At 65.3% G+C, this 55,884-nt stretch carries 57 protein-coding genes and 1 pseudogene (1 of these 58 only partly in view); 41 read left to right on the top strand and 17 right to left on the bottom strand.

Annotated elements, in window-relative coordinates:
- Window positions 1-325: 325 nt before the first annotated feature.
- The 13 genes from HMPREF2791_RS07700 to HMPREF2791_RS07755 all read left to right on the top strand — a co-directional run bounded on the left by HMPREF2791_RS07700 (window position 326) and on the right by HMPREF2791_RS07755 (window position 18,313).
- Window positions 326-1,300, top strand: coding sequence for a choice-of-anchor M domain-containing protein (locus tag HMPREF2791_RS07700; protein WP_141764950.1), 975 nt, complete (start codon window positions 326-328; stop codon window positions 1,298-1,300).
- A complete protein-coding gene (locus HMPREF2791_RS07705; protein WP_083327940.1) occupies window positions 1,297-2,799 on the top strand; it encodes an anchored repeat ABC transporter, substrate-binding protein in 1,503 nt (500 codons plus the stop codon). Before HMPREF2791_RS07700 ends, HMPREF2791_RS07705 begins: the two co-directional genes overlap by 4 nt.
- Window positions 2,796-3,650 carry a choice-of-anchor M domain-containing protein gene (locus HMPREF2791_RS07710; RefSeq protein ID WP_070475026.1) on the top strand — a complete coding sequence of 285 codons (855 nt, stop codon included), beginning with the start codon at window positions 2,796-2,798 and terminating at the stop codon, window positions 3,648-3,650. Before HMPREF2791_RS07705 ends, HMPREF2791_RS07710 begins: the two co-directional genes overlap by 4 nt.
- On the top strand, window positions 3,647-4,399 hold the full coding sequence (locus HMPREF2791_RS07715; RefSeq protein WP_070844946.1) for an anchored repeat-type ABC transporter ATP-binding subunit: 753 nt from the start codon (window positions 3,647-3,649) through the stop codon (window positions 4,397-4,399). Before HMPREF2791_RS07710 ends, HMPREF2791_RS07715 begins: the two co-directional genes overlap by 4 nt.
- Window positions 4,392-5,261, top strand: coding sequence for an anchored repeat-type ABC transporter permease subunit (locus HMPREF2791_RS07720; protein ID WP_256365532.1), 870 nt, complete (start codon window positions 4,392-4,394; stop codon window positions 5,259-5,261). The genes HMPREF2791_RS07715 and HMPREF2791_RS07720 overlap by 8 nt, the downstream gene beginning before the upstream one ends.
- Complete coding sequence (locus HMPREF2791_RS07725; RefSeq protein ID WP_070844947.1) at window positions 5,258-7,495, top strand: choice-of-anchor M domain-containing protein; 2,238 nt, start codon at window positions 5,258-5,260, stop codon at window positions 7,493-7,495. Before HMPREF2791_RS07720 ends, HMPREF2791_RS07725 begins: the two co-directional genes overlap by 4 nt.
- Before the next feature lie 191 nt (window positions 7,496-7,686).
- Entirely contained in the window at window positions 7,687-7,920 is a 234-nt protein-coding gene (locus HMPREF2791_RS12375; protein ID WP_083290255.1) for a colicin E3/pyocin S6 family cytotoxin, read from the top strand.
- Window positions 7,913-8,134, top strand: coding sequence for a hypothetical protein (locus HMPREF2791_RS07730; protein ID WP_070475023.1), 222 nt, complete (start codon window positions 7,913-7,915; stop codon window positions 8,132-8,134). The genes HMPREF2791_RS12375 and HMPREF2791_RS07730 overlap by 8 nt, the downstream gene beginning before the upstream one ends.
- Window positions 8,135-8,436: 302 nt before the next feature.
- Window positions 8,437-8,958: a 50S ribosomal protein L10 gene (gene rplJ, locus HMPREF2791_RS07735; protein ID WP_070475022.1), complete on the top strand. Its 522-nt coding sequence runs from the start codon at window positions 8,437-8,439 to the stop codon at window positions 8,956-8,958.
- 52 nt (window positions 8,959-9,010) lie between these two features.
- On the top strand, window positions 9,011-9,400 hold the full coding sequence (gene rplL / locus HMPREF2791_RS07740; protein WP_070475021.1) for a 50S ribosomal protein L7/L12: 390 nt from the start codon (window positions 9,011-9,013) through the stop codon (window positions 9,398-9,400).
- 91 nt (window positions 9,401-9,491) lie between these two features.
- Entirely contained in the window at window positions 9,492-10,415 is a 924-nt protein-coding gene (locus HMPREF2791_RS07745) for a cell envelope lipid trafficking protein PgfA (RefSeq protein ID WP_070844948.1), read from the top strand.
- A gap of 317 nt (window positions 10,416-10,732) precedes the next feature.
- Window positions 10,733-14,230 carry a DNA-directed RNA polymerase subunit beta gene (locus HMPREF2791_RS07750; RefSeq protein ID WP_070475020.1) on the top strand — a complete coding sequence of 1,166 codons (3,498 nt, stop codon included), beginning with the start codon at window positions 10,733-10,735 and terminating at the stop codon, window positions 14,228-14,230.
- 84 nt (window positions 14,231-14,314) lie between these two features.
- Entirely contained in the window at window positions 14,315-18,313 is a 3,999-nt protein-coding gene (locus HMPREF2791_RS07755) for a DNA-directed RNA polymerase subunit beta' (RefSeq protein WP_070844949.1), read from the top strand.
- Window positions 18,314-18,410: 97 nt separating this feature from the next.
- Here HMPREF2791_RS07755 and HMPREF2791_RS07760 read toward each other — a convergent pair whose 3' ends face one another.
- Window positions 18,411-19,031, bottom strand: a complete 621-nt coding sequence (locus HMPREF2791_RS07760; RefSeq protein ID WP_070844950.1) for a DUF1707 SHOCT-like domain-containing protein — start codon at window positions 19,029-19,031, stop codon at window positions 18,411-18,413.
- Window positions 19,032-19,112: 81 nt separating this feature from the next.
- Between HMPREF2791_RS07760 and HMPREF2791_RS07765 the strand changes: the two genes are divergently transcribed.
- Together HMPREF2791_RS07765 and HMPREF2791_RS07770 are read left to right on the top strand one after the other, a co-directional pair.
- Window positions 19,113-19,709 carry a hypothetical protein gene (locus HMPREF2791_RS07765; RefSeq protein WP_070475017.1) on the top strand — a complete coding sequence of 199 codons (597 nt, stop codon included), beginning with the start codon at window positions 19,113-19,115 and terminating at the stop codon, window positions 19,707-19,709.
- A gap of 196 nt (window positions 19,710-19,905) precedes the next feature.
- Window positions 19,906-20,352, top strand: a complete 447-nt coding sequence (locus tag HMPREF2791_RS07770; protein WP_070475016.1) for a hypothetical protein — start codon at window positions 19,906-19,908, stop codon at window positions 20,350-20,352.
- Here the strand turns inward: HMPREF2791_RS07770 and HMPREF2791_RS07775 are convergent.
- Window positions 20,310-21,608 carry a hypothetical protein gene (locus HMPREF2791_RS07775; protein WP_070475015.1) on the bottom strand — a complete coding sequence of 433 codons (1,299 nt, stop codon included), beginning with the start codon at window positions 21,606-21,608 and terminating at the stop codon, window positions 20,310-20,312. The two genes, HMPREF2791_RS07770 and HMPREF2791_RS07775, sit on opposite strands and share 43 nt — an antisense overlap.
- Before the next feature lie 224 nt (window positions 21,609-21,832).
- On the opposite strand from HMPREF2791_RS07775, the gene rpsL reads away from it, so the two are divergent.
- The 5 genes from rpsL to HMPREF2791_RS07800 all read left to right on the top strand — a co-directional run bounded on the left by rpsL (window position 21,833) and on the right by HMPREF2791_RS07800 (window position 27,281).
- Window positions 21,833-22,204, top strand: coding sequence for a 30S ribosomal protein S12 (gene rpsL, locus HMPREF2791_RS07780; protein WP_034997208.1), 372 nt, complete (start codon window positions 21,833-21,835; stop codon window positions 22,202-22,204).
- Between the two features lie 3 nt (window positions 22,205-22,207).
- The gene (gene rpsG / locus HMPREF2791_RS07785; protein ID WP_070844951.1) at window positions 22,208-22,675 is read left to right on the top strand and encodes a 30S ribosomal protein S7; all 468 of its coding nucleotides are present in this window, start codon (window positions 22,208-22,210) and stop codon (window positions 22,673-22,675) included.
- Window positions 22,676-22,876: 201 nt separating this feature from the next.
- Window positions 22,877-25,000 carry an elongation factor G gene (fusA, locus tag HMPREF2791_RS07790; protein WP_070475013.1) on the top strand — a complete coding sequence of 708 codons (2,124 nt, stop codon included), beginning with the start codon at window positions 22,877-22,879 and terminating at the stop codon, window positions 24,998-25,000.
- Window positions 25,001-25,324: 324 nt separating this feature from the next.
- Window positions 25,325-26,515, top strand: coding sequence for an elongation factor Tu (gene tuf, locus HMPREF2791_RS07795; RefSeq protein ID WP_070475012.1), 1,191 nt, complete (start codon window positions 25,325-25,327; stop codon window positions 26,513-26,515).
- A gap of 85 nt (window positions 26,516-26,600) precedes the next feature.
- A complete protein-coding gene (locus HMPREF2791_RS07800) occupies window positions 26,601-27,281 on the top strand; it encodes a hypothetical protein (protein ID WP_070475011.1) in 681 nt (226 codons plus the stop codon).
- Here HMPREF2791_RS07800 and HMPREF2791_RS07805 read toward each other — a convergent pair.
- From HMPREF2791_RS07805 to HMPREF2791_RS07830, 6 genes are read right to left on the bottom strand one after another with little or no spacing between them, the layout of a single operon-like run.
- Entirely contained in the window at window positions 27,278-27,838 is a 561-nt protein-coding gene (locus HMPREF2791_RS07805; protein WP_070475010.1) for a hypothetical protein, read from the bottom strand. The genes HMPREF2791_RS07800 and HMPREF2791_RS07805 overlap by 4 nt on opposite strands.
- Window positions 27,835-28,515 (bottom strand): hypothetical protein, encoded by a 681-nt coding sequence (locus HMPREF2791_RS07810; protein WP_070844952.1) that lies wholly within the window; start codon window positions 28,513-28,515, stop codon window positions 27,835-27,837. The genes HMPREF2791_RS07805 and HMPREF2791_RS07810 overlap by 4 nt, the downstream gene beginning before the upstream one ends.
- Window positions 28,499-29,479: an Asp23/Gls24 family envelope stress response protein gene (locus tag HMPREF2791_RS07815; RefSeq protein WP_070475008.1), complete on the bottom strand. Its 981-nt coding sequence runs from the start codon at window positions 29,477-29,479 to the stop codon at window positions 28,499-28,501. The genes HMPREF2791_RS07810 and HMPREF2791_RS07815 overlap by 17 nt, the downstream gene beginning before the upstream one ends.
- The gene (locus tag HMPREF2791_RS07820) at window positions 29,479-29,679 is read right to left on the bottom strand and encodes a hypothetical protein (protein ID WP_034997223.1); all 201 of its coding nucleotides are present in this window, start codon (window positions 29,677-29,679) and stop codon (window positions 29,479-29,481) included. Before HMPREF2791_RS07820 ends, HMPREF2791_RS07815 begins: the two co-directional genes overlap by 1 nt.
- A 42-nt stretch (window positions 29,680-29,721) precedes the next feature.
- On the bottom strand, window positions 29,722-30,024 hold the full coding sequence (locus HMPREF2791_RS07825) for a hypothetical protein (RefSeq protein ID WP_070475007.1): 303 nt from the start codon (window positions 30,022-30,024) through the stop codon (window positions 29,722-29,724).
- Window positions 30,025-30,027: 3 nt separating this feature from the next.
- The gene (locus HMPREF2791_RS07830) at window positions 30,028-30,594 is read right to left on the bottom strand and encodes an Asp23/Gls24 family envelope stress response protein (RefSeq protein WP_070475006.1); all 567 of its coding nucleotides are present in this window, start codon (window positions 30,592-30,594) and stop codon (window positions 30,028-30,030) included.
- A gap of 590 nt (window positions 30,595-31,184) precedes the next feature.
- Between HMPREF2791_RS07830 and rpsJ the strand changes: the two genes are divergently transcribed.
- From rpsJ to glmS, 12 genes are all read left to right on the top strand, one after another.
- Entirely contained in the window at window positions 31,185-31,490 is a 306-nt protein-coding gene (gene rpsJ / locus HMPREF2791_RS07835) for a 30S ribosomal protein S10 (RefSeq protein ID WP_034997227.1), read from the top strand.
- Window positions 31,491-31,526: 36 nt separating this feature from the next.
- Window positions 31,527-32,183: a 50S ribosomal protein L3 gene (rplC, locus tag HMPREF2791_RS07840; RefSeq protein ID WP_070844953.1), complete on the top strand. Its 657-nt coding sequence runs from the start codon at window positions 31,527-31,529 to the stop codon at window positions 32,181-32,183.
- Window positions 32,180-32,845, top strand: a complete 666-nt coding sequence (gene rplD / locus HMPREF2791_RS07845) for a 50S ribosomal protein L4 (protein ID WP_070475004.1) — start codon at window positions 32,180-32,182, stop codon at window positions 32,843-32,845. The genes rplC and rplD overlap by 4 nt, the downstream gene beginning before the upstream one ends.
- Entirely contained in the window at window positions 32,846-33,151 is a 306-nt protein-coding gene (rplW, locus tag HMPREF2791_RS07850; RefSeq protein WP_070475003.1) for a 50S ribosomal protein L23, read from the top strand. It begins immediately after the preceding gene.
- 42 nt (window positions 33,152-33,193) lie between these two features.
- A complete protein-coding gene (rplB, locus tag HMPREF2791_RS07855) occupies window positions 33,194-34,027 on the top strand; it encodes a 50S ribosomal protein L2 (protein ID WP_070475002.1) in 834 nt (277 codons plus the stop codon).
- Between the two features lie 16 nt (window positions 34,028-34,043).
- Window positions 34,044-34,319, top strand: coding sequence for a 30S ribosomal protein S19 (rpsS, locus tag HMPREF2791_RS07860; RefSeq protein WP_018017481.1), 276 nt, complete (start codon window positions 34,044-34,046; stop codon window positions 34,317-34,319).
- Between the two features lie 3 nt (window positions 34,320-34,322).
- Complete coding sequence (gene rplV / locus HMPREF2791_RS07865; RefSeq protein ID WP_070475001.1) at window positions 34,323-34,682, top strand: 50S ribosomal protein L22; 360 nt, start codon at window positions 34,323-34,325, stop codon at window positions 34,680-34,682.
- On the top strand, window positions 34,682-35,425 hold the full coding sequence (gene rpsC, locus HMPREF2791_RS07870) for a 30S ribosomal protein S3 (protein WP_034997239.1): 744 nt from the start codon (window positions 34,682-34,684) through the stop codon (window positions 35,423-35,425). Before rplV ends, rpsC begins: the two co-directional genes overlap by 1 nt.
- Window positions 35,426-35,428: 3 nt before the next feature.
- Window positions 35,429-35,845, top strand: coding sequence for a 50S ribosomal protein L16 (gene rplP / locus HMPREF2791_RS07875; protein ID WP_070475000.1), 417 nt, complete (start codon window positions 35,429-35,431; stop codon window positions 35,843-35,845).
- On the top strand, window positions 35,845-36,084 hold the full coding sequence (rpmC, locus tag HMPREF2791_RS07880; RefSeq protein WP_070474999.1) for a 50S ribosomal protein L29: 240 nt from the start codon (window positions 35,845-35,847) through the stop codon (window positions 36,082-36,084). The genes rplP and rpmC overlap by 1 nt, the downstream gene beginning before the upstream one ends.
- Before the next feature lie 2 nt (window positions 36,085-36,086).
- Window positions 36,087-36,371: a 30S ribosomal protein S17 gene (rpsQ, locus tag HMPREF2791_RS07885; protein WP_070844954.1), complete on the top strand. Its 285-nt coding sequence runs from the start codon at window positions 36,087-36,089 to the stop codon at window positions 36,369-36,371.
- A 131-nt stretch (window positions 36,372-36,502) separates the two neighbouring features.
- On the top strand, window positions 36,503-38,368 hold the full coding sequence (glmS, locus tag HMPREF2791_RS07890; RefSeq protein WP_070844955.1) for a glutamine--fructose-6-phosphate transaminase (isomerizing): 1,866 nt from the start codon (window positions 36,503-36,505) through the stop codon (window positions 38,366-38,368).
- Window positions 38,369-38,581: 213 nt separating this feature from the next.
- Here the strand turns inward: glmS and HMPREF2791_RS07895 are convergent, their stop codons facing one another.
- From HMPREF2791_RS07895 to HMPREF2791_RS07905, 3 genes are all read right to left on the bottom strand, one after another.
- Window positions 38,582-39,181 (bottom strand): Fic/DOC family protein, encoded by a 600-nt coding sequence (locus HMPREF2791_RS07895; RefSeq protein ID WP_239306542.1) that lies wholly within the window; start codon window positions 39,179-39,181, stop codon window positions 38,582-38,584.
- Window positions 39,182-39,282: 101 nt separating this feature from the next.
- Window positions 39,283-39,504 carry an antitoxin VbhA family protein gene (locus tag HMPREF2791_RS07900; protein ID WP_070844957.1) on the bottom strand — a complete coding sequence of 74 codons (222 nt, stop codon included), beginning with the start codon at window positions 39,502-39,504 and terminating at the stop codon, window positions 39,283-39,285.
- Window positions 39,505-39,787: 283 nt separating this feature from the next.
- Window positions 39,788-40,654, bottom strand: coding sequence for a carbohydrate kinase family protein (locus tag HMPREF2791_RS07905; protein WP_070844958.1), 867 nt, complete (start codon window positions 40,652-40,654; stop codon window positions 39,788-39,790).
- An 18-nt stretch (window positions 40,655-40,672) separates the two neighbouring features.
- Between HMPREF2791_RS07905 and HMPREF2791_RS07910 the strand changes: the two genes are divergently transcribed.
- Both HMPREF2791_RS07910 and HMPREF2791_RS07915 read left to right on the top strand, forming a co-directional pair.
- The gene (locus HMPREF2791_RS07910) at window positions 40,673-41,941 is read left to right on the top strand and encodes a glycoside hydrolase family 32 protein (protein WP_070844959.1); all 1,269 of its coding nucleotides are present in this window, start codon (window positions 40,673-40,675) and stop codon (window positions 41,939-41,941) included.
- A 12-nt stretch (window positions 41,942-41,953) separates the two neighbouring features.
- On the top strand, window positions 41,954-43,954 hold the full coding sequence (locus HMPREF2791_RS07915) for a sucrose-specific PTS transporter subunit IIBC (protein ID WP_070844960.1): 2,001 nt from the start codon (window positions 41,954-41,956) through the stop codon (window positions 43,952-43,954).
- Here HMPREF2791_RS07915 and thiD read toward each other — a convergent pair.
- The 4 genes and pseudogenes from thiD to HMPREF2791_RS07935 form a co-directional block, all read right to left on the bottom strand.
- Window positions 43,942-44,751, bottom strand: a pseudogene (thiD, locus tag HMPREF2791_RS07920) (bifunctional hydroxymethylpyrimidine kinase/phosphomethylpyrimidine kinase); the annotation flags it as partial. The gene HMPREF2791_RS07915 and the pseudogene thiD sit on opposite strands and share 13 nt — an antisense overlap.
- 22 nt (window positions 44,752-44,773) lie before the next feature.
- Window positions 44,774-46,366 (bottom strand): GTPase family protein, encoded by a 1,593-nt coding sequence (locus tag HMPREF2791_RS07925; protein ID WP_070844962.1) that lies wholly within the window; start codon window positions 46,364-46,366, stop codon window positions 44,774-44,776.
- Window positions 46,359-48,212: a GTPase family protein gene (locus HMPREF2791_RS07930; RefSeq protein WP_070844963.1), complete on the bottom strand. Its 1,854-nt coding sequence runs from the start codon at window positions 48,210-48,212 to the stop codon at window positions 46,359-46,361. Before HMPREF2791_RS07930 ends, HMPREF2791_RS07925 begins: the two co-directional genes overlap by 8 nt.
- Window positions 48,213-48,231: 19 nt before the next feature.
- A complete protein-coding gene (locus HMPREF2791_RS07935; protein WP_070474987.1) occupies window positions 48,232-49,023 on the bottom strand; it encodes a formate/nitrite transporter family protein in 792 nt (263 codons plus the stop codon).
- Window positions 49,024-49,337: 314 nt separating this feature from the next.
- Here HMPREF2791_RS07935 and HMPREF2791_RS07940 point away from each other — a divergent pair, with 314 nt between their 5' ends.
- From HMPREF2791_RS07940 to rplE, 5 genes are all read left to right on the top strand, one after another.
- The gene (locus HMPREF2791_RS07940) at window positions 49,338-49,565 is read left to right on the top strand and encodes a hypothetical protein (RefSeq protein WP_070844964.1); all 228 of its coding nucleotides are present in this window, start codon (window positions 49,338-49,340) and stop codon (window positions 49,563-49,565) included.
- 40 nt (window positions 49,566-49,605) lie between these two features.
- Window positions 49,606-49,860: a hypothetical protein gene (locus tag HMPREF2791_RS07945; protein ID WP_070474985.1), complete on the top strand. Its 255-nt coding sequence runs from the start codon at window positions 49,606-49,608 to the stop codon at window positions 49,858-49,860.
- A gap of 271 nt (window positions 49,861-50,131) precedes the next feature.
- Entirely contained in the window at window positions 50,132-50,500 is a 369-nt protein-coding gene (rplN, locus tag HMPREF2791_RS07950; protein ID WP_070474984.1) for a 50S ribosomal protein L14, read from the top strand.
- A gap of 2 nt (window positions 50,501-50,502) precedes the next feature.
- Window positions 50,503-50,817, top strand: coding sequence for a 50S ribosomal protein L24 (gene rplX / locus HMPREF2791_RS07955; RefSeq protein ID WP_063937568.1), 315 nt, complete (start codon window positions 50,503-50,505; stop codon window positions 50,815-50,817).
- A complete protein-coding gene (gene rplE / locus HMPREF2791_RS07960; RefSeq protein ID WP_070474983.1) occupies window positions 50,817-51,404 on the top strand; it encodes a 50S ribosomal protein L5 in 588 nt (195 codons plus the stop codon). Before rplX ends, rplE begins: the two co-directional genes overlap by 1 nt.
- Window positions 51,405-51,602: 198 nt before the next feature.
- On the opposite strand, the gene HMPREF2791_RS07965 is transcribed toward rplE, so the two are convergent.
- On the bottom strand, window positions 51,603-52,778 hold the full coding sequence (locus HMPREF2791_RS07965; RefSeq protein ID WP_070474982.1) for a hypothetical protein: 1,176 nt from the start codon (window positions 52,776-52,778) through the stop codon (window positions 51,603-51,605).
- Window positions 52,779-52,881: 103 nt separating this feature from the next.
- Between HMPREF2791_RS07965 and HMPREF2791_RS07970 the strand changes: the two genes are divergently transcribed.
- A complete protein-coding gene (locus tag HMPREF2791_RS07970) occupies window positions 52,882-54,399 on the top strand; it encodes an OFA family MFS transporter (RefSeq protein ID WP_070844965.1) in 1,518 nt (505 codons plus the stop codon).
- A 7-nt stretch (window positions 54,400-54,406) separates the two neighbouring features.
- On the opposite strand, the gene HMPREF2791_RS07975 is transcribed toward HMPREF2791_RS07970, so the two are convergent.
- Window positions 54,407-55,162, bottom strand: coding sequence for a formate dehydrogenase accessory sulfurtransferase FdhD (locus HMPREF2791_RS07975; RefSeq protein WP_070474980.1), 756 nt, complete (start codon window positions 55,160-55,162; stop codon window positions 54,407-54,409).
- A 178-nt stretch (window positions 55,163-55,340) separates the two neighbouring features.
- Here HMPREF2791_RS07975 and HMPREF2791_RS07980 point away from each other — a divergent pair, with 178 nt between their 5' ends.
- Window positions 55,341-55,884, top strand: the 5' portion of a protein-coding gene (locus HMPREF2791_RS07980; RefSeq protein WP_070474979.1) for a DUF2786 domain-containing protein. The gene runs 170 nt beyond the window's last position; only the first 544 of its 714 coding nucleotides appear in the window; the start codon lies at window positions 55,341-55,343; its stop codon lies off the right edge, out of view.

Consider the following 55,884-nt stretch of genomic DNA (forward strand, 5'->3'; position numbering starts at 1 on the left):
TTCGTCGGCCCGTAGTACACCTTCTGCATCGCATCCCACGCGCGTGCCCGATCCGGCGCCATCCCGGCACCCAGGGCAACAGGCAGGTCGAAGTGCCGCAGCGTCTCCATGGATGCTGCGGCCATCGCCTGAATAAACGCGTCGAACGGGTTCATGCCACGAACACTAAAACAAGCGCAACCCCACACAACCCCCGAACCGAAATCTGTGGACAACTCGCCACACCAGTAACAAAGTTGTCCACAGCCGGGCAAGACCCTTACGTTTTCCCCGTGATGGGGGTAGCGTTCCCGCGCCATCCGCTATTGAAACTAATCTTCATCAAGTGTTGAAAAGAGTTTTCATTAGTTCGGTGGTGTTCCTGATCGCGGTGCTGGGCATCACGCCGGCGCACGCGCAGGTGCAGCGCCTGGATCAAGGCCACATCGACGCGTTCAACGTCACGGCAGACGGCGGCGAGCTGACTTTGGATCTGAAGGAAGACGCCACCGGCAGCCACGTGCGCCACGCTCCGGAGGACGTGGAATTGGTCGTCGGCCAGGATGCGTACACGGAGCGCACGGCGGAGATCCCGGAGATCGGCAAGGCCGGCTATATGCTGCCGCAGACGCAGCGCTCGGATCTGATCTGGCCGGGCTGGGATACCCAGGGCGCGCGCGATATCGGCGCGATTGATCTGGAGTTTGTGGAGGTTACCGGCCCCGGCGAGGTCTACCTGTTCCAAACCGGCAGCTTCGGCTCCCTGGATCCGGTGCTCGATGGCGGCTCGACGCGCCTTGAGACGGGCTCCGTGATCGCCCAGGAGGAGCCCGCGCACGTCCACGCGAATTGGCTGTTCACCGAGCCCGGCACGTATCAGATGCGCGTCGTGGCCACCGGCGGCGGCGCGAGCTCGAACGAGGCCACCTACACCTGGATCGTCGGCGACGGGGAGGCGGCGCCGGCGGCGAAGGCTGAGGCGCCTTCGGAGGCGCCCGCCGCACAGTCCAAGGCGGCGACGAGTGCTGCGCAATCGAGCACCGCAACGAAGAAGGCGGCTCAGCAGCAACCCGAGAAGCAGGCCCAGAAACCGGCCCAAAAACCGGCCGAGAAACCCGCCGAGAAACCGGCGCAGCAACCGGCCCAGCAGGAGCAACCCGCCGAGGAACGCCCGGACACGCTTGCCGAGACCGGCACGACGGTGATGACCGTCCCGTTCGCGATCCTCGGTCTCGGCGTGGCGGTGTTCGGCGCGGCGATGTGCTGCCTGGATACGGCGCTGCGTCGCAAGCTGTTGGCACTTGCGGGGGTTGGGAAGTGAGGCGTGCCCGGGCGCTGGCGGCGTGCGCGTTCGCCGTTGCTCTTACGGGCTGCTCGCAGGCTCCGGAGGGGGGCGAGGGGTTGAACGTGGTGGCGTCGACAAGCATTCTTGCGGACGTCGTGCGCAACGTCGCCGGCGATAACGCCGAGGTCAAGATGCTGATGCGCCGCGGCGCCGACCCGCACTCGTACGAGCCGACGCTGCACAACACGCGCGATATCGCGTACGCGGACGCGGTATTTACCAACGGGTTGTTGCTGGAGCCGCAGGCGCTGACCCGCACGATTGATGCGACGGCGCGCCCGCAGGCGCGAGTGGTGGCGCTGGCGGAGCAGACGCAGCGCTTCGGCTACGCGCCGATTCCGCTGGTGGAGGACGCGAGCCTGGACACGGTGTGGCTGGGGTTGCGGTTTGCGGCGGATCTGCCCCGCACGGCGGTGGCGGAGCTTGAGCTTGTCGACGCCTCCGGGCCCGGCACCGCTTCCGCTTTCATCCTCGGCACCTTTGGCACCCCGGAGCTGCTGTTCGACTCCACGGGTGGTGCCACCACGCTGCCGGTGGACGCGCACACCCACGTCAGCTGGGCGTTTTCCGCTCCCGGCGTGTACGAGCTGAAGCTTCGCGCTTCGGTGCGCGACGCGGTGGACGCGCCGGTGCGCAGTCAGACGGAGCAGACGGTCACCCTCGTGGTGGGCCAGGACCCGGCGCAGGCCGCTCCGGGCAAGCATGCGGTGGAGCGCGGGCACGTTGACATCGCCACGGTCGCCGGCAACGACAACACGCAGCTGACCCTGCGCACGGACGACGAGGGCGACCTGGATCCCGCGGGCACGGTGGTCGTGGTGCCGTCGAAGACGCTGCAGCCGATCCCGCCGCAGCGCGAGTTCCGCTTCCTCGGCGACCCGGGCGAGGAGACGTACCTGCTGCCGCAGGCGGTGCTGGGCCGCCACGTCCACGGCGAGCTGGATCCGCACATCTGGCACGACCCGGCCGCGATGGACGCGGTGGTGCAGGTGGTGCGCGACGAGCTTTCTGCGGCGGATCCGCGCCACGCCAGCGCGTACGCCGACAACGCGGAGCGCTACCGCGCCCAGCTCAAGCAGGTGGCGCAGGAGGTGCGTGAGCAGCTCGACCAGGTCCCGGAGGCCAACCGCAACCTGGTCACCACCCACCACGGCTACGCGTATCTGGCGCGCGCGTACGGGCTGCGTGTGGCCGGGTTTGTCACCCCGAACCCGAGCGTGGAGCCGAGCCCGCGCGACCTGATGGCGCTGTCGCGCACGCTGGAGAACCTGGGTGTGCCGGCGGTGTTCGTCGAGCACGGCAACGAAGACGAAACGCCCGTTTTGAACGAAACCGCTGCCTCGCACGGGGTTGAGGTGTGCCCGATCTGGGGCGACACCTTGGACCCGCCGGGGGAGGGGCCTGCGCAGACGTATGTGGATCTGGTGCGGGCCAATGGGGCGTCGATAAGCAAATGTTTGAAAGGACAACCATGAAGATTCCCGCCATTATCACCGCCGCAATGATCGCGGCCGCACCCGTCGCTGCCGCCCAGGTGCCGGACAACGACCCGGCGTTGCAGCAGGTCGTCGGCGTCGACGAGCAGGTCGCCCCGCTGGGCGAGCGCGCCGTTATCGACGCCGGTCACGCGGACCTGGGCCCCGTCTTCGCCGACGGGAAAATGCAGTTCCTGGTGCGCGACGACACGCAGGACACGCCCGTGTGGCGCCACCTCGAGGACGTGGTCTTCGCCGTCGGCGACGGCGCGAAGCAGACCCTGCCGGAGACCGACCAGTTCGCGTTCACCGGCGCGAAGCCGGGGGCCGAGGTGTGGGTGATCCCGCAGACCGAGGCCGCCGGCGTGCCGTGGCTGGGGTGGAACTCGCAGGCGCCGTCGCTTCTGGAACGCTCCGCCAACGGGATGAGCCTGGAGTTCGGTGGACACGAAGGCCCGGGCCAGTTCTCCCTGTTTGTCCAGCCCGGCGGGTTCCACGAGCCGCAGCAGTTGTGGAACGAGCAGGAACCCGGCACGCAGTCGATGTGGGTGGAGCCGAACACGCACAGCCACGCCAACTGGGTGTTCACCGAGCCGGGCGCCCACCTGGTGGGTGTGCGCGCGACGGTGGAGGACCAAGACGGCACCGTGCACACCGACGAGCAGGTCGTGCGCATCGCCGTGGGTGTTGACCCGGCGGAGGCGGCGGATGCGACGTTCGGCGAGTTCCGGGCTGAGGGGCAGGCCGGCGCGGAGCAGCAGAACAACGGCCTGAAAATCGGGCTGCTGGCGGGCGCGGGCGTGCTGCTGATCGCTTTGATTGCGCTGTTTGTTGTGCGGGGCCGCCGATGAGAAGGATTGAGGTGCGCGACCTGGCGGTGTCGTATCCGGGCCGCGACGTGTTCCGCGGGGTGGACCTCACGCTGCGCGGCGGCGAGTTCGTCGGCCTGCTCGGGCCCAACGGCGCGGGCAAGACCACCCTCATGCGTGCGGTGCTAGGCCTTATCCCTGCGGACGCCGGGACGGTCTCCGCTGGCAGGCGCCCGGTGCGCAAGGTGGTGGGGTACGTGCCGCAAGCGCACAACGTGGCCTGGGATTTCCCCATCGACGTCTACGACGCCACGCTCAACGCCACCCTGGGCCAGCGCCCGTGGTGGCAACGCGCTGGCGAGCGCGAGCACCGCGCCGCCGAGCGAGCTTTGGAAATGGTCAACCTGACCGACCTGGCCGCGCGCCCAATCCACGACCTGTCCGGCGGCCAGCGCCAGCGTGTGCTCATCGCGCGCGCCCTGGTGCGGCGGCCGGGCATGCTGCTTCTCGACGAACCGTTTACCGGCCTGGACATCCCCACCACCGAGCACCTGCTGCGGCTATTCCGCCGCCTGGTGGACCGGGGGCTCGGCGTTGTCATGTCCACCCACAACATCGCCGAGGCCATCGATTCCTGCGACCGCTTGGTGCTGTTCAATCGCGGTGTTGTCGCCGATGCCGCGACGCATGAGCTTAACGACGACGCCCCGTGGACCCGCACCTTCTCCGTCGACGAGGATTCGCCGTGGCTGCGCGGCGTGCGAGCGCATTTGGAGGCTACCCGTGCCTGAGATTTCGTTTGTGCAATTCCTGGCCGACATGGCCAACCCCCAGCTGGCGTTTCTGCCGCGCGCGCTGGCGGCCGCGGTGATCGCAGCGGTGCTGTGCGCGGTGGTGGGCTGTTTTGTGGTGCTGCGTGGCATGGCCTTTATCGGCGACGCGGTGGCGCACGCTGTCTTTCCGGGCATTGCGGTGGCGTTTGCGTGGCAGGTCTCCGTGTTGTTGGGCGGGGCGGTGGCCGGTGCGATCGTGGCGGTGTTGATCGCGGTGATGTCGCAGCGGCGCACGATTAAAGAGGACTCGGTGATCGGCATCGTGTTCACCGCCGCGTTCGCCTTCGGCTTGGTAGTGATCTCCCGGGCGGAGGGCTACACCGCCTCCGTCAGCTCGTTTTTGTTCGGCTCGCTGACGGGCGTCAGCTCCGCCACGCTGGCCGTCCACGCCGTCGCCGGCGCGCTAATCGTGGCCGTGGTGGTGGCGCTTCGCCCGTGGCTCACAGCGGTGGCACTGGACCGGGAGACCGCCCGCGCGATGAACCTGCCGGTCGCCGCGCTGGATCTGGCGCTGTACCTGTGCGTGACCTTCGCGGTGGTGCTGGCGGTGCAGACGGTGGGCAACATCCTGGTGGTAGCGCTGCTGATCACCCCGGCCGCCGCGGCGCGGCTGTTCACGGACAAGCTGGGCACGATGATGTGTATCGCCGCCGCGTTCGGCGTGGCCGGCAGCGTGGCGGGGGTGTGGCTGGCGTGGTCCTACGACTCGCCCACGGGCGCGACCATCGTTTTGGCCGTGACCGCCATCTTCGCGCTGAGCTGGCTGTTCGCCCCGAAACGCGGTGCGCTGGCCGGCTGGATTCAGGGGGTGCAACGGTGAAGCGATTCGTCGCAGCAGCAGCCGCAGCGGTGCTCACGCTCGCGGCCGCACCGCTTGCGCAGGCCGCGGAGCACAACCCCGGCGACCCGGGCCACAGCGTGGAGGTCCCGGAGATCGACCACCCGTGCGCCGGGCGCAAACTGCTCTACCACTCCCACAACGACGCGCTCTACGGCACCTACAAAAACGACAAGCTCACCGTGATGGCGGTGGACGGCCAGCAGGTCACCGACCAGGAAAAGGTCTGCTTCCGCCTTGCCCCGGACGCGGACGCGGACGGCAACGACGTCTCGACGCTCACCGTGCCCGAGGACGGCTCCCTGGACTTCCTCGGCGAGCCCGGCAGCACCGTGTGGGCCGCGCCGCAATCCGCGGACTGGACCGACAGCTGGCGGCCCATCTGGTCTGGCCTGGGCGCGTTCGACCCCGCCCATGAGGCGGGCGAAATCCCGGACAACTTCGTCGATAACGTCATGCACTTCGACCTGGTGGACATGGACGGCCCCGGCGACGTCAACGTGTTTTTCTCCTCGCGCGTGGGCGACCCGGAGCGGCTGTTTAGCTCCGCAGACGAGGACATGCGCACCATCACCTACGACGTCGGCGGCCACGGCCACTTCACCTGGACGTTTTCTGAACCAGGCATCTACAAGATGACCTGGCAGGGCCGCGCCGAGCTCAAAGGCGGCGGGGTGGAGCGCTCGGAGCCGGTGACCCAGTACTGGCTCGTCGGCGACGACGCCACCGTCGGCCTGCCCGAGGGCACCACCACCGACCTGCGCACCCCCAACACCACGGAGGAAACCACCACCGCCAGCCCCACGACGAGCGCGAAGCCGAAGCCCGCGCCGCGGCCCACGTCGTCGACCACGTCGCAGTCCACGTCCACGACCGCGCCAACGCCGACAAGCACCGGTTCCGCCGCGGCCGAGGACCGGCGCAAGCTCATCGAGGCCGGGCATATGGATATGGCGTTGGTGGCCGAAGGGGCGTCGATAGGCGCAATGCTCATCGACGACTCCGACCCCCACAACCAGGCCAAACGCGAATCCGGCAGCTTCATTTTTGCCGTGTCCGACGCGGCCAGAAAGACGCTGCCGGCAGGCGCGCGCGAGAGCTTTCCGGAGTCGCCTGAGGCGATGTGGATCCTGCCGCAGGCGCAGGAGAAAAACCTGCCCTGGCTGGGCTTTTCCACCACCCGGGTGGGGGCCGACGCGCTGTTGCAAGGTTCGAAGGTCACAGTGTCCATGCGCGACGTGTCCGGGCCCGGACGCATCTACACCTGGCACGAGGACCTGCGGGGCCTGCGCGTGGAGCTGGACTCCGGCGACGCCTCCAAGCAGATCGAATACCCGGTCAACGCCCACGACCACCAAGGCTTCGGGTTCACCGAGCCCGGCGTGTACACCGCCACCTTCGCCTTCGCCGGCACGTCCGCCTCCGGCGAGGACTTCTCCGAGGACCTGGTAGCCACCTTCGCCGTGGGTGACGAGGCCGTCGCCGCCGCACGCGAGGGCCGCCTCGGCGACGCAAGCGCTTCCGGGGCCGGTGCCGGCAAGGGCAAGCTCACGCTGCCGGGTGCACTGGCGGAAGGCATCCGCTCGCTGGAAAAGGAGATCAAGAAGGCAGGCGACACGCTCGCGCCGCTCGCGCGCAAGACCAACGACGGCGGCAAGAGCGGTTCAGGGTCTGTTTCGACGCTGGCAACGCCGGCGCAGACAGCGAAGGATCGCCGCCAGTCGTCTGAGCCCACTCACGCCCAGCAACCAGCACCCGCCCAGGCTGCGCCCGCGCGTGCAGCGGAGACAAACTCCGCGAAACCAGCGGCGCAGGCGCAGCGCGCGCCGGAAGGCAGCCGAGCCAGCAACTCCTCAAGCAAGCCCAGCAACCGGCAAACCAGTAAAAGCAAGACCAGTGCCGACTCCCGGGAAGACTCCAAGTCCGCGAAGCCCGCAACGGTCTCCAGCAGCCCCGCGACGTCTGAGGCCCCAGCCGCGCCCGACGACTACGCCTCGTCGCGCAACCCCGCTGGCGGCAGCGGCACCGGGATCCATTCGTCGCTCGACGCAGCCGGCGCGCAGCCAGACGGCCAGGAGGCGGACACGTCGCCGACCGCGGGCGGATTCTGGGCGGGCCTCGCCATCGGCGTGGGCGTCATGGCGCTGATCGGCGGGTGCGTCCTGTTCGTCGCGGCGGCGAGGTTGCTGCGGCGGGTGGAGCGGAGCGCGTCGTAAGGCAACGGCCCCAGCGCGCAAACCAGGAGTAAGGACCCCGGAGGACGGCTCAAAAAGGGCCGTCCTCCTGGTTTGTTGCTCCTAGTCTGTCTTGCGGGAACGAGGATGTGGGGCGCGGATGGAACGAAGCGCGTCGTAAAGCAAGGGAACCGGAGCCATCTCCACAACGTCAAACGGGTGGGGAGGGTTTTATGGCGAGCTATATTCCGCGGCCGAGGCCGGGATTCTTGGACGATTTGGAAAGAGTGCGGGGAAGGGGAACGCCGAGATGGCGCAATCTAAAAAGCCAGCGTCTCTACGAGTACGACCCTTTACGTGGCCACATTGAGGGTTATAACCTGCGAGGGGAGCACGTCGGCGTCTTTGACGCAGTGAGCGGGACGCAAATTGGAGATCCAATTCGTGGAAGGAAGATCGATGTTTAAGCCTTTTGTGGATCGCTGTTTGGCAGGCGAGGTGGAGCCAAACGACATCGACGACTGGGTGACGGCCTGGCACAACTCTGAACCGGGTAGTGAGCAAATGAGTCTCTACGAATACCTTGGATTCACCGAGGTTGAGGGGCGGATGTGGTCGCGAGACGCCAGGGCTCTAGCGCCGATCCTGGAGAACCGCCGCCAAAACCGTCAGCCCGCGTAACCCGCGATTTGGTCAAACCCGCTTCGACCCGCTAACATTCCCTACCGAAGTTTGAACGGCCGCAAAGGCCGAGCTCAAGTTTCACCGAAGACCGTCGGTCACTCTCGTGAGGGAGTCGAAGGTGCTCCACTTACGGGGCCGACCCACGCAGGAGAAACGCGGCACACTCCAACGTATGCCTCGTGCTTCTGCACGGGGCATTTTTGCTTGATACGCGTCAGCTTCGCGCGAAGCGAACGTCGATAGGCAAGATGCTCCGGGCGGATTGAACAACATGAAGTTATCGGAAGGAGGCGTGTGTCATGGCAAACCCGAAGAACACTGCGGAACTTGCAGCTCTGAAGGAGAAGTTCGCTGAGGCGGATTCCATCGTGCTGACTGAGTACCGTGGCCTGACCGTCGGCCAGCTGCAGCAGCTGCGCGGCGATATGGGCTTCGATGTCGAGTACCACGTCGCCAAGAACACCCTCATCAAGATCGCTGCAAACGAGCAGGGTATTGAGGGTCTCGATGATCTTCTCACCGGCCCGACCGCCGTCGCGTTCATCAAGGGCGACGCTGCTGTCGACGCTGCGAAGGTGATGAAGAAGTTCAACAAGGACCACGACGCGTTCGTGATCAAGGGCGGCTACATGGACGGCAACGTCCTGGACGCTTCCCAGGTCGACGCTCTGGCCGAGATGGACAACCGCGAGACCACCCTTGCCAAGCTTGCTGGCGCATTCGAGGGCTCTCTGGCAAAGGCAGCCGGCCTGTTCCAGGCTCCGGCATCCAAGACGGCCCGCCTTGTCGCTGCACTGCAGGACAAGCAGGAAGCCGCATAAATACTCTTTTACACCCGGGCTGTAAACGCCCAACAACAGAAAGGAAGCCACAATGGCTAAGCTCACCAAGGACGAGCTCATCGAGCAGTTCAAGGAAATGACCCTCATCGAGCTCTCCGAGTTCCTGAAGGAGTTCGAGGAGGTCTTCGACGTGACCGCAGCCGCTCCGGTTGCTGTTGCAGCTGCAGGCGCTCCGGCCGCTGGCGGCGAGGCTGCCGCTGAGGAGAAGGACGAGTTCGACGTCGTTCTCGAGGACGCTGGCGACAAGAAGATCGGCGTGATCAAGGTTGTCCGCGAGCTGGTTCCGGGCCTGGGCCTGAAGGACGCCAAGGAAATGGTCGAGGGTGCCCCGAAGGCTATCCTCGAGGGCGCTTCCAAGGACGACGCCGAGGCTGCCAAGACCAAGCTCGAGGAGGCTGGCGCAAAGGTCACCCTCAAGTAAGAGCTTTTTGCTTGACGACGACACCCCCGTCGCCGGTATCAACCGGCGGGCGGGGGTTTCGCGTGTCTGGGGTGCGCTACACTTTCCCACCATGCTGCCCACTTCCCGCATTCTTTCCGTGTTGCTCGCCGGCGTCGGTGCTGCGCTGGTGGTGGCGGGGCTGTTGGCGCCGAACGTGCTGCTTTCGGGCAACCGCCTGCCGTTGGCGCTGGGGGAGGCCACGTGGACTATCACGGACCCGAACGGCACCCGCGACGGCGAGGCGGTGCCGGTGACGCGCCAGCTGCACATGGAGATCCAGGAGCCGTCCGATTCCGACACGGCGAGCGTGCGCGTGGGCGACACGCTGCGGGCGGGGGAGTCCGGCTCGGACTTCAACGACCTGCTTACGGCGTCGACGTGGTCGTACGCGGTGGACCGCGTCACGGGTGCGGCGACCGGGCCGGCGGAGGCGCTTTTGGTCATGGGCATGCCCGCTACGCAATTGCCTATCGACGGCGCGTGGTTGACCTTCCCCGCCCCCGCGACACAGGACACCGTCCAGATCTTCGACCCGGTGCTGCGCGGCGCCGCGCCGGCGGAGTTTGACGGCGAAGAAGAAATCGCCGGTCGCACCGTGTACCGCTACGCGCAGCACATCGCACCGACGAACGTTGCCATGCGCTACGCGGACCCGCGCAACACGCTCACGATTGATGGGGAGCGCACCTTCCTGCACCACGCCGCCGACCGCGACATCCTGGTGGACCAAGAAACTGGTGTGGTCGTGGGCATCGACGAGAAGGTGGACGACTACTACGCAGACGCCGAGGGCACCGGGGTTCAGAATGTGGTCACCTATGACGGGGTGATGGACCGGCAGGACGTCGAGAAGCTTGTGCAGAAGGTGGGCGACGCGCAGACCGCCGCGGCGGACCGCGGGCTGTGGCGCGTGCTGGCCTGGGTTGGTGCGGCGCTGACCCTTGCGGGCCTGGCGGGCGCGCTGCGTCCGGGGCGTGCGGCGCGTCGCGATTGACCGCGCGCGGATGGCGGGTGGTAGGCTTCCGGCAGCAACCGCACGAGGCGCCCAGACGGCATCGGGCAGACCGGCGGAAGTGATGGCGGGGGCCTTTACAAACGGGGGAGATTACTCTATGGTTGTTCTTTGCGCTGGAAGCCGTCTCCAGTACGCATAGAGAGCCTTGTGCAACGGGATTGGAAAAACCCGATTTGACAAGGTGATTTTGTTGTCTCTGGGGGCGGGTCTTCCGAAGCAGACCGAATGCTAACTTATCCTGCGGAAACGCCACTGGGCCGCGAAGCCAGACGCGGTGCGGTGAGCCTCCGCCAGAGGTGCTGGAAGGACCCAACTTGGCAGTCTCAGACCAGACCATGAACATGGCTGATATCCCCGGGGCTCCCGAACGTTACTCGTTCGCGAAGATTAATGAGCCGATCACCGTCCCCGGGCTTCTTGATGTGCAGCTCGAATCGTTTGCGTGGCTCGTCGGCACGCAAGAGTGGCGCGAGCGCGAGCAGGCCAACCGCGGCGACGATGCACGCATCACGTCCGGCCTGGAGGACATCCTCGACGAGATCTCCCCGATCGAGGACTACTCCGGCAACATGAGCCTGACGCTGTCCGAGCCGCGCTTCGAAGACGTGAAGTACACGATCGACGAGTGCAAGGACAAGGACATCAACTACTCCGCGCCGCTGTACGTGACCGCGGAGTTCATTAACAACGACACGCAGGAGATCAAGTCCCAGACCGTGTTCATCGGCGACTTCCCGCTGATGACGGACAAGGGCACCTTCATCGTCAACGGCACCGAGCGTGTCGTCGTCTCGCAGCTGGTGCGCTCCCCGGGCGTGTACTTCGACGAGACCATCGACAAGTCCACGGAGCGCCCGCTGCACTCCGTGAAGGTCATCCCGTCGCGCGGCGCGTGGCTGGAGTTCGACGTGGACAAGCGCGACACCGTCGGCGTGCGCATCGACCGTAAGCGCCGCCAGCCGGTCACCGTGCTGCTGAAGGCCCTGGGCTGGACCACCGAGCAGATCACGGAGCGCTTCGGCTTCTCCGAGATCATGATGTCCACCCTGGAAAACGACGGCGTGTCCAACACCGACGAGGCGTTGCTGGAGATCTACCGCAAGCAGCGCCCGGGCGAGCAGCCGACGCGCGACCTTGCGCAGTCCCTGCTGGAGAACTCCTTCTTCAAGGCCAAGCGCTACGACCTCGCACGCGTGGGCCGCTACAAGGTCAACCGCAAGCTCGGCCTGGGCGGTGACCACGACGGTCTGATGACGCTGACCGAAGAGGACATCGCCACCACGCTCGAGTACCTTGTGCGCCTGCACGCCGGCGAGACCGAGATGACCTCCCCGGCCGGCGAGATCATCCCGATCAACACCGACGACATCGACCACTTTGGTAACCGCCGCCTGCGCACCGTGGGCGAGCTGATCCAGAACCAGGTCCGCGTCGGCCTGTCCCGCATGGAGCGCGTCGTGCGCGAGCGCATGACCACTCAGGACGCGGAGTCCATCACCCCGACGTCCCTGATTAACGTGCGCCCGGTCTCCGCTGCGATCCGCGAGTTCTTCGGCACCTCCCAGCTGTCGCAGTTCATGGACCAGAACAACTCCCTGTCCGGCCTGACCCACAAGCGCCGCCTGTCCGCGCTTGGCCCGGGCGGTCTGTCGCGTGAGCGCGCCGGCATCGAGGTGCGAGACGTGCACCCGTCCCACTACGGCCGCATGTGCCCGATTGAGACCCCGGAAGGCCCGAACATTGGCCTGATCGGTGCGCTGTCCACCTACGCGCGCGTGAACCCGTTCGGCTTCATTGAGACGCCGTACCAGAAGGTCAACGACGGCAAGCTCACCGGCCAGATCGACTACCTCACCGCAGACGAGGAAGACCGTTACGCCATCGCCGAGGCCGCGACCCCGATGGACAAGGACAACAACCTCACCGGCGAGCGCATCGAGGTCCGACTGAAGGACGGCGACATCGGCGTCGTCGGCCCGCAGGGCGTCGACTACCTTGACATCTCCCCGCGCCAGATGGTGTCCGTCGCAACCGCGATGATTCCGTTCCTGGAGCACGACGATGCGAACCGTGCGCTGATGGGCGCCAACATGCAGAAGCAGGCTGTGCCGCTGCTGCGCGCCGAGTCGGCCTACGTGGCCACCGGCATGGAGCAGCGCGCCGCCTACGACGCTGGCGACACCGTCATCTCCAAGAAGGCCGGCGTGATCGAGAACGTCACCGGCGACTTCATCACCGTCATGGACGATGAGGGCGGCCGCGACACCTACATGCTGCGCACCTTCGAGCGCACCAACCAGGGCACCTGCTACAACCAGACCCCGATCGTCTCCGCGGGCGACCGCGTCGAGGCCGGCCAGGTCATCGCAGACGGCCCGGGCACCAAGGACGGCGAGATGGCGCTCGGCCGCAACCTGCTGGTTGCGTTCATGCCGTGGGAAGGCCACAACTACGAGGACGCCATCATCCTCAACCAGCGCGTGGTGGAGGAGGACATCCTCACCTCCGTGCACATTGAGGAGCACGAGATCGACGCCCGCGACACCAAGCTGGGCGCCGAGGAAATCACCCGCGAGATCCCGAACGTCTCCGAGGACGTGCTCAAGGACCTCGACGAGCGCGGCATCATCCGCATCGGCGCGGACGTGCGCGACGGCGACATCCTCGTGGGCAAGGTCACCCCGAAGGGCGAGACTGAGCTGACCCCGGAGGAGCGCCTGCTGCGCGCCATCTTCGGCGAGAAGGCCCGCGAGGTCCGCGACACCTCCCTGAAGGTGCCGCACGGCGAGCAGGGCAAGGTCATTGCCGTGCGCCGCTTCTCCCGCGAGGACGACGACGATCTGTCCCCGGGCGTCAACGAGATGATCCGTGTGTACGTGGCTCAGAAGCGCAAGATCCAGGACGGCGACAAGATGGCCGGCCGCCACGGCAACAAGGGCGTCGTGGGCAAGATCCTGCCGCAGGAGGACATGCCGTTCATGGCTGACGGCACCCCGGTGGACATCATCCTGAACACCCACGGTGTGCCGCGCCGTATGAACATCGGCCAGGTGCTGGAGATCCACTTGGGCTGGCTGGCCAAGGCCGGCTGGACCGTCAACCCGGACGACCCGGCAAACGCCAAGCTTTTGGAGACGCTGCCGGAGCACCTCTACGACGTGCCGGCCGATTCGCTCACCGCAACCCCGGTGTTCGACGGCGCCTCCAACGACGAGATCGCAGGCCTGCTTGCCAACTCCAAGCCGAACCGCGACGGCGACGTCATGGTCGACGGCGAGGGCAAGACCACCCTGTTCGACGGCCGTTCCGGCGAGCCGTACAAGTACCCGATTTCCGTCGGCTACATGTACATGCTCAAGCTGCACCACCTGGTGGACGAGAAGATCCACGCCCGTTCCACCGGCCCGTACTCCATGATTACGCAGCAGCCGCTGGGCGGTAAGGCCCAGTTCGGCGGCCAGCGCTTCGGCGAGATGGAGGTGTGGGCGATGCAGGCGTACGGCGCCGCCTACACCCTGCAGGAGCTGCTGACCATCAAGTCGGATGACGTGGTGGGCCGCGTGAAGGTCTACGAGGCGATTGTCAAGGGCGACAACATCCCGGATCCGGGCATCCCGGAGTCCTTCAAGGTGCTGCTCAAGGAGCTGCAGTCCTTGTGCCTGAACGTGGAGGTCCTCTCCACCGACGGCACCCCGATGGAGCTCGACGGCGACGACGACGAGTTCGATCAGGCCGGCTCCTCGCTTGGCATCAACCTTTCCCGTGACGAGGGTGCAGCGGCGGACACCGCCTAAGCGCCAGGTAGCCGTCGTAAAGCTTTTGCTTTTCGACGGCACGACGAACGAACAGCACACATCTAGAAGAAAAGGAACTTTTACGTGTTTGACGTAAACCTCTTCGACGAGCTTCGCATCGGCCTGGCCACCGCCGACGACATCCGCCGTTGGTCCCACGGCGAGGTGAAGAAGCCCGAGACCATTAACTACCGCACGCTCAAGCCAGAGAAGGACGGCCTGTTCTGCGAGCGCATCTTCGGCCCGACCCGCGACTGGGAGTGCGCCTGCGGCAAGTACAAGCGCGTCCGCTACAAGGGCATCATCTGTGAGCGCTGCGGCGTTGAGGTGACCAAGTCCAAGGTGCGCCGCGAGCGCATGGGCCACATCGAGCTGGCCGCTCCGGTGACCCACATCTGGTACTTCAAGGGCGTTCCGTCCCGCCTGGGCTACCTGCTGGACCTGGCGCCGAAGGACCTCGAGCGCATCATCTATTTCGCTGCGAACATTGTCACCTCCGTTGACGATGAGGCCCGCCACAACGACATGTCCACCCTTGAGGCGGAGATGTTGATGGAGAAGAAGGATGTCGAGGACGACACCAACTCCGAGATCGCGGACCGCGCGCAGAAACTGGAGGAGGACCTCGCTGAGCTCGAGGCTTCCGGCGCGACCGCCGCTGCCCGCAAGAAGGTGCAGAACGCTGCGGACAAGGAAATGCAGCACATGCGCGAGGCTGGCGAGCGCGAGGTTGAGCGCCTGGACGAGATCTGGACCACCTTCCAGAAGCTCGCTCCGAAGCAGATGATCATCGACGAGAACCTCTACGAGGAGCTCGTTGACCGCTACGAGGACTACTTCACCGGCGGCATGGGCGCGGAGGCGATCCAGACCCTGATCCGCAACTTCGACCTCGACGCCGAGGCCGAGGAACTGCGCGGCATCATCGCCGAGGGCAAGGGCCAGAAGAAGGTCCGCGCGCTCAAGCGCCTGCGTGTCGTCGCCGCGTTCCAGCGCTCCGGCAACGACCCGGCCGGCATGATCCTGGACGCGATCCCGGTGATCCCGCCGGAGCTGCGCCCGATGGTCCAGCTCGACGGCGGCCGCTTCGCCACCTCCGACCTGAACGACCTGTACCGCCGCGTGATCAACCGCAACAACCGTTTGAAGCGCATGATCGACCTGGGCGCGCCCGAGATCATCGTGAACAACGAGAAGCGCATGCTGCAGGAGTCTGTTGACGCTCTGTTCGACAACGGCCGCCGCGGCCGCCCAGTCACCGGCCCGGGCACCCGTCCGCTGAAGTCCCTGTCCGACCTGCTCAAGGGCAAGCAGGGCCGCTTCCGTCAGAACCTGCTGGGTAAGCGTGTGGACTACTCCGGCCGTTCCGTGATTATCGTCGGCCCGCAGCTGAAGCTGCACGAGTGCGGTCTGCCGAAGCGCATGGCGCTGGAGCTGTTCAAGCCGTTCGTGATGAAGCGCCTGGTGGACAACGACTACGCGCAGAACATCAAGTCCGCCAAGCGCATGGTGGAGCGCCAGCGCCCCGAGGTGTGGGACGTCCTCGAAGAGGCGATTTCGGAGCACCCGGTGCTGCTCAACCGCGCACCGACGCTGCACCGCCTGGGCATCCAGGCCTTTGAGCCGAAGCTGGTCGAGGGTAAGGCCATCCAGCTGCACCCGCTGGCCTGTGAGGCGTTCAACGCCGACTTCGACGGCGACCAGATGGCAGTCCACCTGCCGCTGTCCGCAGAGGCGCAGGCTGAGGCCCGTGTGCTCATGCTGTCGTCGAACAACATCCTGTCCCCGGCGTCCGGCAAGCCGCTGGCTATGCCGCGCCTGGACATGGTCACCGGCCTGTACTTCCTGACCATGGAGAAGGGCCCGCAGGAGATCGGCGGCGAGGGCGCGTACGCACCTGCCGACGAAAACGGCCCCGCCCGCGGCGTCTACTCGTCCTACCGCGAGGCCATCATGGCCTACGACCTGGGTGTGCTGGGCCTGCAGGCCCCGATCAAGGTGCGCATCGACCACCTGCGTCCGACCCCGGAGATCGAGGCCGAGCAGTTCCCGGACGGCTGGGAAAAGGGCCAGGCGTGGATGACGGACACCACCTTGGGCCGCATCATGTTCAACGAGCTGCTGCCGTTCAACTTCCCGTACCAGGAAGGCGCCATGGTCCGTAAGGGCGGTGGCGGCGGCAAGCTGCTGCTGGGCGACATCATCCAGTCCATGGTTGAGAAGTACCCGATGATCACCGTCGCGCAGGTGCTGGACAAGATGAAGGACGCAGGCTTCTACTGGGCGACCCGTTCCGGCGTGACCATCTCCATGGCCGACGTGCTCATCCTCCCGAACAAGACCGAGGTCCTCGAGCAGTACGAGAAGGAAGCCGAGGCCATCGAGCGCAAGTTCTGGGAGAAGGGTGCGCTTACCGAGGAGAATCGCTACGACCGCCTGGTCGAGCTGTGGCAGGACGCCACCAACAAGGTGGGTCAGGCCGTGGAGGACCTGTACCCGGACGACAACCCGATTCCGATGATCGTGAAGTCCGGTGCTGCCGGTAACATGCGCCAGATCTGGACCCTGGCCGGCATGAAGGGCATGGTCGTGAACTCCCGCGGCGAGTACATCACCCGCCCGATCAAGACTTCCTTCCGTGAAGGTCTGTCCGTGATGGAGTACTTCAACAACTCCCACGGTTCCCGCAAGGGCCTGGCCGATACCGCGCTTCGTACCGCGGACTCCGGCTACCTCACCCGCCGTCTGGTGGACGTGGCGCAGGACGTCATCGTCCGCGAGGAGGACTGCGGCACCCGCCAGGGCGTCAAGGTCCCGGTGGCTGAGGCGGCAGGCGACTCCTTCGTGCGCCACGACCTGGTCGAGACCTCCGTGTCCGGCCGCGTCCTGGCAGCCGATGTGAAGGACGCCGACGACAAGGTCATCGCAGAGGCTGGCACCGAGCTGACCGAGGAGCGTATCGACGAGCTCGTGGCAGCCGGTATCGCCGAGATCAAGGTCCGCTCCGTGCTGACCTGCCAGACCCCGACCGGTGTCTGCGCGAAGTGCTACGGCAAGTCCATGGCGTCCGGCCAGCTCGTCGACATCGGCGAGGCAGTCGGCATCGTGGCCGCGCAGTCCATTGGTGAGCCGGGTACGCAGCTGACCATGCGTACCTTCCACCAGGGCGGCGTCGGCGGCGATATTACGGGCGGTCTGCCGCGTGTGCAGGAGCTGTTCGAGGCCCGCGTGCCGAAGAACCGCGCCCCGATCGCGTCCGTGGCCGGCACTATCTCGCTCGAGGACGAGGGCAACTTCTGGACCCTGACCATCCACCCGGACGACGGCTCCGACCTGGTGGTCTACGAGAAGCTGTCCAAGCGCCAGGGTCTGGCCCAGGTGCGTCGCCCGATGGAGTCCAACCCGGACGCCATGATCGAGCGCGGCCTGCGCGAGGGCGACCACGTCGAGGTGGGCGAGCGTCTGCTCCGCGGCGCCGCCGACCCGCACGACGTGCTTGAGGTCCTCGGCCGCCGTGGAGTGGAGAAGCACCTGATCGACGAGGTCCAGGCTGTGTACCGCACCCAGGGCGTGTCCATCCACGACAAGCACATCGAGATCATCATCCGCCAGATGCTGCGCCGCGGAACCGTCATCGACTCGGGTTCCACCGAGTTCCTGCCGGGCACCCTGGTGGATCTGTCCGAGGCACGCCAGGTCAACGCCGCAGCTGTGGCGGACGGCGGCGAGCCGGCGGAGATGCGCTCCGAGATCATGGGCATCACCAAGGCGTCGCTGGCCACGGAGTCCTGGCTGTCGGCGGCCTCCTTCCAGGAGACCACCCGCGTGCTCACCGACGCCGCGATCAACAAGCGCTCCGACAAGCTGATCGGCCTGAAGGAGAACGTGATCATCGGCAAGCTGATCCCGGCCGGTACGGGTATTTCCCGCTACCGCAACATCCAGGTCAAGCCGACCGAGGCGGCTCGCTCCGCGGCGTACTCGATCCCTACGTTCGGCGACTCCATCTACGGCGACGAGGGCTACGGCGAGTTCACCGGCGCCTCCGTCCCGATGGACGAGTTCGGCTTCGAGGAGCTGTAACACCAGGCCCAGCATTCTGGCTTAGCTAGGTCTGCGTTCGAAACGCCCGGCTTCCCCGCGAGGGGAGGCCGGGCGTTTTGCTTTTCGACGGGCCGCACTACCGCACCCGGACGCCGCGGGCCGCGCGGGTGATCCCCACGCCGCCCATGAGTGCGAGGCCGCGAACGCGGATCACGGGTGCGTCGGCAGGCAGCTGCGCGACGGAGAGGGTGCAGGAGGGGTGGTCCTCCATCCCGAAGCCGCCCATGATGCCCACGCCGTCGTCGATCACGCGGACGTCCTCGGGCACGATGATGTCGATGCCGCCCATGATCGAGAGTGCGTAGATCGTGGTTTCGCGCGAGGCGAGCCGGGCTTCGCGCAGGTCGAGTGCGTTGCCGCCCATCAGGGTTATGGAGGTGTGCGTCGGTGCCACGAGCCACTGCCCGGTGCGTTCGGTCCCGCCCATGACACACAGGGAAAACGCGGAACCACCGCTTTCGCCAGAAACCCTCGTTTGGGAGGGAGCGGCCTCCCGCTCGGCATGCGCAACGGGGGAGAGATCCTCCACCAATGCGGGGAGTTCATCGGCGTACGTGGCGGCGTAGAGAGCGCGGGAGCGCTCGTCGAACTCGGACATGGAGAGCTGCCCGTCGGCGAACGCTTCCTGGAGATGCTTGGCGGCGGTGTGACGCTCTGCGTCGGAGGCGCGTTTACGGGGTGGGGTGGGGTTGTCCATGACTTGGACAGTAGTGGACAAAGTTGGCAAGAGTAGGAGAACAGCACGCGAAATTGGGCGCGCTCTGCTTAGATTCGACGTGTGAACGAGAAGGCGGCGGGGAGCCAGCCCGTGCGGGGTCTGGCCAAGTCGGTCGCGGCGGACCTCAGGACGAGGACGAACGCGACCATCGCGGGCTTGCTCGCGCTCGCCGGTGTGACGGGGCTTGCCGGCGGCTTCGGGGAGGCGGCGCCGGAGGAGGTCGTCTCCGCCGCTGATCTGGACCAGCCGGAAGAACTGGAGGTAGCGCCCCTGGCTGTCCAGGTGCAGCGCACCTACCTCCTCGACGGAGCGCGGGTGGTGCACATGCGGTTGACAAACACCGCGGAGCGTCCCATCTACGCTCTGCAGTGGCAACAGGCGTTTCACCTCGAGGATTCGTCGCTGGCGGCAGACGCGCAGCCGAAGTTCCACAAGATCGACGCGCGACTCACCGGCGACGAGGACCTCGAGAGCGTCCCGCTGCCGCACAACCAGGTGCTGAATCCGGACGTGCCCCAGGACATCGCGCTGGTGTTCAGTGGCGACGGCAGCGGCGACACGCTGGTGGTGTGGTCGATGGAGTACCGCAAGTCGTTCCTGGACGGCGACAAAACCTGGTTTGCCAAGGAGCGCGTCGCGGAGGTGGAGCTGCAATGAATTTCCGCAAGGTGTGGACCACAGCCGCGGCGCTTGCGTTGCTTGTGTTGGGCATGCAGCTTCGCGACGTGCTGCCCAACGCCGCAGACCGTGCCGCCGAAAGCTTCGACTACGCCAGCTCAGCCCCGATTATCGGCGACGTGGACGACGTGCAGGTCACATTGGCCGCCAATTTCAACGGCACGGCTTCCAAGCGGTGGAGGACGAAAGCCAGATCGGCCTTTACGCCCCGGAGGGCTTCACCATCTGGGCGGTGCTGACCCAGTGGAATGCCTCGGAAGAGTCCGTGCTGGAAAACTGCCGCATGTGGGTGACCGGCTCAGACGGCAAGGAGTACCTGCGTAAAGACGGCCTTTTCGGCACACCCATCGACGACTTCAGCGCCCTGCACGCATGCACGCCCCCGGGGGAGGCCGGCCCGGTGGTCCGGGTGGGCGAGATTGGGTCCACCGAGCTGCACCTCGAGCCGGGGGATCCACGCCCGGGCGAGTGGCGCAAGGTCACCCCGCTCGCGCTGCCGGACGGCGTGCAACCGGAAAAGCTGCATTTTGGGTGGGACTTTCCCCACTTTGTCACGGTGGAGCTGCCGGAACCGAAGGTTTACGTGGATGCGCCTGCGGATTCCTCTTCTTCCGGCGAGTAGCTGTGGCGCAGGAAGAAATCCAGGCCTGAGGCGATCAGGCACACCACAACCAGCAGGTAGACCGCCCGCGCGACCACGAGCAGGTAACTGAGGGCTTGTTCCGCGACCACCTTGCTGTCCACAGGACCGATCAGGGCGCGCCCCAGCTCCACCACGCCGAGCTCGACGCTGGTGGCGAGCATGAACATGATGCAGAAGATGGTCATCGGAATCAGCCCCGCCCGCGCGAGCGTTCCCAGCCCCTTGAGCGTCGCCTTAATCGGCCCTGCCACGGGTTTGAGCGCCTCGTCGACTGCGTGCTTTGCTTCGTTGTGGGCGGCGGTCTGCATCCGTTTGCGGATGCTTATCGACGTCCCCTTCGGCACCTCCTCCACCTTCGCCTCTTCCACCTTCTTGGCGGTGAGTGTGGTGCCGAAGACAACGGCACCGAGCGTCAGCCAGGCGACCGGGACGGTCACCAGCTGGTTCAGCGCCGGTAGCTGGTCGGAAAGCCACTCCCACGCTGCGCCGAGGGCACCGGTGTGCTCGGCGGCGTCGGTCTTTAATTCCTCGTAGCGCCGGTGGACGGGGGCGAGACTGCGCCAGGACAGGGCCCAATCCTGTACCGCGCTTAAACGGTTGGTCAGAAACACCGACACCGTGGTCATCCACAGCACTTCCAGGTAGGCGGCGAGGTAGGTCAGACCGAGGCCCTTTTCCGCCAGGGCGAAGTAGCCGATGATCTTGCGCAGCACGATCGTGCCGGCGATCAGGCCGATGAGGGCGGCGGTGTCGTCGATAAATGCGCGCGAGAAATCCGCTTCGAAACCTTGGTTGAAGTACTCGTCGTAGGTAGTCGCCCGCCGGAACGCGGCGAGGTCTTCTTTGAGCAGGCCGTGTGTGGAGTACACGGTGAGAAACGAGATGAGCATGCCGCCTGCAGAAAGCAACCGCACCTTGGAAGAGCCGTCGTTGCGGCTCGGGAATGTCGCCGCGAGGAAGGGAAGAGAGGGGCGCAGAAGCCACAGCGAGAAGATGATGGACAGCATCACCATCAGCGGGGCCAGCGGCATGACCAGGCTGGCGGCGAGGCTGCTGAACGTGGAGAGCCACACTGCGAGCCAGATCACCGTCTGGCGCGCGGCCAACCCGAGGCAAATGACGGTGACCAGTTGGGGCAGGTGCCGAAATAGCAGATACGCTGCGCGTGCCGGAATCGCGGCGGACTCGACAGCCACGTCGCGCAGCGAGCGGGAGACACCCGTCCAAGGAGTCATAGCAGCAGTGTAACCGGAGGGGTGCGAAGGCGCAGTTTGCTTTGCGACGTTCTTTCGGTGTAGTTTTGACGAGGTTTCGCCCGTGTCACGCGGTGCGAAGTACTCGAACTCCATGCGACTCGTTCACACGGTAGTTCATGCAATCGGCAGGGCCCCGAAGAAGAGCCCCCATTTTTGCATGTATGGCCGGGTGTGGGCGGGAAGCGCTAACAGAAAGAGCGTGAATGCCTACTATTCAGCAGCTGGTCCGTAAGGGCCGCCACGATAAGTCCACCAAGGTGGCGACCGCTGCGCTGAAGGGTTCCCCGCAGCGTCGCGGCGTGTGCACCCGTGTGTACACCACCACTCCGAAGAAGCCGAACTCTGCTCTGCGTAAGGTCGCGCGTGTGCGCCTGACCTCCGGCATCGAGGTTTCCGCATACATCCCGGGCGAGGGCCACAACCTGCAGGAGCACTCCATGGTGCTCGTGCGCGGCGGTCGTGTGAAGGACCTGCCGGGTGTGCGCTACAAGATCGTCCGTGGCGCTCTGGATACCCAGGGTGTGAAGGACCGCAAGCAGGCTCGCTCCCGTTACGGCGCGAAGAAGGGACAGTAAACAATGCGTAAGCAGCAAGCACCGAAGCGTCCCGTAGTCAAGGATCCGGTTTACAACTCCGAGCTGGTCACCATGCTCGTGAACAAGATCCTGCGGGACGGCAAGAAGTCCACCGCAGAGCGCATCGTCTACGGCGCTCTCGAGCAGTGCCGTGAGAAGACCGGCACCGACCCGGTGGGCACCCTGGAGAAGGCAATCGGCAACATCCGCCCGGACCTCGAGGTTCGCTCCCGCCGTGTCGGTGGCGCGACCTACCAGGTGCCGGTTGACGTCAAGCCGGCCCGTTCCACCACCCTCGCCCTGCGTTGGCTGGTCACCTTCCCCCGCCAGCGTCGCGAGAACTCCATGATGGAGCGCCTCGCCAACGAGATCTTGGATGCTTCCAACGGTCTCGGCGCATCCGTGAAGCGCCGCGAGGACACCCACAAGATGGCCGAGGCCAACCGTGCCTTCGCCCACTACCGCTGGTAATCGCTGGAGCAAGGCGAAGCATGGAAACCCGGAAACTGCATACCCGCTTCCCAGGGAAGCGAGCTGGTGCGTTTCCGGGTTTTTCCAGCTGAGGCGAACCTCACGCTGCCACTTCAGTGAAAAGGTGGCAGAATTGACAAAGGACAACTGACCGACAACGGCGCCGCAAGGCGTCGACGACTTCAAAGTTGGGGTATCAACGTGGCACAAGAAGTGCTTAAGGATCTGAACAAGGTCCGCAACATCGGCATCATGGCCCACATCGATGCTGGTAAGACCACTACCACCGAGCGCATCCTCTTCTACACGGGTATCAACCGCAAGGTTGGCGAGACCCACGATGGTGGCGCGACCACTGACTGGATGGAGCAGGAGAAGGAACGCGGCATCACCATTACGTCCGCTGCCGTGACCTGCTTCTGGGAAAACAACCAGATCAACATCATCGACACCCCGGGTCACGTGGATTTCACCGTTGAGGTGGAGCGCTCCCTGCGCGTGCTCGACGGCGCTGTTGCCGTGTTCGACGGCAAGGAGGGTGTGGAGCCGCAGTCCGAGCAGGTGTGGCGTCAGGCCGCGAAGTACGACGTTCCGCGTATCTGCTTCGTCAACAAGATGGACAAGCTGGGCGCTGACTTCTACTACACCGTCGGCACCATCGTTGACCGCCTCGGTGCGAAGCCGTTGGTTATGCAGCTGCCGATCGGCGCTGAGGATGACTTCGACGGCGTCGTGGACCTCATCGACATGAAGGCCCTGATGTGGCCGGGCAAGGTCGAGACCGGCACCCCGCCGCAGATCCAGGAGATCCCGGAGGATCTCAAGGAGAAGGCTGAGGAGTACCGCGAGAAGCTGCTCGAGACCGTCGCAGAGTCCGACGAGGAGCTCATGGAGAAGTACTTCGGCGGCGAGGAGCTGACGAAGGAAGAGATCCAGGCAGCCATCCGCAAGATGACCATCGCCTCCGAGATCTACCCGGTGTTCTGCGGTACCGCATACCGCAACAAGGGCATCGAGCCGATCCTCGACGCTGTCGTCGCATACCTGCCGAGCCCGATCGACATCGGCGACGTCCACGGCACCTCCGTCGACGGTGAAGAGGAACTGACCCGTAAGCCGTCCGTCGAGGAGCCGTTCTCCGCTCTGGCGTTCAAGATCGCCGTGCACCCGTTCTTCGGCAAGCTCACCTACGTGCGCGTCTACTCCGGCCAGGCTATCCCGGGCGAGCAGATGCTCAACTCCACGAAGTCCAAGAAGGAGCGCGTGGGCAAGCTCTTCCAGATGCACGCGAACAAGGAGAACCCGGTCGAGCACGCCGACGCCGGCAACATCTACGCGTTCATCGGTCTGAAGGAAACCACCACGGGCGACACCCTGTGCAACCCGGACCACCCGATCATCCTCGAGTCCATGGACTTCCCGGATCCGGTGATCCAGGTGGCCATCGAGCCGAAGACCAAGGCTGACCAGGAGAAGCTGGGCACCGCTATTCAGAAGCTCGCCGAAGAGGACCCGACCTTCACCGTCCAGCTGGACGAGGAGACCGGCCAGACCGTCATCGGCGGCATGGGCGAGCTGCACCTCGACGTGCTGGTGGACCGCATGAAGCGCGAGTTCAAGGTCGAGGCGAACATCGGTTCCCCGCAGGTTGCGTACCGCGAGACCATCCGCAAGAAGGTGGAGTCCCTGGACTACACCCACAAGAAGCAGACCGGTGGTTCCGGCCAGTTCGCGAAGGTCATCGTCACCATCGAGCCGTACTCCCCGGACCCGGAGGAGCTGGAAGAGGGCGAGTCCGCTTCCTACAAGTTCGAGAACGCTGTCACCGGTGGCCGCGTGCCGAAGGAGTACATCCCGTCCGTCGACGCTGGTATCCAGGACGCGATGCAGTACGGCTTCCTCGCCGGCTACCCGCTGGTGAACATCAAGGCCACCCTCGAGGACGGCGCTTACCACGACGTCGACTCCTCGGAAATGGCGTTCAAGCTCGCTGGCTCCCAGGTGCTGAAGGAAGCTGTCGCCAAGGCGAAGCCGGTCCTGCTCGAGCCGGTCATGGCCGTCGAGGTTGTGACCCCGGAGGAGTACATGGGCACCGTCAACGGTGACATCAGCTCCCGCCGCGGCCAGGTCTTCGCTATGGAGGACCGCTCCGGCGCGAAGGTCGTCAAGGCGAAGGTGCCGCTGTCCGAGATGTTCGGCTACATCGGCGATCTGCGTTCCTCCACCGCCGGCCGCGCGAACTTCACCATGGTGTTCGACTCCTACGCTGAGGTTCCGCAGTCCGTCGCTCAGGAGATCATCGACGAGCGCAACGGCAACAAGTAGTTGCCGCCCGCCCCTCCTCACGGGTCCGCACCGCGTGCCAGCGGTGCGGCGCGGATTCCGCGGAGGCGGGGCGAGAGGGCAGCGGCCGCGCTGAGGTACCGCCCAGGAACAGGGCGGTGTCTGAGCCGGCCGTTACCCTCTAGGTCGATCCGGGGGAAACGGCGAGGCCGGTTTGAAAAACGGCCGCTGGAAACCTAGGATCTTGTAACTGGCACATTGTGAAATGGCTCCCGTATCCGTGCCCTGCGCTGGGCGCGGGCCGGGGCGTATGTAAACCACGTGGCTGCGAAGGTCGTAGTCACCATGAAGTCCAGGAGGACAACAGTGGCAAAGGAAAAGTTCGAGCGCTCTAAGCCGCACGTGAACATCGGCACCATCGGTCACGTCGACCACGGCAAGACCACCACCACCGCCGCTATCACCAAGGTGCTGGCTGACGCTTACCCGGAGGAGAACAAGGCCTTCGCCTTCGACTCCATCGATAAGGCTCCGGAGGAGCGCGAGCGCGGCATCACCATCAACATCTCCCACGTGGAGTACAACACCCCGAAGCGTCACTACGCTCACGTGGACGCCCCGGGCCACGCCGACTACATCAAGAACATGATTACCGGCGCTGCTCAGATGGACGGCGCAATCCTCGTGGTTGCTGCAACCGACGGCCCGATGCCGCAGACCCGCGAGCACGTGCTGCTCGCTCGCCAGGTCGGCGTTCCGTACATCCTCGTTGCACTGAACAAGTGCGACATGGTCGACGATGAGGAAATCATCGAGCTCGTCGAGATGGAGGTCCGCGAGCTGCTGGCTGAGCAGGACTACGACGAAGAGGCTCCGATCGTCCACATCTCCGCTCTGAAGGCTCTCGAGGGCGACGAGAAGTGGGTCCAGTCCGTCGTTGACCTCATGCAGGCTTGCGACGACGCCATCCCGGATCCGGAGCGCGAGACCGACAAGCCGTTCCTGATGCCGATCGAGGACATCTTCACCATTTCCGGCCGCGGCACCGTGGTTACCGGTCGTGTGGAGCGTGGCGTGCTCAACCTCAACGACGAGGTCGAGATCATCGGTATCCGCGAGAAGTCCCAGAAGACCACCGTCACCTCCATCGAGATGTTCAACAAGCTTCTCGACACCGCCGAGGCTGGCGACAACGCAGCTCTGCTGCTCCGTGGCCTGAAGCGCGAGGACGTTGAGCGTGGCCAGGTTGTTATCCACCCGGGCGCTTACACCCCGCACTCCAAGTTCGAGGGTTCCGTCTACGTCCTGTCCAAGGACGAGGGCGGCCGCCACACCCCGTTCTTCGACAACTACCGTCCGCAGTTCTACTTCCGCACCACCGACGTCACCGGTGTTGTGAAGCTGCCGGAGGGCACCGAGATGGTCATGCCGGGCGACAACGTCGAGATGTCCGTCGAGCTGATCCAGTCGGTCGCTATGGACGAGGGCCTGCGCTTCGCTATCCGCGAGGGCTCCCGCACCGTCGGCGCTGGCCGCGTCACCAAGATCCTGGACTAATTCCAGACCTGGTGTAACCAGCTGACGTAGAAGCCGTCCTCCCCGCTGGGGAGGGCGGCTTTTCTCATGCGTTAGGCTCTGATGCGTGCACGACCCCACCCGTATTCCACGACTGACCCAGGCCGTGCAGCGCGCCTGGGAGGGCCAGCCGGACCTCACTCTCGCTCAGCTCATCGGAGTCCTGCAGAACAGCGGCCTCGGCTGGGGCACGACCGACGAGGAAGCCGTCGAGTTGCTCGAGGCATTGGAGCGCGAGCATCCTTCGCTTATCGACGCCAACTCCGGCCCCCACACGATCACCACCGTCAACCCGCCGCACCTGGTCACCATCACGGGCGGGTATGTGGTGGTGCGCAGCGGCGCCGACCCTGAGCGCATGCCGGCGGTGTGGCACATCGGTGGCATGCGCAAGGCGGGACCCGGATTGCCGCTGGTGATCGCCGATGCGGAAGGGGTGGAGCACCGCTTAGGGGTTGTGTCGTTGGTGACGCGGCTTACGGGGGCACCGGAGGCGTCGATAGGCATGGCCCGCGAAGACGTGGGCAACAGGCGGTGGCTGGTGCAGTTCGACGACGGTGCGAGGGCTGTGGTGGGGCAGCGCATCCGCATATGGCGGGTGGAGGGGCGCGCCGTGGTCAGCGAACGCGTCGCCTGGAGCGAGATCCTGCGCTGCGAGCCGGGAGCAGACATGGAAATAGCCCCAGCGGGTGGCGGGAAGCCGCTCACGCTGGGGCGGGTGAAGCTCGTGCTGGAACTGGAGCGCTAGGCGGCGATCCGGTCCAGGTGGAGCTTCCACACCGAGTCAATCTCCATGGTGTGGTTGGCCATGCGGAAGTCCTGGTCCGCAGCCTCGATGACGCGCACGGCGTCGTCAAACGGGTACTCGGGGTTGGCGAATACGGTGAACGTCGCTGTCGGGCGCTTGCCAACCATCGCCACCTTGCAGGAGGCGCGGCGGATCTCGTTGGCGTGCTCCAGGGAGGTGCAGGCCGCCTCGGAGACGCGCTGGACGTTGATAATTGTCTCGCCGTGCTCCGGGTCCGCAGGCAGAATGCCACGGTTGGAAAACGCGCGGGAGCGGATGTTCGCCAGCAGGATCCACAGGCCCAGGATCGCCGCGAGGATAGCGCCGATGATCAGGGCGGTGATGTAGTGGTCCTGGTAGCCCAGGTCGATCAGGCGGGTGCGGTCGACGAAGTCGGCCGCGTCGACGAGGTAGGGGATCTGCCAGTACTCGGCGATGGGGAAGAGGCCAGCAAGAATCAGCAGTAGGCCGAGCAGGAAGACTGCCAGGCGGTTGAAGAAGCTGAGTGTCTTAGTCATCGCGTCACCTCCGGGGTCGTCGAGTCAATGGTGGAACCGGACGGCTGCTGCGGCACGTTCGCACGCTGCGCGGCAACCTGCTGCGAGCCCGGGTTGGGCAGCAGCTTCACCGACACAGCAGGCTGCGCCTTCAGCACGCGGAACTCGTCGTTGAGCGCCTGCGTGATGCGTTCCTGCATCGCCGTGCCGGAGCCGTCGTCGACCACCTGCACCTTGACGGACTTGCGGTTCGCCTTCGTGCTCACCTGCTCGCCGCCGAGGTCGCCGCGAGTGGTGAACGTGGTCTTGCGGGCGATGTCCACCGGACGGGTCCAGATGGACGCCGGCGAGTTCACGCGCACGTGCCCGTGGGGGCGCGGCTTGAACGTGAAGAACACCAGGAACAAGCCGACCAGCACGAGGAGGATCCCCACAACGACGGCGGTGACGTCCGCCTCGAAGGAACCGAGGAAGTCCCAGGTGCGGCCCAGCCAGGAGTCCGACGGGGCCTCATCGCCGTAGAAGTGGTACCACAGATCGCGCGCAGCCACGCCAGCAAGAGCCAGCAAGAGCAGGCTGATCAGCACCGCGAACCAGCGCGAGGCGGGGTTGCCCAGCGGTTCGTCACCCGGGTGGGGGCCGACAGCTGCGTTATTGGGCGCCGCGTTGTTGGGCGCAGTGTTAGCGGGAGCGGTCATAGTACTTCACCACCGGTTCAATCGTGATCTGCTTAAGCGGCTTCGGTGCTGGTGCCTGGGGCACAATCACAGGCTGCGGCGCAGGCGCGGAAGTGATCGGGGCCCGCGCCACCGGCTCCACCACGATGGGTTTAAGCGGCGGACGGTTAACCGTGATCGGCTTCAGCGGTGCGCGGTTCGGCATAGGAACATCGCGGGGCTGGGCGAAGCGCGTGACGTCCACAGGCTTGAGCGGCTGCAGCGGGGGCAGCTGCGGGTGGCGGGGGATAACCCCGTTCGCCTGCGGCGCCCACGTCCGGACTGGCTCCGGCGGGAACGGTACGCGTGCCTCCGTCGGGGAGGTGTGGATGGCAGCGAGACGCTGCGGCTCCGGCACCTCCGGCGAGAAAGTGCGCACCGGCTCCGGGGTCTGCACGCCTGCCGCGCGGACCGGTTCCGGCTTCTCTGGGTGCTCGACCTCGATCGGGGCGGGGACGACCACGTCCCTCATGTCGTCGACAAGCGAGCGCGCCTTGATCGGCGCGAGTTGCTCGCGCGGTTTGGTCACGGGGTGCTCCACGTGGGTCGGGGAGACCTCGACGGGGGTAGGAATCACGAAAGCTTCGTGCTCCGCCACCTGGTCCCAGGTCACGCGGCCGGTGTCGGGGAGGGTTTCCACATTGGCCACAGTGACCTTCACACGGGAGACATCCAGGCCCACCAGCGTGCGAATGTGCGCGATGATGGTTGCGCGCACAGCGTCGGTGATGGCAGCAACCGGGGCGGGGTAGGAGGTGGCAATTTCGGTGTCCACCGCCACTGTGCCCGTCGCCTGGTCCAGCCGGGCGTGGATCCGCGGGAAGCTGCGTCCCGCCAGCCCGGCCAGCTTTGCGTCGATAGTCCGGCAGCCCGGTACCGCCGCAGCTGCCACCTCAGCGACGCGCTCGATGGTGCGCTCACTGACGTGGTAGAAGGAATTATCCATTAGCTTCGGCCTCTGCCGGTGCCGTTACTCAGGGCCGCGGACAGATCCAGACGGCCGTCGAGCTGGGCCCCGACAACCCCGCCGATGATGGTGAACAGCAGCAGCCAGAGCAGGCCCGGCCAACCGCCGAAGGTGACAAAGAAGGCGACCACGACACCGATGAGGATGCCTGTCAGCGCCTTGTTGGCAAAAAGATTCATAATAAAACCACGTTTCGGGTTATGAGGTTGGGGCGGGCCGCGCTACTGCGCGTCGCCTGCGACAACGTCCACGAACTCCGCGTCGGATGCGCCGAGCACAGCCGCGCGGACATCCTCGGCCACGTCCTGCACTTTGCGGCCGGAAGCGACATCGAAGATGAAGTGGACTTCAAATCCGGTTCGGCCGTCCCGAGAGATGGCCTTCAGACCTTCAATGCGGGTGTTGGGCAGGTAGGTCGCAATCTCGCCTACGCGGCCGCCGTGCAATCCGGCGACCCCGTCGACGGCGACGGCAGCATCGCGGACGCCCTCCGCAACCTCGCGGCTAACGGGGGTGTACGCCATGGCTTACTGGTTGATCGACTGGTTGACAGCCTGGTAGTTGGCGTTCGCGGCGGAGTTGGTCTCCTCGTACTGCTCAGCACCCTCCTGCTCCGGCAGGTGAACGTCGTGCACGGTAACGTCCACGCGGTCCACAATCAGACCGGTCATGCGGGTGATTGCGACGGTGACGTTCTCGCGGATCGCGTTCGCCAGCTCGTGGATGGCAACGCCGTACTCCGCGATGATGGCGACAGCGACGGAAGCGTGGCCGTCCTCGACTGCCACGTTGACGCCCTGCTGGACGTTGGTGGAGGAGGTCAGGGACTCGCGTACAGCGCCCCACATGCGGGCAGCGCCGCCGCCGAGGTTGTTCACGCCGGAGACCTCGCGGGCAGCGATACCTGCGATCTTGCCCACAACGTTGTCGTCGATGACGGTGGAGCCGTGCTCGGTCTCCAGGTTCTCGTTGCGCGGGCGGACCTGCTCCGGCTCCACAGCGGTGGAAGAAGAAGCCGGGGTGTTCGCGCCGGTCTTCGCTGCGGCGGTGTCCGGGGTGTTTGCAGAGGTCTCGTTGACGTTCTTGTCGGCCATGACGGTCCTTTCAATCTGTAAATACTGTGTCTCCGCGCGCTCTCAAATATGAGGCGCACGGCCTGGAAATAAAGGGTACACACATATATCTGGCCCAGCCGGGCCAGAAAGAAGGTGATACCAAGTTGAAATAATCCGGGACCGGCCGAAGGTTCGTCGATAAGCGGGCTTGTGCTTCCTGCAACCTTGTGTTTTAATACCCAGGTTGCCTTGACATGGACCGGATGAAACTGGTCGGTGGCCAGGCAAACATGACACCTTCCAACCGGAAGAACCGGAGAAGGGCCATGGCAAATTCACAGCGGCAGTACGCAAGGGTCACGCACCCTTCCGAGTCTGACACCCAGGCACGTGCTTATAGACGGGCACGCCTTGGCGGAAGCACTGAAACAGCATGAATTTGCTCGGTCACCTTCCGGACGTGTCATGACAGTCAGAAACGACACTGGCGTTGAGCCAAGGGCCCAGCCCGGACAACGTTATAGAGAAACTAGAAGCTACAAACCCCACCGCTTCAGCCCGTTTCTCACTCCGTTCGAAACGAGCGGAAGGGAATAGGACGAACGTGGGGATGCGAGGAAGAGGTAAGCGTGGCGGGACAGAAGATCCGCATCAGGCTCAAGGCTTACGACCACGAGGCGATCGACGCATCCGCGAAGAAGATCGTCGAGACGGTCACCCGCACGGGTGCCCGCGTCGTTGGCCCGGTGCCGTTGCCCACCCAGAAGAACGTGTACGCCGTTATTCGTTCTCCCCACAAGTACAAGGATTCTCGCGAGCACTTCGAGATGCGCACTCACAAGCGCCTCATCGACATTCTCGACCCGACGCCCAAGACGGTGGACGCGCTCATGCGCATCGACCTGCCGGCAAGCGTCGACGTGAACATCCAGTAGAGCAATCCCCAACGTAAGTAGTGGAGAACTAACAACATGTCTGAGAACCAGATCAAGGGCATTCTGGGCAAGAAGCTCGGCATGACCCAGATCTTCGACGAAGACAACCGAGTTATCCCGGTTACCGTCGTCGAAGCTGGGCCGTGCGTGGTCACCCAGATCCGTACCCCTGAGACCGATGGCTACTCCGCCATCCAGATCGCCTACGGCGACATCGATCCCCGTAAGGCAAAGAAGCCGCAGGCTGGCCACTTCAAGAAGGCCGGCGTGAACCCGCGCCGTTTCGTCACCGAGATCCGCATGGATGACACCTCGGGCTACGAACTCGGCCAGGAGTTCAACGCAACCATCTTCGAGGGCGACACCTACGTGGACGTCGCCGGCACCACCAAGGGCCACGGCTACGCCGGCGCTATGAAGCGCCACGGCTTCGCCGGCCAGGGTGCCGCACACGGTAACCAGGCTGCGCACCGTCGCGTGGGCTCCATCGGCGCCTGCGCAACCCCGGGCCGCGTGTTCAAGGGCACGCGCATGGCAGGCCGCATGGGTGGTAACCGCGTTACCACCCAGAACCTGAAGATCCAACGCATCGACGGCGACAACAACCTCATCCTGATCAAGGGCGCCATCCCGGGCGTTAAGGGTTCCGTTGTTACCGTCAAGACCGCAGTGAAGGGCGGTGCTCACGCATGACGAACCTGACGCTTGACGTCCACACCGCTGACGGAGCCACCAAGGGCTCTGTCGATCTCCCGGCCGAGTTCTTCGACCGTGAGGCATCCGTGGCGCTGATGCACCAGGTTGTGAACGCACAGCTTGCTGCCGCACGCCAGGGCACCCACGCGACGAAGACTCGCGGCATGGTTTCCGGTGGCGGCAAGAAGCCGTTCCGACAGAAGGGCACCGGCCGCGCACGCCAGGGTTCCATCCGCGCTCCGCACTACACCGGCGGTGGCACCGTGCACGGTCCGCAGCCGCGTTCCTACGCGCAGCGCACCCCGAAGAAGATGATCAAGGCTGCCCTCGCGGGCGCCCTGACCAACCGCGCACAGAACGAGCGCATCCACATCGTGGAGGACCTGGTTCCGGGCCAGACCCCGTCGACCAAGTCCGCCCGCGCTTTCATCGAGCGCCTCACGGACCGCAAGTCGGTTCTGCTGGTGATCGGCCGTGATGACCAGAACTCCCGTCTTTCCGCAAGGAACCTGCCGGGCGTCCACGTCATTGAGCCGACCCAGCTCAACGCATACGACGTGCTCAACGCTGACGACGTTGTGTTCTCGGTCGAGGCGCTGCACACCTTCGTCAACCGCGGCAAGGAGCTCGCTACCGCCGCTGCGGAGGAGGAGAAGTAAATGGCTAAGATCGCGAACCCGCGCGACATCATCATCGCGCCCGTGCTCTCTGAGAAGAGCTACGGCCTGATGGAGCAGAACACCTACACGTTCTTCGTCGCTCCGTCGGCCAACAAGACCCAGATCAAGATTGCCGTGGAGCAGATCTTCGGCGTCGACGTCGCTTCGGTGAACACCGCTAACCGCGAGGGCAAGCGCAAGCGCTCCCGCACCGGCTACGGCCAGCGCAAGGACACCAAGCGCGCCTACGTCACGCTCCGCGAGGGCAGCGACTCCATCGACATCTTCGGAGGTGCGACGGCCTAACGGCTATCGCACAGCGAAGAGGACGATAGAAAAGGAACCATTATGGCTATTCGTAAGTACAAGCCGACAACTCCGGGTCGCCGTGCCAGCTCTGTTTCCGCGTTCGACGAGATCACTCGCTCGACCCCGGAAAAGTCGCTGCTGCGCCCGCTCCCGAAGAAGGGCGGCCGTAACACCCACGGCCACATCACCACCCGTCACCGCGGCGGTGGCCACAAGCGTCGCTACCGCGTGATCGACTTCCGCCGCTCCGACAAGGACGGCGTGCTGGCCAAGGTCGCTCACATCGAGTACGACCCGAACCGCACCGCAAACATTGCGCTGCTGCACTACTTCGACGGCGAGAAGCGCTACATCATCGCGCCGAAGGGCCTGACCCAGGGCACCGTCGTCGAGGCTGGTCCGAACGCCGACATCAAGGTCGGCAACAACCTGCCGCTGCGCAACATCCCGACCGGTACGACCATCCACGCAGTGGAGCTCAAGCCGGGCGCTGGCGCGAAGCTCGCCCGCTCCGCAGGCGCTTCCATCCAGCTGCTGGGTAAGGAAGGCAACTACGCAGTCCTGCGTATGCCGTCTTCCGAGATCCGCCGCGTGGACATCCGCTGCCGCGCCACCATCGGTGAGGTCGGCAACGCCGACCAGATCAACATCCGCTGGGGCAAGGCCGGCCGCATGCGCTGGAAGGGCTGGCGCCCGACCGTGCGTGGTGTGGTTATGAACCCGGTCGACCACCCGCACGGTGGTGGCGAGGGCAAGACCTCGGGTGGCCGTCACCCGGTGTCTCCGTGGGGCCAGAAGGAAGGCCGCACCCGCAACCCGAACCGTTATTCCAACAACATGATCGTGCGGCGCCGCCGCTCGAAGAAGCGCTAAGAGGAGGTAAACAGACATGCCACGTAGCCTGAAGAAAGGCCCGTTCGTCGACGAGCACCTCCTCAACAAGGTGGACGCTCAGAACGAGGCTGGCACCAAGCAGGTCATCAAGACCTGGTCGCGCCGTTCGACCATTCTCCCCGATTTCATCGGTCACACCTTCGCCGTCCACGACGGCCGTAAGCACGTGCCGGTGTTCGTCGACGAGTCCATGGTCGGCCACAAGCTCGGCGAGTTTGCACCGACCAAGACCTTCAAGGGTCACGTCAAGGAACAGAAGGGACGTCGATAGGCAATGGCTGACACCATCACCACTGCATCCGCGACGGCCAAGTTTGTCCGCGTCTCGCCGATGAAGGCCCGCCGCGTGCTGGCACTCGTCCGCGGTAAGGACGTTGCCGAGGCCCTCGCGATCCTGAAGTACGCACCGCAGGGTGCTGCCAAGGACGTTGCGAAGGTTGTCGCCTCCGCAGCTGCCAACGCTGAGAACAACTTCGGCTTGGACCCGCGCACGCTCGTCATCTCCGAGTGCTACGCAAACGAGGGTCCGACCATGCGCCGCTACCAGCCGCGCGCTCAGGGCCGCGCCTTCCAGATCCGGAAGCGCACCTCCCACATCACCGTTGTTGTCGAGTCCAAGGAAGGGGCCAAGTAATGGGCCAGAAGATTCACCCGCACGGCCTGCGCCTGGGTATCACTTCCGACTGGAAGTCCCACTGGTACGCCGACAAGAACTACGCCGACTACGTTGCGGAGGACATCAAGGTCCGCGAGTGGCTTGAGAAGAACCTCGAGCGCGCCGGCATCTCCGACATCGTCATCGAGCGCACCCGCGACCGCGTGCGTGTGGACATCCACACCGCTCGTCCGGGCATCGTCATCGGCCGCCGCGGTGCCGAGGCCGACCGCATCCGCCGCGAGCTGGAGAAGCTCACCGGCAAGATGGTCGCGCTGAACATCATCGAGGTCAAGAACATCGATGCCGACGCAACCCTGGTTGCGCAGTCCATCGCCGAGCAGCTGGTCAACCGTGTCGCGTTCCGTCGCGCCATGCGTAAGGCCATCCAGTCCGCGATGCGCAACCCGCAGGTCAAGGGCATCAAGGTTATGACGTCCGGCCGCCTCGGCGGCGCGGAAATGTCCCGTGTCGAGCGTTACCACGAGGGTCGCGTTCCGCTGCACACCCTGCGTGCGGAGATCGACTACGGCACGGCAGAAGCACACACCACCTTCGGCGTCATCGGCGTCAAGGTGTGGATCTACAAGGGCGACGTCGTGGGCGGTGTCCGCGAGTCCGAGCTCAACGCTCCGAAGAACGAGCGCGGTGGCCGCGGCGACCGTCGCCCGCGCCGCGGCGGCCAGCGTCGCCAGCGTGCAGAGCAGAAGAAGGAGGGCTAATTCATGCTCATCCCTAAGCGCGTGAAGTACCGCCGTCAGCACCGCCCGAACCGCTCGGGCGTGTCCAAGGGCGGCAACCAGATCACCTTCGGCGACTACGGCCTGCAGGCGCTCGAGCCGGCGTACATCACCAACCGCCAGATCGAGTCCGCACGTATCGCCATCAACCGCCACGTCAAGCGTGGTGGCAAGGTGTGGATCAACATCTTCCCGGACCGTCCGCTGACCCAGAAGCCGCTCGGCGTGCGTATGGGCTCCGGTAAGGGCCCGGTGGAGAAGTGGGTGGCCAACGTCAAGCCTGGCCGCATCCTTTTCGAAATGTCCTACCCGAACGAGGAAACTGCACTGGAGGCTCTGCGCCGCGCTGGCGCTAAGCTGCCGTGCAAGGTCCGCGTGATCAAGAAGGAGGACCAGTTCTAATGGCAACCGGTACCCCCGCATCTGAGTTCCGCGAGCTGAGCGACGACGAGCTGCGCACCCGCCTGACCGAGGCGAAGGAAGAGCTGTTCAACCTGCGTTTCCAGCTCGCCACCGGCCAGCTCACCAACAACCGCCGCATCTCCACCGTGAAGCGCGACATCGCTCGCATCTACACGGTGCTGCGCGAGCGCGAGCTCGGCCTGTCCGTCGTCCCCGAGTCCACGGGAGCTGAGGCATAACCATGAGTGAGGCAAACGTGACTGAGAACACCAAGGTCAAGGCAGTGCAGAAGCGTCGTCGTGGCTACGTCGTGTCCGACAAGATGGACAAGACGATCGTCGTCGAGGTTGAGGACCGCAAGTCCCACGCCCTGTACGGCAAGATCGTGCGTACCACGAACCGCGTGAAGGCACACGACGAGGAGAACACCGCTGGTGTCGGCGACCTCGTCCTGATCGAGGAGACGCGTCCGCTGTCCAAGGACAAGCACTTCCGTCTCGTCGACATCATCGAGAAGGCCCGCTAAGAGCATTTCGCTTCTCGACGACACGTACCCGTCCAACCCCCGTGTTGGGCGGGTATTTTCGTGTTTTGGTCCCCTGAGGGCGGGGCTTTCCACTTTTTACAGCCCCCTAAACAGGAGTACGATTTTTTCCCATGTGTGGAATCGTTGGATACGTAGGCGCCGGCACCGCTGAGCGCGACGCGAAAAATGTCATTGTCGAGGGACTTCGCCGCCTCGAATACCGCGGATACGATTCCGCTGGTGTTGCCGTGGCCAACAACGGCGTCATCGAGTGCCGCAAGAAAGCCGGCAAGGTCGCGGACCTCGAAGCCGAAATTGCGGACAACCCCATTGCGTCTTCCAAGCTGGGCATCGGGCACACTCGGTGGGCAACCCACGGCGGCCCGACCGACACCAACGCCCACCCTCACGTCGTCGGCGACGGCCGCATGGCTGTGGTCCACAACGGCATCATCGAGAACTTTTCGGGGTTGAAGGCGGAGCTCGTCGATAAGGGCTACAGCTTCAAGTCCGAGACCGACACCGAGGTGGCAGGCACCCTGCTGCTGGACATCTACGACAAGGAAGCGGACCGCGACCTCACCCGCGCCATGCAGCTGACCGCACAGCGCCTCGAAGGCGCCTTCACCCTGCTGGCGATCCATGCGGACCACCCGGACCGCATCGTCGCCGCGCGCTGGAACTCCCCGCTGGTCATCGGTGTGGGCGAGAACGAGAACTTCCTCAGCTCCGACGTCGCCGGCTTCATCGAGTTCACGCGCGACGCCGTGGAGATGGACAACGGCCAGATTGTCACCCTGACCGCCGACGGCTACGAGGTCTGCGACTTCGACGGCAACCCCGCCGAAGCCAAGCCGTTCACCGTGGAGTGGGACGTCACCGCCGCGGAGAAGGGCGGCTTCAACTCCTTCATGGAAAAGGAGATCCACGACCAGCCCTCCGCCGTCCGCGACACCCTCTACGGGCGCTTCGACGAGCACGGCAAGCTCATCTTGGACGAGCTGCGTATCGACGAATCCGTGCTGCGCTCCATCAACAAAATCATCATCGTCGCCTGCGGCACCGCCTCCTATGCAGGTCAGGTGGCGCGCTACGCCATCGAGCACTGGTGCCGCATCCCGACGGAGGTGGAGCTCGCCCACGAGTTCCGCTACCGTGACCCGATTGTCAACGAACGCACCCTCGTGGTGGCCGTGTCCCAGTCCGGCGAGACCATGGACACACTCATGGCCGTGCGCCACGCCCGCGAGCAGGGCGCGAAGGTGATCGCCATCTGCAACACCGTCGGTTCCTCCATCCCGCGCGAGGCAGACGCGTCGCTGTACACCTACGCCGGCCCAGAAATCGCCGTGGCGTCGACCAAGGCGTTCATCTCCCAGATCGTCGCCGCCTACCTGCTCGCCCTGTACCTGGCGCAGGTGCGCGGCAACAAGTACGCCGACGAGATCCGCCAGATCGTGGACGAGCTGCAGGAGATGCCGGAGAAGATCCAGCAGGTGCTGGACAACGAAGGGCAGGTCAAGCAGCTGGGACGGGACATGTCGGACGCGAAGTCCGTGCTGTTTTTGGGCCGCCACGTTGGCTTCCCGGTCGCCCTCGAAGGCGCGCTGAAGCTCAAGGAAGTGGCCTACCTGCACTCCGAGGGCTTCGCCGCCGGCGAGCTCAAGCACGGCCCGATCGCACTCGTGGAGGAAGGCCAGCCGGTGTTCATCATCGTGCCGTCCAAGCGCTCCCGCAATAACCTGCACGCCAAGGTCGTCTCCAACATCCAGGAGGTCCGCGCCCGCGGTGCGGTGACCATTGTGATCGCGGAAGACGGCGACACGGACGTGGAGGCATACGCCGACCACATCATCCGCATCCCGCAGTCCGCCGGCCTGATGCAGCCGCTGCTGTCCACCATCCCGCTGCAGATCTTCGCCTCCTCCGTGGCGGAGGCCCGCGGCCTGAACGTGGACCAGCCGCGCAACCTGGCTAAGTCCGTGACGGTGGAGTAGGGTTTGCCGCGCTTTCCTGGCGTCGGGCTCGGGCGGTTTCGTCTGGGCCCGGCGCCGTTCTTGTGCCGGTTTCGCGGATCGTCTAGCAGCGCATAGAGGAGTGCTAGACGATCATTTGTTGGGCGCGGCGTTTGCCCAGGTGATGTTGGAAATAGTTGTCGTTAGCAGCGTGATCGTATAGCAGCGGTAGCGAGCCGCTAGACGATCCGGGCCTCAGTGGGATTCGGGAGACCACGCCGCGCCGGGGTGCGCGCGGCGGAACTCCATCATCCGGTGGAAGACCTCAGCTGCGCCTGCTCTTTGGCCCTGCGTCTCGCTGAGCGCGCCACTGCCGTCGGGGAGATCTGTCGGGGCGAACACGCCAGGGCGCAGTACTTGAGCGAGAAAAGAGGGATCGGCAGTTGCAGCGCCGACGTATCGGGCAGCGTGTGCCTGGGTGGCGTCGATACGCGTCCAGTCCACCGCCCAACCTGCAGCGCGCAGCATCTGATCGAAGAAGTACCGCTGTGTGCGGGAGTTGCCGTCGCGGAACGGGTGCACGATTGTGAGCTCGCTCCAGTGATCTGCGACGGTCCGCACCGCAGACTCGATTTCTGACGACGAAGGCGGCAACTTCGCGATGCGGCTCATGACCCGGTCAAGCTCAGTGTCGACGTACTGCGCCCGGCACATGGCCATTCCCATTGCGCCGACCTCCTCGGTGCGGATCTCGCCGGCCCACGGGTAGATGTCTTGCATCAGGTAGTGGTGGGTGCGCAGGAGTGATTCGCGGGTGAACTCGGTGAGGGGAGGGCCGAGCTCGAGCTCACCCAACCGTTGCGTAGCAAGGCTCCCAGCGATGCGTTCTAGCTGCGCGGGATCTGAAATCCCAAACAGGTTATCGGGTGCTTCCCGGCTCTGTCGGGCCACGATGCTTAGGCCACGCCGGCGATACGTCGGCGCAGTTCGTGTGCGCGTGGCGAATCGCCCAGCCCCTCGCGCTCCAAGACAAGCAATACTGCCTCGTCGGCGGAGACCTCGCTACGGAATTGCCGTCTTAGCAGCGCTTCGTCCTCGGCTGATAGGGGTTGCCCCGCCATGACCATGGAGGCGTTCACGGCGGCAACCTTTTGGTCTTCACTGCGCAGGTCGGTCATGGTGCAGCATTTTACCTGTTCAGGAGTAGAAGCGGAACCCTGCGGATCTGCTAGTTCCGCTTTGGACGGCACTAGCAGATCAACTGTCCAAGTTTTCGTTTGCGCAGGTGATGTTGAAAGGCGTTGTCGGTAAGAGCGTGATCTGCTAGTTACCTGGAAGAGGGCGGGGCGGGGAACTAGCAGATCCGTGTGCCGGGGGGGGTGAGAAGCCGGCGCCGGGGGTGAGAAGACGGTACCAGACAGGAACTCGGCGCAGACCAGACAGACCAGCGCGGCCCCGCGCCTACGCCAGCTCGTGCAGGTACGGCGTGTCGGCGCCGGTGCGGGAAACAGTGATGGCGGCGGCGCGGGCGGCGAAGTCCAGGATCTCGCGCCACTCGCCTTCGCCCAGCGCCAAGAGTGCGGAACGGTCGAGGCCGCGGGCGTCGAACTGGTGCACCAGCGCGGCCATGATGGTGTCGCCGGCTCCGATGGTGTCTGCGACCTCCACGGCGGGGGCTTGCACTTCGCAAACACCGAACGGTGCGCGGACGCGGATGCCGTTGCCACCGAGGGTGGTCACCACGATGGGCACGCCCGACGTGTCGCCGAGGAACTCGACTTCCTCGTCCGAAAGCTTCAGCACCGTGACCGATTCCAAAAGCCCGCGCAGGAACAGGCGGTGCTTCTCGGAGGAAAACGCGGGCCGCAGGTTGGGGTCCAGGCACACGATCGCGCCGTTGTCGGCGCTGACTCGCGCGGCTTCGGCGTAGCGCAGCGAGCCGGGTTCCAGGGCCAGGGACAACGTGCCGAACACGGCGTAGCCGTCCTCGACCGGCACCGGTTCGGCGAGCCGGTCCGCGGTGCCGTTGACGTAGAAGGTGTAGGAGGCGGAGCCGTCGTCACGCAATGCGGTCACTGCGAGGGTGGTGGGCTCCTCACCGCTGGGGCACTTCGAGAGGTCGACGTGAGCGTCGAGAAGAGATTGCCGCAGCGCCGCGCCGTACGAGTCGGAGGAGAGACGCGACTGGAACGCCACTGAAGACCCCAAGCGCCCCAACGCGCGGGCCACGTTGAACGGGCCGCCGCCGAGCGCCGGGGTGAGCGGCGCGAGCGGGCCGGGGGTAGCAGGCACGAGGTCGACCAGAGCTTCGCCGTACACGGTGATCATGCGTCATAGAATAAACACATGTCGTACCGGCCGAAACACCACCTCACCGCGCCTCAGGGCAGGCTCAACGACCCGAACGGGATGATGTTGCTCGGCGACGAGCTACATGTGTTCTACCAGCACGACCCGTCCTTCCCCGCCCAGCCCAAGCGCACCGGCTGGGGGCATGCGGTGACCACGCTGGGCTCGGGGGTGTGGCGGCACTTCCCGGACGCGCTCTACCCGGGCGTGTCGTACGACGAAAACGGCTGCTACTCCGGCTCGGGCGTGGTGCACGACGGCCAGATCCGCCTGTTTTACACCGGCAACGTCAAGCGCGACGGGAAACGGTTGACCAGCCAGAACATCGTCGACGTGGGCGACATCGAAGGCCCCATGGGCGGGACCTACCGCCGCCGCGACGACAACCCCGCGATCGAAGGCCCGGCGGACGGCTACACCGCGCACTACCGCGACCCGCACGTCACCCAGGCGCCGGACGGTACGTGGCGGATGGTGCTTGGCGCCCAGCGCGACAACGGCACAGGTGCGGCTGTGCTCTACACCTCGGACGACTTGGACACGTGGCAGTTCGCCGGCGAGATCGAGTTCGCGGGCCTGAACTACAACGTCGCCTCGGCCTACATGTGGGAGTGCCCGAACCTGCTGCGGATGCGCGATCAGGCCACGGGCGTGATGCGCGACGTGTTCGTGTTTTGCCCGCAGTTTCCGGATTCGGACGAGTGCGGGTACGTCGTCGGCAAGCTTGAAGGCCTGCGGTTCGAGGTCGAGCGGGACTTCACCCCGCTGGATTACGGCTCGGAGTTCTACGCGCCGCAGCTCATCAGCGACAACAACGGCGGCGCGCTCATGCTCGGCTGGATGGGGCTGCCCGCGCGCGACGACACCCCCACCTTCCACGCGGAGGGGTGGGTGCATCAGCTCACGCTGGTCAGGGAGCTTTCGCTTATCGACGGCCACCTGGCCACCGCCCTGCAGATCCCGGACGCCCACGACATGCTCGTCGAGCGGGTGGCGCTGGGGGACGCCCCCTGGGCGGCGGACCTCGTCGCCGAGGGGGAGCACACGTGCGCCACAGTGACCTGGCGGCCGGACGGAAAAGGGCGCGGCACCGTGTTGGTTGACGTGGGCGGGCGTATCCGGTGGGCCGAGTGCGCCGCAGGTGAGCTGGTGCTTACCGCGGACGGCGCGGCGGTGGAGTGTACCGCGGGCGACGGGGAAGTCGCGTTTTCTTTTGCCGTCTTTGCTCCCGGTGGGGCGCAGTGGTCGGCGCTGACACCTCAGTAGAAAGGAACAACTGTGCAACATAAGGACGTGGCCAGCCGAGTGCTGGCCGCCGTGGGCGGCGAGGACAACATCGTCGGCGCGGCGCACTGCGCCACGCGTCTGCGGATGGTGCTGAAGGATTCAACGCTTGCGGACACGGCCGCGCTGGAGAACGACCCCGACCTCAAGGGCGTGTTCGAAACCGGCGGGATGTACCAGATCATTGTCGGCCCTGGTGACGTGGACAGGGTGTTTGCGGCGATGGACGGGATGACGTCGAGAAGCATTGCGGTCTCCACCGAGGAGCTGAAAAGCGTGGCGGCGAACCAGGGCAGCTGGTTCACCCGCTCTATCAAGGTGTTCTCCGACATCTTTGTGCCGCTGATTCCGATCCTGGTCGGCGGCGGCCTGCTCATGGCGCTGAACAACGTGCTCACCGCCGAAGGGCTGTTCGGCGACGATTCCCTGGTGGGGATGTTCCCGCAGATCCAGGGGCTGACGGAGATCATCAACGTGCTGTCGTCCGCGCCGTTCGCCTTCTTGCCGGTGTTGGTGGGCTTTTCCGCGACGAAGCGCTTCGGCGGCAACGAGTACTTGGGCGCCGGCATGGGCATGGCAATGGTGCACCCGGCGCTGGTCAACGGCTACGACGTGGCCACGTCCATGGCGGAAGGCACCATGCCGTACTGGGACTTGTTCGGCTTCCCGGTGGCGCAGGGCGGCTACCAAGGAGCGGTGCTTCCGGTGCTGGCTGTCGCGTGGATTTTGGCCACGATTGAGAAGTGGTTCCACCGGCGCCTGAAGGGCACCGCGGACTTCTTGATCACGCCGCTGGCCACGCTTTTGATCACCGGGTTTATCACGTTCATCGCGGTCGGCCCGTTCGTACGCTGGCTCGGTGACCTGCTCATTCACGGCCTGGCCAGCCTGTACGACCTCGGCGGCCCGGTGGGCGGGTTCCTGTTTGGCCTGGTGTACTCGCCGATCGTGATCACGGGCCTGCACCAGTCCTTCCCGCCGATTGAGCTGGAGCTGTTCAACCAGGGCGGCTCGTTTATCTTCCCCACGGCATCCATGGCCAACATCGCGCAGGGCGCGGTGGCGCTGGCCGTGTACTTCCTGGCGCGCAACGCCAAGCTCAAGGGTCTGGCTGGGTCCTCGGGTGTCTCGGCGGTCTTCGGCATCACCGAGCCGGCGATCTTCGGCGTGAACCTGCGTCTGCGCTGGCCGTTCTACATCGGCATGGGCGCAGCGGCGATTGGTGCGATGCTGATCGCGCTTTTCGACGTCAAGGCCACCGCCCTCGGCGCCGCCGGTTTCATCGGCGTGGTGTCTATGCGCCCGGGCGATATGCCGACGTTCCTGGCGCTTGCTGCCGTCACGTTCGTCATCGCGTTCGCGGCAGCCTACGGCTACGGCCGCTACCTGGTGGGCAAGCAGGGGACCATCGACCCGGACGCCCCGGAGGATTCGCGCGCCGACGCCGCCGCGGCGGCCACGCTGCGCGAGGCATCCGCGGACGCGCTGCCTGTCGCGGCTCCGCTGACCGGCGAGGCACTGCCGCTTGCGGACGTCTCCGACCCGATGTTCGCCCAGGCCAAACTCGGCGAGGGCGTGGCAATCCGCCCGACGGTGGGGGAGCTGCGCTCGCCCCTCGACGGCAAAGTGGTGGTCACCTTCCCGTCCGCCCACGCCTACGCGGTGCGCGGCACCGGCTCCGACGGCAAGCCCGTGGACGTGCTGATGCACATCGGCTTCGACACCGTCAACCTCAAGGGCGAGCACTTCACCCCGCAGGTGAAGAAGGGCGACGAGGTGCGCGCGGGCGACCTGTTGGCCACCTTCGATATCGAGGGCATCGAGGCCGCCGGCTATGAGGTAACCACCCCGGTAGTGGTGTCCAACACGAAGAAGGTCGGCGAGGTCCTGCCGGGCCTGTTGCTGCCCGGCAGCGTCAGCACTGGTGAGAGGCTGTTCTCCGTGGAGCCGAAGCCAGCTGCGGTCGAGGCTCAGACGCCGCCGGCCAGCCGGTAGAGACGGTGGAAGTGGTGCACCGGCCCGTGGCCGCGCCCGACGTGTAGCTCGTCGGCGTGGGCGATGGCCTCGTGGAGCCACTCGCTGGCCCAGGTGGCGGCGGCGTTAGCGTCGGTGAGCACCATGCGCGTGGCCAGCGCCGCCGAGAGCGAGCACCCGGTGCCGTGGGTGTTGTTAGTCTCCACGCGCGGCACCTCAACGACGTGGGCGTCGCCTTCGGGGGTGACTAGCGCGTTGGAGGCGCGGTCGCCTCTGAGGTGGCCGCCTTTGACCAGCACGTTGACGTCCGCGTCGTTTGCGTAGGCGCGTCCCAGGGCCACCGCCTCTTCGAACGATTCCGGCTCGGGCTGGCCGCAGAGCACCGCCAGCTCTGGCAGGTTCGGGGTGACCACGGTGGCGTGGTCGCGGACCAGCTGACGCAGGGCGTCCTCCGCGTCGGCGGACAGCAGGCGGTCGCCGGAGGTGGCCACCATCACCGGGTCCACCACCACGACCGGCACGGGGTGGGCGGCGAGGTAGTCGGCCACGGTGCGGGTGGTTTCGGCGTCGCCGAGCATGCCGATCTTCACGGCGTCGACTGCGACGTCGTCGAACACCGCGTCGAGCTGCGCGCGCAGAAACGACTGCGGAGGAGTGTGGATCTCGCGCACACCCTGGGTGTTTTGGGCCACCAGCGCGGTGGTCACGCACATACCGTAGCCGCCGGCGGCCGCGATGGACTTCAGGTCGGCCTGGATGCCGGCACCGCCGGTGGGGTCGGTGCCGGCGATGGACAGAACTCTGGGAATTTGTGCCATGCCCGCCGACCGTACCGGGAAACTAGCCTGCGGCCACGGCGATGCGCTCTGCGAAGCGGGAGTAGTCCTCCCGGATAGCCAACAGTGGATCCACCACCGCGGTCTGGGAGACCTCGGCGACCTGCTTCTGCACCGCCGAGCGGGTGCGCCGCTTCACACCGGAGCCGAGCATCCCGCCGAACACCGAGGAGACCAGGCCGATGACTAGGCCGGTGAGCAGCCCCGCCATGATCAGCAGCGTCGGGATGGGCCAGCCCTCCACGTCGGGGACGAGGTCGCCGCCGAGCAGGGGAGTGAGCACGCCCGGCACGAACGCGACCAGCAGGTACCACAGCACGCCCACCAGGGCGGCCAGCAGCGCCAACCACTGGATTACGGTGAGCAGCGACCAGCCTTTGGACGGCTCCGCGGGCAGCGTGGTGCGGGCCACGGCGCGGTCCAGCTCCGCGGGCAGGCCAGCGGAGACTTCCTCGGCGCGGTCGGCCACGGCGGCGGACCACTCGTGCGGCAGCCCGTCGGTGACCGCCCCCGCGTAGTCGCGCACGCCCCGGTTGGCCACGGCCTTGGACGCGGCGTCGAGCTCCGGCATGGAGCTGCGGTGCACCCCGATCTCGTCGGATGCTTCGCGCAGCCCCAGCCGGCGCAGCGGGTCGGGTTTGAAGCGGGTGATCCAGGAGGTCAGCAGCCACCCGGTGCGCTCGCGCAGCCGTTTGCGGTAGGCCGCGGCGGTGGTCTCGGCGATGCGGTCCGCGCCGGCGGCCTGCGCGAGCACTGCGTCCAAGTCGCGTTTCGCATTCTTTGCGACGCCTCCGGCACCCCTCACCCCGGCATACCCCTCGGCTACAGAGCGGATGTCCGCCTCGATGCGTGCGGTCTGCGCAGTGTGCGCCTTGGCCACTTTCGCGATCGCGGCGCGCAGGTCGTCGATACCGGCGCCGGTCAGGGTGGAGGTGGGGACGACCTGGACGTTGGTGAGGCCGTCGTCACGCAACAGCCCCGCGTACGAGTCCGCGACGGTGCCGACATCGCCCGCGGCGAGCAGGTCGGCCTTGTTCAGCACCGCCAACGTCACGGCCGAGTGGTTTGCGTGCGGGCGGATGAACTGGTCGTGGATGACGGAATCCGCGTACTTCTCCGGGTCGGAGACCCACACCAGCACGTCCACCTGGCCGGCAAGGCGCTCGGCGATGGCGCGGTTGGATGCCTCCACCGAATCGAAATCGGGCAAGTCCAGCAGGATCAGCGGGCCAGCGCCGCGGGCGAACTCGCCTTCACGTGCGCGGCGGTCCTCCACACCCAGCCAGTCCAGCAGCTCCTCGGAGCCGTCCGGCTCCCAGATCGCAGCCAGCGGCGAAGAGGTGGTGGGGCGGCGCGCGGCGGCCTTGCCCAGGTCCTCGCCAACCACAGCGTTGAACAGGGAGGTCTTGCCGGAACCGGTCGCGCCGAAAAAGCCCACCACGGTGTGGTCGCCGGACAGCGCGCGGCGTTCCGCGCCCGCCTTCGCCACGCGCTCAAGGCCCTCGCGGTTGCGCGGCGAGAGGTACGGCGCGCCAATCTGCGCGGCCTGTTCAAGCGCCTCCAGCCGCTCGGTCAGGCCAGCTTTCTTCCTAAACATTGCCGTCCCCCTTGCCAAAGTTGCCGCGCAGCTGGTCAAACAGCCCGCGCAGCGTGCCGCGCTCGAAGCTGTCCTCCACATCCTCCTGCTTAGCGGGAAGCTGCGGGGCGCTGTGCCTATCGACGAGCCCAAGGAGCCTCACGTCCACAGCACGCTTCGCCTCCGCGGAAGCCTCCCGCATCTGCTCTGCGGTCGCGCCCTCGAGCAGCGGGTCCGTCAATACGTGGTAGCGGTCGCGCTCTGCGGCGAAGAGTTCGCCCAGGCGCTGGTTCAGGTCCTCGCGGGCCTGGACGACCATGCGGCGTACCGTGTCCTCGCCGAAGATCGTCTCAAGCAGCCTCTGGCCCAGCACGGCGGAGCCGCCCGCGATGGCCACCTCCCCGCCGGTAATGCCCGCAGTGGAGGCGAAAACCACAAGCATCAGCGCCACGGTGACCACGTTCAGGCCGAACGACATGATGCGGGCGCGCTGGCGCTTGTCGCCCGCGGTGTCCTGGATATGCTGCACCATGTCCTTTTGCCAGTCGCGCACCAGCTGCGCGGCCTTGTCGGAGATATCGGCGCTGGCGCGGGCGAGCGCCGGATCCGCCTCCGCGCGCAGCTCAGGGGCCACCGAACCGGTGTGGGACCACGCGCGCGACGCGGCGGTCTCGGCGGCATCCACAATCACGGCGTGCAGGCCGGACTCGATCTCGGTTTCCACCTCGCGAAGCGGCGCGGGCTGGCCGGTGAAAAAGCTGCCCACCTTGTCCACGGCACTGGAGAACCAGCGCTCGAAACCGCGGAACACGTCGGAGGTGCCGATGACGTCCTGCCAGCGGTCCATCACCTCCGAGCGCAGCAGCTTGCCGTCGGAAGTGGCGTCGATGACGTGCCGGTTCGCGGCGGTGTAGAACTCGTGGATCGACTCGTCCAACTGGTTGGCAAAGTTCTCCTGGCGCTCACGGCGGCCCACCAGGGCGTCCACGCGGGTCAGGACAGATTCCACGGCTCCCGCGACGGTCTTGCCGGCCACGTCGCGCCGGGCTGCGGTGTCGTCCGCGAGCGTGGTCAGGTACTCGCGAAGCGGCGCGACCAGCTCCTCGCCCAGGAACTCACCGGCCTGGTCGCCGCCCAGGTCCGCCACGAACGGGACGGTAAACACGGTGGCGTTGGACAGCCCGGCGTCGTTCATCATGCGGCGCAGGTCGTCCGGCACCGTTTCTGCGGCCTTCTCGTCGAGGCGGTTGAGCACCACCACCACCTCGATGCCGCGGCCGGCGGCGTCGTTGAGGAAGTTCCACACCAGCTGGTCCGCGTAGCGCGCTGGGGTGGTGACGAAGATCCACAGGTCCGCGGCGGCGAGGAGCTGGGACGCCAGGGCCCGGTTCTGGTCGTCGATGGAATCGAAATCGGGGGCGTCGAGAAGCGCCAAGCCCTCTGGAATCCGGGGCGTGTCCACGACACGCAGGGTGGTGGAGCGCTCATCGCCCGCGCCGTGGGAGCGGGCGAGGCCGGGCAGCACCTGCGGGGAGTTGAACCAGTCCGCGTCGCCCGGGTTGGCCACCAGCACCGGCTGGCGGGGGGTGGGGCGGATCACGCCCGGGTTGGACACCCGCTCGCGCAGAAGCGCGTTGACAAGAGTGGATTTGCCGGAGCCGGTGGAGCCGCCGATGACGGCGAGCAGGGGCGCGTCGAGATTGGCCAGGCGCGGCAGCACATAGTCGTCGAGTTGGTTGACTACGGCGCGGGCTTCGGAGGCGACGCCGACAGGCAACGCTGTGTCTGCCACCGCATCGCGCACGCCGCGCACGGCCTGAAGGACATCTGGGGCCGAGTGGGAAACAGGTGTATTCACCTGTCCCATTCTGGCAGACGGTGGGGGACTAGTCCTTGTAGTCCGTCTTGGTCAGGTTGAGCCAGCCGTAGAGCCCGCCCATGATGAAGCCGCCGCCGACGAAGTTGCCCAGCCACACGACAACCCAGTTGCGGATGACGTTCCAGTTGGTGAAGCCCTCGATCGTCTCCGGGCCGAGCGTGAAACCGCCCAGGCTGGTGAGGATGAAGTTCGCGATGGAGTGCTCGTAGCTCATGGTGGCAAACGACGGGATGATCAGGATGACACCCCACAGCTTCGCGCTGAAGTCCTTGCCGGCCTGGGTGGCCAGCATGAAGGCGATGTTCACAACGACGTTGGCCAGGATGGCCTCGACAAACAGCGTCGCACTCGACTTCTGCAGCTTGGCCACGAGCAAGTCGTGGAGGAATCCGTCCACCTCGACCATCTGGCCCATGGTGGTCCGGGAAATCAACCATGAAATCGCCACTGCACCAATGAGGTTGAAGACGGTGACGAACAGGACTAGCAACAGGCCCTTGACCACCGTGTTCTTCTTATGCAGTGCACCGTAGGTCATGAACATCATGTCGCCTGTGGCAAGTTCGCCTTGCAGCACGATGATGATGTACAGCGTGGAGGCGAAGATGGCGCCGAACGCGTACTTGCCCCAGCCCGGGGCGTAGCCGTCCAGCAGTTGGGCAGTGGAGGCGGCGAACGCCGTCATGATGCCCAGGTACACGCCCGCCAGAACTGCACGGGTGGCAAACCGGGCGGGCTCTTGGGTAAAGAGGTCAACCTTGTTCTTGATCGCCGTAGGGGCGGCTTCGTAAAAACTCACGGGTTCTAACGTACAAGAGGTCATACCTTATGGCGAAACATTGCTGTGTTGCTGAAAGGGCCGTGACCTGGGTTGATGGTAAATTCGCGGCGTGATGTGGCTAGATTCACAGACGCAAGTCAATTTCTAGGGGTGTTGTTCGGGTAGGGGGCGGGTGACGGGTGGGCCGCGTCTCGGGTGTGGCCGGTCGCGCAGTGAAAGAAAATCCTCGTTTGCGACACACGTCGCAAAATCTGGCGGTAACGTCATCGACGCAAGGTCGTCTTTTATGGAGGCCAGCGCCCACTGTTTTCCGTGACTTTTTGGAGATTGCAATGAAACTTCGCCGTCTTGTTGCCGCAGCGGCTGTCGCTTCTACCGTCGTTGTCGCTGCGCCGGCAGCATCCGCACAGCCCGCGCCGGAACCGCTGAACCGCGTTCTGTACGAAATCTACAAGGTTGGTGGCTGGGAGGCTCAGAACATCATCCTCGTGCCGGCAGCGTTGTCTTCCCTGAACATCATCGTCGGCATCATCCAGTCCATCGTCGCCGCCGCAAAGTAAAACACGCGACTCGAAAAGTCCCTGAAAGGAATAAGTGAACATGAAGTTCCGTCGTATCGCCGCTGTTGCTCTCGCGGCTGCTGTTGTAACCGGCGCCAACGCCCCCGTCGCAGAGGCGGCCACCTATCCGGAGCCGCTGAACCAGGTCATCAACGAGATGCGCGCCTACGGTGGCCCGCAGGCTCCGAACCTGCTGCTGGTCCCGGCTGCCCTGTCTTCGGTCGGTTGGATCCTCAGCATCCTGTCGCTCGCTGGCGTGCTTGGCGTCGGTGCCGCCACCGCAAGCTCTGTCTAAAACTGTAAGGCGAGCTATTCGTCCCGCCCCCCGCCCGTCGGGGAGCGGGCGTTTTGCTTTCTTGGGTGAGATTTGGGGAATCGGCCCAGCTCGTGGTTGAATACTCCAGTTGTCTACTGCTGGTCGGGTGCGACGCGCGTTTCCGAGCTGAGCATCCGAGACCCTTCGACCACGTGATGGTTCGTCGATAAGCAATAGGCACCGAAAGCATTGACCACGTGCGTGCAGGACGGAAATCTGGCGCACATTGATCCAGGTCAGGAGACCAACTGTGATTCAGAAAGAATCGCGTCTGAAGGTCGCCGACAACACTGGTGCACGCGAAATTCTGTGCATCAACGTTCTCGGCGGTTCTGTTCGACGCTTCGCCGGCATCGGCGACACGATTGTCGCCACCGTGAAGGAAGCTGCCCCGGGCGGCAACGTCAAGGAGGGTGAGGTCGTCAAGGCTGTCATCGTCCGCGCGAAGAAGGAAACCCGTCGTCCGGACGGCTCCTACATCTCCTTCGACGAGAACGCTGCCGTCATCATCAAGAACGACACCGAGCCGCGCGGCACCCGCATCTTCGGCCCGGTCGCTCGTGAGCTGCGCGACAAGCGCTTCATGAAGATCGTGTCTCTCGCACCGGAGGTGATCTAAGTATGAAGATCAAGAAGGGCGATATGGTCCAGGTCATCGCCGGCAAGGACAAGGGCGCTCAGGGCCGCGTCATCGAGGCGTACCCGCAGCGTGACAAGGTCCTGGTCGAGGGCGTGAACCGCATCAAGAAGCACGTCGCAAACTCCTACACCGAGCGCGGCGCCGAGTCCGGCGGCATTGTCACCCAGGAAGCCCCGATCCACGTGTCCAACGTGATGATCCTGGATTCCGACGGTAAGCCGACCCGCGTCGGCTTCCGCTTCGACGAGGACGGCAAGAAGATCCGCGTAGCCAAGTCGAACGGGAAGGACATCTAATGACTGAGAGCATTCAGAACTACACCCCCCGCCTGAAGACGCGTTACCAGGACGAGATCCGCACCAAGCTCAACGACGAGTTCTCCTACGACAACGTCATGCAGATCCCGGGCCTGACCAAGATCGTCGTGAACATGGGTGTGGGCGACGCCGCCCGCGACTCCAAGGTCATCAACGGTGCGCTCGAGGACCTCACCGCGATCACCGGCCAGAAGCCGCAGCTGCGTCGCGCGAAGAAGTCCATCGCTAACTTCAAGCTCCGCGAAGGCATGCCGATCGGCGCGAAGGTCACCCTCCGCGGCGACCGCATGTGGGAGTTCCTGGACCGCCTGCTGACCGTCGCCCTGCCGCGTATCCGCGACTTCCGAGGCCTGAACGACAAGCAGTTCGACGGCAACGGCAACTACACCTTCGGCCTGTCCGAGCAGACCATGTTCTACGAGATCGACATCGACAAGATCGATCGCGTCCGTGGCATGGACATCACGCTCGTTACCACTGCCACGAACGACGACGAGGGTCGCGCCCTGCTGACGCACCTCGGCTTCCCGTTCGCTGACAAGGACGGCAAGATGAAGCGCGCGTAAGTTTGCGCTTGCTTGACGCCCCCGGTTCTTTCTAGACCGGGGGCGTTTTGCGTGTGTGGGGTTGGGCGCCTCGGGCGTCTTGCTAACCGTAGATTTCGAACGGAAGACTTCGAAAACGGTGCTAAATCGGGTCGTTTTCGAAGTCCTCCGTTCGAAAACCAAGCGCTAGGGTGTGCGTGTACCCCGCCACACGTGCTTTCAGTTGCCGGAGTCGGGCGGGAACGCCAAATCGAGCAGCTCTATGTCGGTGAGGGTTTCCGGGTTGTGCCACAGGACAGCTTCAATCCGGCCGTCGTGGTTGTAAAGGGTGACCCAGTGCTCGTAGAGGACGATTCCTGCACGCCCGTCGTCGGCCCAGGGGATGCCGAGGTCGTCGAGTTTCTCAGTGAACCTCGACACCGGGATGTGGAACGGGATGCCCAGGAAACTGGCGTTGTTCTGCGGGCTGATCTCGAGCTCGGTCACCACCCCGTCCTTCTCTGTGGCCGTGGCCGCGAACGCTTGTCCGTCCAGGCTCAGGGTCGCCTGATACCCGTTTCCGAGGAATTCGTCCCAGTTCATGCGGTCGATGATGGGGGTCGGCTCAGGATTGCCCATCGCGTCCAGCACATCCTCGAACCTCAACGGGCAGTCCATGGTGAAATCGACGAGCGGCTCGTAATCTGCGCGGTCCTCGGCCGGTTTGGTGGGGGAGGTGGTGCGTGCGGCTGCCGCAGCGGCTTCGGCTTGCACGTTTGCGTCGTAGATCTTCCGCACTGTCTCAACGGGGCCAACAATCGACACCACTCCAGGCTCGTAGGCGACGGTGACGCCCTGCTCATCGACGCCCGCGCGTTCGATCATGCGCGCGCCTATCGACGGCCCGTCCTCCGCGAGCACCGGTGGGAGGAAGTCATCGAAGACGAACACGTTGCCCACGTCGTCGATCTCGGTGAAGTGGAGCGTTTCGCCGGTGACCCGGCTGCGTGCGGCGGCGAGCGAGCGGATGAAGTGGAGGTAGTCGTCCTTGTTGGGCGACAGTGCGACTCCTAACTGTTCCCAGTATTTCACCCTGTTCGATGTGAGGTCCGCGATGGCATCCAACGCGTTCATGGCGATGTCATCGACCGGGTCTGGGGCGTCGGGCCATGCACCATCAACCGCGTTGTCGAGTTGGTCGTAGCAGGTGTCCATCCGGGCACGTGCGTCGTCGTGAAGCGAAAAGTCCCTCGTTGCTTCATCGAACTCGATGCTGTTGATGATGGCGGTGACCTCCGGCCACCTCGCTGTGCAGGGCCGGGCGTAACCGTGGAGGAATACTTTCGCGGTTTGCAGGGCGCCGAGCGCTGAGGCGGTTGTGGATCCGGCGTGTTGGAGTGCTTCGTCGTAGAACATCGGACGTTGACCTCCTCGTGTGAATGGAAGCTTTCTGTTTCTTCGCACATGCGAGTTATTATGCGCTTCGTAATTTATGCAGGCGAGACGGCAGGAAGCGTCCATGTCATTCTTCTCCCGGGGTGCGATTATCGCACCCAAGGAATTTAACCGCTGGCTCATCGTCCCGGCAGCGTTGGCGATCCATCTCTCCATCGGGCAGGTGTACGGGTTCTCTGTGTTTAAGAAGGCGATGATGGAGCACTTCGGGGTGGGGGAAGTTGCCGTGGGGTGGATCTTCTCGCTGGCTATCGGGATGCTGGGCACCTCGTCTGCGCTGTTCGGCTCGTGGGTGGAAAAGGTCGGCCCGCGCGCGTCAATGTCTGTGGCAGGCGTGCTGTGGGTGGTCGGTTTCCTGGTGGCCACGCTGGGCATCAGCACCGGCAACCTCTGGCTGGTGTACTTCGGCTACGGGTTCATCGGCGGCATTGGCCTGGGCATCGGCTACATCTCTCCCGTGTCCACGCTTATGAAGTGGTTCCCGGACCGGCCGGGCCTGGCCACCGGGCTTGCGATCATGGGCTTTGGCGGCGGCGCGCTCATCGCGTCGCCGGCGTCGAATCGGCTGATGGAGGCGTTCGGCGGCGGGGCCGAGCTCGCGGACCGTGCCGCGGGTCTCGAACCGACGTTCATCACCCTTGCGGTGGTGTATCTGTTGGTCATCGCCATGGGTGCGTACTGCATCCGGCTGCCGCACCCGGACTGGACCCCGTCGGGCGCGCCGAAGACCAAGGTGAAACCGGCGAAGGTCGCCATCGTCGGAGCCAACGTCAGCGCAAACAACGCGATTCGCACACCACAGTTCTGGTGCCTGTGGGTGATCCTGTTCTGCAACATCACCGCCGGCATCGGCATCCTGGAAAACGCCGCGCCGATGGTGCAGGACTACTACCCGGCGCTGAGTGCTGCGGCCGCCGCCGGCTTCGTCGGGTTGCTGTCGCTGGCCAACATGGGCGGTCGCTTCATCTGGTCGTCCGCCTCCGACGTGATCGGCCGGAAGAACATCTACATGGTCTACCTGGGCGTTGGCTTGATCTTCTACTTCGTGGTGGCGTCCGCCGGCCACACCAGTCTGGCGCTGTTCGTTGTCAGCACCCTGATCCTGCTCACCTTCTACGGCGGCGGGTTCGCCACCATCCCGGCGTACCTGCGCGACCTGTTCGGGGTCTACCAGGTCGGCGCGATCCACGGCCGGTTGCTCACCGCCTGGTCCGCGGCGGGCGTGGCGGGCCCGCTGATCATCAACATGGTGGTGGAGCGCCAGGCCAGCCGCGGCAACTCCGGTCCGGAGCTGTACCAGCTCTCGCTGTACATCATGTGTGTGCTGCTCGCGGTGGGGCTTGTGGCGAACGTGTTGGTCAGGCCTGTTGCGGAGAAGTGGTTCGAGGACCCGGAGAAAGTGGCCGCGAAGGTGGAGGCGGATCGTGCGTCGGCGAGAGAGTCCGCAACGACGGCGGCCAGCGGTAGAGCTGGATCCATCCACGCGCTGGTGGCGACCGTGCTCGCGCTAGTCATCGCGGCGCTGCTGGTCTACGGGCTGTGGGAGACTGCAGTGAAGGCCTCGCAGATGTTCGCCGGCTAAGCCCCCCTTAGGCCCCGGCGTAGACGCTGAAACGTTCGGCGCTCACCTCGCCGACGAGCACGGTGTTGGTGGCCCGGGCGAGTTCCACGGCCATCGACGTTACGCCGGCGGTGGTGGCCACCGCGCCGAATCCGGCTGCTGCGGCGGCGCGCACGCTTTCGAAGCCCACCTGCGCATCGGTGGCGAGGGTGAGGGTGGGGGACGGGAGGGCGTCGAGAAGCATGTGCCCCGCAAGCTTGTGCACGGCGTTCAAAGGATCGAGGTCCTGGCGCCCCGCATCGCCCGCGACGGCCGTGGGCAAGTCGCGCGTGCGGTGCTGCGACAACACCCCGGGAAGCGCGAAGATTGCGGACGGGTCGAGCTCCATGAACTCGTCGCGCACGTCGAGGTTGGCGGCGAGCTCGCGCACGCGTTGCTCCGCGGAGATGCCGCACGCGTCGCCGGGGATCGGGTCGATGAATTGCGGGGCCGAGGGTCGCGCGAGCTGGACATCCAGCAGGTTGTAGGTGTTTTCGCCGCCGATCGCGCCCTCGCAGTAGCGGGCGGTGACCACGTCTTCGACACGCGTGATCATCCCGCGCGCCAGCAGCAGGCCGTGGGCGAGTTCGATGTCGTGGCCCGGGGTGCGCATCAGCGTTGCGACGCTCACACCACCGGCCCGAATCTCCAACGGCTCTTCAACCGCGACCTGGCCCGCACGGGTGTCGCGGGTGCCGTCGGCGGAAATCTTGGTCACTGCGAAGCTGCGTTTGGTCCTGCTCACGGAAACCGATGGTATCGCCGGATTGTTAACTCGCGAACTTGCGGCGAATCTACGTGCGAAAACGCGGGTTATCCACAGGGGTGCGAACGCAAATTCCACAAGCCCGAAAACATCCGCCTTGACGCCCCGCTACAACTGCACCCACACATCCGAACACAGAAAGGGGTGGGTGCGTCCGATGCGTACCGAAGGCAAGATCAAACAACGACTGCAGAAACTGCTCAACCAGGCCCGCGACCGTGAGGGCACGCCGGAGGGCGACGCGTTCTACGCCAGGGCGTTCGAGCTCATGGCGGAGTACGGCTACGAACAACGCGACCTGGACACCGAGGACGGCGACGAGGTGGGTCAGCGCACCTACGAGTTCGCCGGCGCATACACCGAGATGCAGGCGAACCTGCTGCTGACCATCGCATTCGCGCTGCACTGCACCGGATTTTCGCAGCGCGTGTACAACTCCACGCGCATGAAAGACGCCGTCATCTTCGGCTGCGCGCGCCACCTGGAGCGGGTGGACATGCTCTACGCGATGCTATTGCCCGTGATGCTGGCGGATGCGCAAAAAGTGCGCGCGACCAGCTGGAGCGAATCAGCGGTGGTGCGCCGCCGCAACTTCATGTCCGGCTTCGCCGCCAGCATCGGCGCACGCCTCGCCGAAGCTGAAAAGACCGTGGAGGAATCGGACGGGGAGTATGGGCTCGTGCTTGTCGACGACTTCCAGA

Source organism: Corynebacterium sp. HMSC034A01 (assembly GCF_001838175.1).
Taxonomy (GTDB): Bacteria; Actinomycetota; Actinomycetes; order Mycobacteriales; family Mycobacteriaceae; genus Corynebacterium.

Bases quoted from the DNA above. Each gene is read 5' to 3' on its own strand.
- HMPREF2791_RS07710 (WP_070475026.1), top strand. From the start codon at position 2,796: ATGAAGATTCCCGCCATTATCACCGCCGCAATGATCGCGGCCGCACCC.
- HMPREF2791_RS07715 (WP_070844946.1), top strand. From the start codon at position 3,647: ATGAGAAGGATTGAGGTGCGCGACCTGGCGGTGTCGTATCCGGGCCGC.
- HMPREF2791_RS12375 (WP_083290255.1), top strand. From the start codon at position 7,687: ATGGCGAGCTATATTCCGCGGCCGAGGCCGGGATTCTTGGACGATTTG.
- HMPREF2791_RS07730 (WP_070475023.1), top strand. From the start codon at position 7,913: ATGTTTAAGCCTTTTGTGGATCGCTGTTTGGCAGGCGAGGTGGAGCCA.
- rplJ (WP_070475022.1), top strand. From the start codon at position 8,437: ATGGCAAACCCGAAGAACACTGCGGAACTTGCAGCTCTGAAGGAGAAG.
- rplL (WP_070475021.1), top strand. From the start codon at position 9,011: ATGGCTAAGCTCACCAAGGACGAGCTCATCGAGCAGTTCAAGGAAATG.
- HMPREF2791_RS07745 (WP_070844948.1), top strand. From the start codon at position 9,492: ATGCTGCCCACTTCCCGCATTCTTTCCGTGTTGCTCGCCGGCGTCGGT.
- HMPREF2791_RS07760 (WP_070844950.1), bottom strand. From the start codon at position 19,031: ATGGACAACCCCACCCCACCCCGTAAACGCGCCTCCGACGCAGAGCGT.
- HMPREF2791_RS07775 (WP_070475015.1), bottom strand. From the start codon at position 21,608: ATGACTCCTTGGACGGGTGTCTCCCGCTCGCTGCGCGACGTGGCTGTC.
- rpsL (WP_034997208.1), top strand. From the start codon at position 21,833: ATGCCTACTATTCAGCAGCTGGTCCGTAAGGGCCGCCACGATAAGTCC.
- rpsG (WP_070844951.1), top strand. From the start codon at position 22,208: ATGCGTAAGCAGCAAGCACCGAAGCGTCCCGTAGTCAAGGATCCGGTT.
- HMPREF2791_RS07805 (WP_070475010.1), bottom strand. From the start codon at position 27,838: ATGACTAAGACACTCAGCTTCTTCAACCGCCTGGCAGTCTTCCTGCTC.
- HMPREF2791_RS07810 (WP_070844952.1), bottom strand. From the start codon at position 28,515: ATGACCGCTCCCGCTAACACTGCGCCCAACAACGCGGCGCCCAATAAC.
- HMPREF2791_RS07815 (WP_070475008.1), bottom strand. From the start codon at position 29,479: ATGGATAATTCCTTCTACCACGTCAGTGAGCGCACCATCGAGCGCGTC.
- HMPREF2791_RS07820 (WP_034997223.1), bottom strand. From the start codon at position 29,679: ATGAATCTTTTTGCCAACAAGGCGCTGACAGGCATCCTCATCGGTGTC.
- HMPREF2791_RS07825 (WP_070475007.1), bottom strand. From the start codon at position 30,024: ATGGCGTACACCCCCGTTAGCCGCGAGGTTGCGGAGGGCGTCCGCGAT.
- HMPREF2791_RS07830 (WP_070475006.1), bottom strand. From the start codon at position 30,594: ATGGCCGACAAGAACGTCAACGAGACCTCTGCAAACACCCCGGACACC.
- rplC (WP_070844953.1), top strand. From the start codon at position 31,527: ATGTCTGAGAACCAGATCAAGGGCATTCTGGGCAAGAAGCTCGGCATG.
- rplD (WP_070475004.1), top strand. From the start codon at position 32,180: ATGACGAACCTGACGCTTGACGTCCACACCGCTGACGGAGCCACCAAG.
- rplW (WP_070475003.1), top strand. From the start codon at position 32,846: ATGGCTAAGATCGCGAACCCGCGCGACATCATCATCGCGCCCGTGCTC.
- rplB (WP_070475002.1), top strand. From the start codon at position 33,194: ATGGCTATTCGTAAGTACAAGCCGACAACTCCGGGTCGCCGTGCCAGC.
- rpsS (WP_018017481.1), top strand. From the start codon at position 34,044: ATGCCACGTAGCCTGAAGAAAGGCCCGTTCGTCGACGAGCACCTCCTC.
- rplV (WP_070475001.1), top strand. From the start codon at position 34,323: ATGGCTGACACCATCACCACTGCATCCGCGACGGCCAAGTTTGTCCGC.
- rpsC (WP_034997239.1), top strand. From the start codon at position 34,682: ATGGGCCAGAAGATTCACCCGCACGGCCTGCGCCTGGGTATCACTTCC.
- rplP (WP_070475000.1), top strand. From the start codon at position 35,429: ATGCTCATCCCTAAGCGCGTGAAGTACCGCCGTCAGCACCGCCCGAAC.
- rpmC (WP_070474999.1), top strand. From the start codon at position 35,845: ATGGCAACCGGTACCCCCGCATCTGAGTTCCGCGAGCTGAGCGACGAC.
- rpsQ (WP_070844954.1), top strand. From the start codon at position 36,087: ATGAGTGAGGCAAACGTGACTGAGAACACCAAGGTCAAGGCAGTGCAG.
- glmS (WP_070844955.1), top strand. From the start codon at position 36,503: ATGTGTGGAATCGTTGGATACGTAGGCGCCGGCACCGCTGAGCGCGAC.
- HMPREF2791_RS07900 (WP_070844957.1), bottom strand. From the start codon at position 39,504: ATGACCGACCTGCGCAGTGAAGACCAAAAGGTTGCCGCCGTGAACGCC.
- HMPREF2791_RS07905 (WP_070844958.1), bottom strand. From the start codon at position 40,654: ATGATCACCGTGTACGGCGAAGCTCTGGTCGACCTCGTGCCTGCTACC.
- HMPREF2791_RS07910 (WP_070844959.1), top strand. From the start codon at position 40,673: ATGTCGTACCGGCCGAAACACCACCTCACCGCGCCTCAGGGCAGGCTC.
- HMPREF2791_RS07925 (WP_070844962.1), bottom strand. From the start codon at position 46,366: ATGTTTAGGAAGAAAGCTGGCCTGACCGAGCGGCTGGAGGCGCTTGAA.
- HMPREF2791_RS07930 (WP_070844963.1), bottom strand. From the start codon at position 48,212: ATGGGACAGGTGAATACACCTGTTTCCCACTCGGCCCCAGATGTCCTT.
- HMPREF2791_RS07940 (WP_070844964.1), top strand. From the start codon at position 49,338: ATGAAACTTCGCCGTCTTGTTGCCGCAGCGGCTGTCGCTTCTACCGTC.
- HMPREF2791_RS07945 (WP_070474985.1), top strand. From the start codon at position 49,606: ATGAAGTTCCGTCGTATCGCCGCTGTTGCTCTCGCGGCTGCTGTTGTA.
- rplX (WP_063937568.1), top strand. From the start codon at position 50,503: ATGAAGATCAAGAAGGGCGATATGGTCCAGGTCATCGCCGGCAAGGAC.
- rplE (WP_070474983.1), top strand. From the start codon at position 50,817: ATGACTGAGAGCATTCAGAACTACACCCCCCGCCTGAAGACGCGTTAC.
- HMPREF2791_RS07965 (WP_070474982.1), bottom strand. From the start codon at position 52,778: ATGTTCTACGACGAAGCACTCCAACACGCCGGATCCACAACCGCCTCA.
- HMPREF2791_RS07970 (WP_070844965.1), top strand. From the start codon at position 52,882: ATGTCATTCTTCTCCCGGGGTGCGATTATCGCACCCAAGGAATTTAAC.